Raw genomic sequence first — 57,671 nt, 5'->3', positions numbered from 1 at the left:
ATTGACTTGGTTCGGCATAGCGTCTTTCCTCAATTCCCGTAATGCCTTTAAATTTTCCAATAGTAATTTCATTGGTTTGGACAAACGGACTCCCGTCATCGTTAAGGAAAACATGTTTGTCAAAATCGGTATTGGCTACTTTTACTTCAGGAATATAACTACCTACTCCAGTTATTTTTATGTTCATTGGAAAGTTTATGATAAAATTTATGTAAATTTAAAGATAAATAATTGAAATATACAATAAATTATATTATGCGCGCATATAATTATTGAATAATCTATTTTTGTGGATTTCCTTAATTAATTTAATAATAAAAATAAAATTATCGCAGCTTTATTTTCATTACCGTCGCGATTGATAAAGCTCTGGTTTTCATGTTTTCAGCAATAGTTCCTGAAAAATTTTCATCAATTGTTAGGTTGAAATAGTTGAGCCAAATGGCAAAATGTTCCTCAGAAAATTTTAAATTGGAATTAACGTCTTGATGTATTTGCATCACATTTTTTCTATAACTACCCGTATTAAAGAGCATTTCTTCCCAAAAATCAACCAATTCAAGCAAATGAGGTTGTAAGTCTATTTTTGCCACCTCGGTAAATATGAAATTGATATTGGTGTCACGAAGTAGTTTTACATAAAAGGCACTCATTAATAAATGCAAATCATCCCTAGTTTGTACGTCTCTCATAATTTTAAAAATAAAAAAATGCCTTTTTTGAGGCATTTTTTGTTATTGTAAGAATTTAATTTTCCATATAAGCTTCAATCGGAGCACAACTACAAACCAAATTTCTATCGCCATACGCATCATCTGCTCTTCTAACGGTAGGCCAGAATTTATTCTCAGCAATGTAATCCAAAGGGAAAGCCGCTTGTTCACGAGTGTAGGGGAAATCCCATGTATCGCTAGTTAGCATAGCTAAAGTGTGAGGGGAATTTTTCAGGACATTGTTTTTATCTTCCAAAGTCGAAGCTTCAATTTCTGTTCGGATGGCAATCATCGCATCACAAAAACGATCCAGTTCTTCCAAATTTTCACTTTCGGTCGGTTCGATCATTAAGGTTCCTGCCACTGGGAAGGAAACTGTTGGAGCATGAAAGCCATAATCCATTAGACGTTTGGCGATATCAGTTACTTCTATTCCTTTTTGTTTGAATGGACGACATTCTAGAATCATCTCGTGAGCCGCCCGACCCATTTCGCCTGAATATAAGGTATCGTAATGGCCGTTTAATTTTTCTTTAATGTAGTTGGCATTCAAAATCGCATGTTGGGTTGATTGTTTTAAACCTTCCTCACCCAGCATGCAGATGTATCCATAAGAAATCAAACAAACCAAAGCCGAACCCCAAGGAGCGGCAGAAATAGCAGAAATAGCGTGTTCTCCGCCAGTTGGAATCACTGGATTTGTTGGTAAAAACGGAACTAGTTGCGGTGCTACACAAATTGGACCAACGCCCGGACCTCCGCCACCGTGCGGAATGGCAAATGTTTTATGTAAGTTCAAGTGACAAACGTCAGCTCCAATGGTGGCAGGATTGGTCAATCCTACTTGTGCATTCATGTTGGCTCCATCCATGTAAACTTGACCTCCATTATCGTGGATTAATTGCGTGATTTCTTTAATGGCACTTTCAAAAACACCGTGAGTCGATGGATATGTTACCATTAAACAGGAAAGTTCATCCTTGTGAAGTATTGCTTTTTCACGCAAATCTTCCACATCGATATTTCCGTTCTCCAACGTTTTGGTTACAATCACTTTCATTCCTGCCATGGCTGCCGAGGCTGGATTTGTTCCATGTGCCGATGACGGAATTAAAGCGATGTTTCTATGATGGTCGCCTCTTGATTGATGATACGCACGAATCACCATTAATCCGGCATATTCGCCTTGAGCACCAGAATTGGGTTGCAAAGTCGTTCCTGAAAAACCAGTAATTATGTTTAATTGTTGTTCCAATTTCGTCAACATTTCTTGGTATCCCTGAGCTTGGTCTAAGGGAGCAAAAGGGTGAATGTTATTCCACTGCGGATTGCTTAAAGGCAACATTTCAGCGGCTGCATTCAATTTCATCGTACAAGATCCTAGTGAAATCATGGAGTGATTTAAGGACAAATCTTTGCGTTCCAGCATTTTGATGTAACGCATTAATGCTGTTTCTGAATGGTATTTGTTGAAAACTTCATATTGCATGAACGTTGATGTTCTATTAAGGTTTTCAGGAAGGTGATTAATTTGTGTTAATTCGGAAATGGTATTGGCCTGCTTCCCATTTGCAGAAGCAAAAATCCCTATAATTTTATTAATGTCGGCAATACTTGTCGTTTCGTTTAAAGAAATAGAAACCGTATTTTCATCAACATAATAAAAGTTAACTTCGTTTTGTTCTGCAATTGCACGAACTTTTTCGGAATTGGTTTTAATGACGATGGTGTCAAAGAAAGCTGTGTTCGTTTGTAGCAATCCCAAATGTTCTAATGCATTTGACAAAGTTGCTGCCGAAGCATGTACTTTATTGGCAATATATTGCAATCCTTTTGGCCCATGGTAAACGGCATACATTCCAGCCATAACCGATAGTAATACTTGAGCAGTGCAGATGTTTGAAGTCGCTTTGTCCCGTTTGATGTGTTGTTCTCGGGTTTGTAATGCCATACGCAAAGCACGGTTCCCATTAGAATCCACGGTTACCCCAATGATTCTTCCAGGCATACTGCGTTTGTATTCGTCTTTTGTGGCAAAATAGGCTGCATGTGGCCCGCCATAACCCAATGGAATTCCAAAACGTTGCGTTGTTCCAAACACAACAGCAGCTCCCATTTCTCCAGGCGGCGTTAATTTCACCAAACTTAAAATATCTGCAGCAACGGCCACTTTTATTTCGTTTGAAGCAGCCTTAGCTATAAATGAAGCATAGTCATGAACCTGCCCATATTTCCCTGGATATTGGAGAATAGCTCCAAAAAAGTCAGAGGAAAAATCGAATGTTTCGTGGTTTCCAATTACTAATTCTACACCAATAGGCATGGAACGTGTTTGTAAAACCGATACCGTTTGAGGCAGTATTTCTTCAGAAACGAAGAATTTATTGGTGTTGTTTTTCTTTTGGTCTCGCGAACGAACATCAAATAACAATGACATTGCTTCGGCAGCAGCAGTACCTTCGTCTAAAAGTGATGCGTTTGCGATTTCCATTCCGGTCAATTCGATAACCATAGTTTGGAAATTTAAAATAGCTTCAAGGCGTCCTTGTGCAATTTCGGCTTGATAAGGCGTATAAGCGGTATACCAACCCGGATTTTCGAAAATATTTCTTTGAATTACTGCAGGAACAATGGCTTGATTGTAACCTAATCCGATGTAAGATTGAAACATTTTGTTCTTATTTCCCAATTGCTGAATATGGTTTGCAAATTCATATTCGGTCATGGCGGGGTCTAAATTCAGAGGTGCTTTTAAGCGAATGTCGTCCGGAAGTGTTTCATAAACGAGTTGTTCGATTGATTCAACTCCAATCGTTTTCAACATATGTTTTAGGTCCGTTTCCCTTGGGCCAATATGTCTTAAAGCAAAAGCATCTGTTTTCATTATGATTTAAAATAAGTTGTGTTTTTTGTTGTGCAAAATTAAGTATTATAAATAATTTAAAAGGGATTTTTTAGTGGCCATTTTTGTCAACTTTTCAACCAGATGTTTATTTTGTTCATAAATGTTTATTTTTGTGTGATGAGGGTTTTGAGACAATTATTTAATTTTTATATCAACAGTAGCATTCATGTGGGGGTGTCCTGTTATGCCTTAGTGGGAATGACCCAATATATGTTTCGCATTTCTTTTGACGAACCAATAGCTAATTTTGCTTTTTTCGGAACCATTGTAGGTTATAATTTTGTGAAATATGACGCTTTGGCTAGATCTAAAAGATTGCAAATGAGAAACCAGTTAAAAATGATTGCAGTTTTTAGCATTTTTTCTTTTGCGATGGTTGGTTATTATTTTTTTCAACTACAGCGTATTACCCAAATAATCTCAATTGTTTTTTTAGGCATCACATTATTGTATACGCTTCCCTTTTTTCCAAATAGGAAAAATGCAAGAAATTGGGCTGGAGTAAAAATTTATATTGTGGCGTTGAGTTGGGTAGGGGTAACCATGATTTTGCCTTTGTTGAATGCCAATGTATCAATCACCTCCGATTTTTATTTGAAATGTGTGCAGCGATTCATCCTGATATTTGTATTGGTACTTATTTTTGAAATTATTGATTTAGCGAATGACGATCCCCATTTGCAAACGGTACCGCAACAAATAGGAGTAAAAAAAACCAAAACGTTAGGGTATTTATTATTACTTGTTTTTTTTGGATTAGAATTTTTTAATAGCGCTGTCACTAATCATGTTAATTTTCAAAATACAATTTTTCAATTGCTTCTGATTTTTGTTATTGCCGTCGTTATTGCCTTTTTTTTGTTTTTTGCTAATGAAAAACGTTCTAAATATTACACTTCTTTTTGGGTAGAAAGCATTCCTATTTTTTGGTGGTTGTTGCTTTTAGGGGTTGAAAAATATTAAATTTGTTTTTATCAAGTCTGATAGATTTTAGTGAAAATTTTCGTTTTTTGGATAAAGGCTTAAAATCTCCATTGAAACAAGAGATTACAAAGAAACCAAATTAGTTTCTAATTTTAAATTAAGTAGTTTTGAAATAGAGCTTTGTTCTTTTTTACTTGTGTTTTAAATTTATTAAATGTTAATTTGCTTTAACAAAATTTTAATAAAATGAAGTATTTAGTCATTTAAATCCAGATTGTTAATGAATATTTGCAATCGTAAACCCGTTAAGTTATAACTATGTCAATTAATACTTGGCAATAGAGTTTTTACAGCGGTTAACAAACAATAGTTTTGTAATATTTAATCGTTGACAAAGTATAAATTGATTAAACAATAATTAGTATTAACCCGAATAATTGAATACCCCGAAAGTCAAAATCCGAATTTAGAACTATTAAAAAACACATTATGAAAAAATTAAAATGTTTGCGCAATTTTAAAATTATTTTTTCTGCTTTGTCCTTGGGACTTGTTCTTAACTCTTGCAGTTCAGATTCTGAAACTAGTAATAGTGTTGCTACATCGGATGCTTTGCACTTGGCCTTCAAAACACCTGATTGGGAAAGGAATATCAATTGTGAGCTTTTAGACCTTAATCCTACCATTATTAACGATTCTACTTCTATTGTTTCGGCAAGTTCGGCATCCACTAGAGAAACATTTTATTTTTCATATCCTAATGACAGTTCGAAAATTGTAAAAGCAAAATATTTAAAAAAATATAAAATAATGTCAGTTTATGGAAATGTTGAACCCTTTCAATTTTCTCAAAAATTGCCTTTAGATGCAAATAGTATAGAGAGTCTTGATAAACGATTGGTGAGCACTGAAGGATTTTCTACTTCCGAATACAATCAGGTACTTGAAGTGAAATATCTTAAAAGTGAGCAAAACTTCGCCGTTTTTAGAGTGAAATGTAAATATGAAATGAAGGCCTATTTGGTATCAACCCCAGAAATTATTAAGCCCGTTTCCGGAACTTTTACTTTTAAGATTAGAACAACAAAAAACTAAAACAGTTGTAATTTTGAAATTAAGTGGAGAGCAAAACCAAGCTTGCCAAGTCAAATCCATTAACATCAAAAATGGAATAAGATTTTTTTTACAATAATCCCGCTCGCCTTAACAGCGCTTCGGGTTTAGGTTCCTGTCCTCTAAATCGTTTGTATAAAATCATTGGATGCTCAGTCCCTCCTTTAGAAAGTACATTTTCCTTGAATTTTGTGGCCACTTCTTTATTGAAGATTCCCTTTTCCTGGAAATATTCGAAAGCATCAGCATCCAGAACTTCGGCCCACTTATAACTATAATAGCCCGATGAATAGCCGCCTTGAAAAATATGCGAAAATGAAGTGCTCATGGCATTTTCCTTTACGTCGGGATACAATTGTGTGGCTGCAAATTGTTCGTTTTCAAAGGCTTTGATGTCTTTAATGTTGGATGGATCCTGAGTATGCCAGCCCATATCGAGCAATCCAAAACTCAATTGGCGCATCGTTGCTATTCCTTCTTGAAAACTTGCGCTTTCTTTGATTTTATGTACTAATTCCATAGGAATCATTTCGTTGGTTTGGTAATGATATGCAAATAAAGCCATTGCCTCTGGTTCGTAACACCAGTTTTCTAGAATTTGACTTGGCAGTTCTACAAAATCCCAATAAACGCTTGTTCCGGATAAACTTGGGTAAGTCGTATTGGCTAACATGCCGTGTAAAGCATGTCCAAATTCATGAAACAAAGTTGTTACTTCGTTAAAAGTTAATAATGATGGTTTTGTTTCGGTAGGTTTCGTGAAATTGCACACAATGGAAATATGTGGTCTTTCGTTGATTCCTTTTTTTATGTATTGGGATTTAAAAGAGGTCATCCAAGCTCCGTTGCGTTTTCCTTTCCTAGGAAAAAAATCGGCATAAAATACGGCTACTAATTGGTCGTCTTCATCTTTTACTTCGAATGTTTTTACGTCATCGTGGTATTTGTCCACTTCAAAAATTTCTTCAAAAGTGATTCCATATAATTTTTGGACTACGGTAAAAGCACCGTTCAGGACTTTTTCTAATTGGAAATAGGGCTTTAATATTTCATCGTCCAAATGGAATAACTGTTGTTTCAATTTCTCTGAATAATAAGCACCATCCCATTTCTGAAGTTGCTCAATTCCGTGTAATTCTCTTGCGAAAGCAGTTAACTGCGCAAATTCTTTCAAAGCTGCGGGTTTGGCTTTTTCCAATAAATCATTCGAGAATGTTTTTACTTTTTCCGGGTTTTCGGCCATTCGTTCTTCAAGAACAAAATGAGCATGTGAGGGATAACCTAAAACTTGTGCTCTGTCAAAACGCAATTTGGCAATTTTAAGCACAATTTCCTGATTGTCGAATTCATTGTTTTGAAAACCCTTGGCACCAAAAGCGATTGCCATTTTTTTGCGCAATTCTCGATTGTCGGCATAGGTTACGAATGGAACGTAACTAGGGTAATCCAAGGTAAAAATCCAACCTTCTTTTTCTTGGCTTTTGGCCAAAGAGCGAGCGGCTTCGATAGTTCCTTCCGGTAATCCGGCTAAATCATTTTTGTCAGTAAGATGCAACTGAAATGCCTGAGTTTCTGCCAAGACGTTTTCTCCGAACTGCAAACTCAATTTCGACAATGCTTTGTCAATTTCCCGTAATTGATTTTTTTTGTCTTCCGGCAGGTTCGCTCCATTTCTGGAAAAGCTTTTGTATTTTTTGTCTAAAAGCGTGGTTTGTTCCGGGGTGAGGTTTAAATGGTCTTTTTGTTCATAAATTACCTTTACTCTGGCAAATAAATCAGCGTTGAGGCGTACGTCATTTCCAAATTCAGACAATAAAGGGGAAACTTCCTGTGCAATTTTTTGAATTTCGTCATTAGTTTCCGCCGAATTCAAATTGAAAAAAATACTGGAAATCCGATCTAGAACATCTCCACTGAATGCCAATGCTTCTATCGTGTTTTCGAAAGTTGGATTAATTGGATTTCGTACAATGGCATCAATTTCGGCTTTTGCCAATTCGATTCCTTTTTGAAAAGCGGGAAGAAAATCCTCGTTTTTGATTTTCGAAAAAGGTGCGGTGTTGTATTTGGTATTGAAATGGTGGTTTAGGATGCTCATGGTTTATTTTTTCTTTAGACTTTCGGAAGCAATGTTAACCGCTTCTTTTAATCCGGTTTTATACAATAGGATTCGGTCTAAGATATTTTTGTTTTGGCTTCCGATGATTTGGGCTGCTAGTATTCCTGCATTTTTCGCGCCGTTCAGGGCAACGGTTGCTACAGGAACACCGGCTGGCATTTGCAGAATAGACAGTACGCTGTCCCAACCGTCAATGGAATTGCTTGATTTTACGGGTACGCCAATTACGGGAAGTGGAGTCATGGATGCGACCATTCCTGGCAAATGTGCCGCGCCTCCTGCACCAGCAATAATAACCGAAATGCCCCGAGTATGTGCATTTTTACTGAAATCAAATAGTTTTTCGGGTGTCCTGTGTGCAGAAACGATATCGACTTCTGTTTCTATATCAAATCCTTTTAAGATATCAATGGCTTCTTGCATGACAGGCATATCGGATATGCTTCCCATTATTATAGCTACTTTCATTTTTTTGTTTAAATGTTTAAGGTTTAAAGTGGCGCAATTGCAACTAAAAACGGTTTACTGACGACTGATTACTCGTATCGTGTTTTTTACTTTTTCGGCAAGGATTCTGGCTTCATTTACATTTTCATGGACAATAGTGACATGTCCCATTTTTCGAAAAGGACGCATTTGTTTTTTTCCGTAAATGTGAGGTGTTACTCCTCTCCAACCCAATATTTTTTCAATATTTTCGTAAATTACATTCCCGACGAAACCTTCTTCTCCAGATAAATTAACCATGATTCCGGTAAGTTTACTGTCGGTATTCCCTAAAGGAAGGTCTAAAATAGCTCGTAAATGGTTCTCAAATTGTGAAGTATAACTGGCTTCGATAGAATAATGGCCTGAATTGTGCGGACGCGGGGCGACTTCATTTACTAGGATTCTGTTGTCCTCCGTTTGGAACATTTCGACGGCTAAAAGACCTACATGATCGAATTTTACGGAAACATTCAAAGCAATGGATCGTGCTTTTTCGGCCACTATTTCTTCAATTCTTGCGGGACAAATTACATATTCTACCTGATTGGCTTCGGGATGAAATTCCATCTCAACAACCGGATAGGTTTTTATTTCCCCAGAGGGATTACGACAAACGATTACCGCCAATTCATTTTTGAAAGGAACCATTTCTTCGGCAATGCATTCTACATCAGGTAACTGCTCTAAGTCATTACTTTCTCGAATGATTTTTACGCCATTTCCGTCGTAGCCAAATTCGGTACATTTCCAAACGAAAGGCAGCTGAATTTGGTTGTTCGCCACTTTGATTTTTAATGCGGCCAAGTCCTGAAATATTTCGTAATCGGCAGTTGGAATCTTATTGTTTTTATAAAAATCTTTCTGAATCCCTTTGTTTTGAATCCCTCTTAAGGTTTTGGAAGAAGGATAGACTCTAATACCCTCATTCTCTAGTTTTTCTAGGGCTTCAATATTTACCAGTTCAATCTCGAAAGTTAAAACATCGACTTGTTTCCCAAAATTGTAAACCGTTTCAAAATCGGTTAAATCGCCTTTGAAAAAATGGTTGCAGGCAATTTTACATGGTGATTCATCACTCGGGTCGAGCACATAGGTTTGGATATCGAATTTTCGGGTTTCAGACAAAAGCATTTTGCCTAATTGTCCGCCACCGAGTATGCCTAATTTAAATTCGGAAGAAAAGTAATTCATAAGCTTGTGTTTACTTTGTCTGTTTGGCATATTGCCTCGACTGTGCAAATATAAGTAAGAATTTCAAGATTTGGAATCTATTTCATTTTCTTTACAGCTTCCCTTGAAAACGCTTTATTAGTATGCTCTTGACTGTTTTCTTTATAAATAGTACTGTATTGCAGGATTCTCTGTGATTTTAGGTACGTATTTTATAATTTTGAATTAAAAATACAAAACCATTTCAATTGTCAATTCTCAAATGTGAAATGCCTATATTTGCAAATTATTTTAAAATTGTAAAAGATGATACATCTTAATGATAAAACCTTCGAGCCTTTTATTTCGGCGGAAGAAATAGATTTTGCTATTGCTAATATGGCCAAACAAATGGACGACGATTTTTTTGATGAAGTTCCGGTATTTGTGGGGATATTAAACGGCTCGTTTATGGTGTTGTCCGATTTAATGAAACATTACAGAGGAATGTGCGAAGTAAGTTTTGTTAAAATGGCTTCTTATGAAGGAACGCAATCTACAAATGAAGTAAAACAACTTATTGGAATCAATCAAAATTTGGAGGGAAGAACGGTTGTTGTCGTGGAAGATATTGTAGATACCGGGAATACTATAGAAGAATTGAAAGCCATATTTAAACAACAAAAAGTAAAGCATTTAAAAATTGCCACACTTTTCTTCAAACCAGAAGCTTTTAAAAAAGACATCAAGATTGATTATGTGGGAATTAGAATTCCAAACAAATTCATTGTTGGATTTGGTCTTGACTATGACGGATTGGGCAGAAATTTACCAGAAGTATATCAATTGAAATAAAGAAAAATTAACAACATAACTACAACATAACTACAACAACGCCATCATGATTAATATTGTTTTATTTGGAAAACCTGGAGCCGGAAAAGGAACGCAAGCAGAATTTTTAAAAGAAAAATACAATTTAACACACATTTCAACGGGAGACGTTTTTCGGTACAATTTGAAAAACAATACAGAATTAGGCAAATTGGTTAGAGGATACATGGATGCTGGGGATTTGGTTCCAGATGAATTGACCATAAAAATGTTGCAAGAGGAAGTCGAAAAACACCCTGATACCAAAGGGTTTTTATTTGACGGATTTCCTCGAACATTGGATCAAGCAAGTGCATTAGACCGTTTTTTGGCTACCAAAAACTGGGAGGTTACGGCAACAGTAGCTTTAGAGGCAGACAATGAAATCCTGATTCAACGATTGTTGGAAAGAGGGAAAACCAGCGGGAGGATAGACGATCAAGATGAAGAAAAAATCAGAAATCGTTATCAAGAATACAATGAAAAAACAGCTCCATTAATGGAATATTACAATAAACAGAATAAATTTCATCCAGTAAATGGGATTGGTTCTATAGCCGAAATTACGGAGCGTTTAAGCCAAGTAATTGAAAAGCTTTAAGTAGCTACGTTTTTAATTAAATATGGAAATTCTAATAATATTATTTTTAATCCTTTTAAATGGAGTTTTCGCCATGTCAGAAATCGCATTGATATCTGCCAGGAAGAATAGATTAGAAAATGCCGCCAAAAAAGGAAATCCGAATGCGCAAGCCGCTTTAGATTTAGCGAATTCACCTAATAAATTATTGTCTACAACACAAATCGGAATTACTTTAATAGGTATTTTAACCGGAATTTTTAGTGGTGACACCATAACTTCAACTGTTCAGTTATTTATTGGAGGATTTGAAGTTTTAAAACCTTTTTCGCATAGTATTGCAGTCGGAATTGTAGTAGTAATTTTAACCTTTTTCTCCCTAGTTTTAGGAGAGTTACTACCCAAACGGATTGGATTGAACCATCCCGAAGGTATCGCTAAAGCCGTTGCAATACCCATGAAAATGATTTCAATAATCACCGCGCCTTTTATTTGGATGTTGACAATTTCTACAGAATTTTTGCTTAAAGTATTGAGAATAAAACCTTCGGCTGACGGGAAAATAACGGAAGAAGAAATAAAAGCCATCATCAAAGAAGGAACCGAAGGCGGCGAGGTTCAGGAAATTGAGCAAGATATTTTGGAACGTGTTTTTCATATTGGAGACCGAAAAGTGAATTCGCTGATGACACACCGGAAATCAATAGTTTCCCTTCCCTTAAATTCGGATAAAAACAGAGTTCGGGATTTGATGTTGAAAGAATTACATTCTGTTTATCCCGTTTATAAAGATAATTTTGATGATATTGTGGGAGTTGTCAATTTGAAAAATATTTTCTCTCATTTTCAAGATGAAGATTTCAACCTGGAAAAAATCATGACCGATGCGCCTTTTATAATGGAGCAAATGTCGGCCTATAAAGCTCTGGAAAACTTCAAGAAAAGTGGCATTCATTACGGTTTTGTGTCCGATGAATACGGCGTTTTTCAGGGAATCATCACATTAAACGATATTCTTGAAGCTTTGGTAGGCGATGCCTCTGAATTTTACAAAGAAGATTTTCAATTGATTGAAAGAGAGGATGGAACATGGCTGGTTGACGGACATTATTCCTTGCATGATTTCCTGACCTATTTTGAATTGGATGAACTGATTAATGATTATGAAGTGACAACCGTCAGCGGATTAATTATGACCGAGTTGTCTCGGATACCGAAGCAAGGAGAGAAATTAATTTGGCAAAAATTTGAGTTGGAGGTGATTGACATGGATGGTGTGAAGATTGATAAAGTGATGGTGAAAGCCGTAAAATAAAATAGGTTTTAGGTATTGGATTCTGGGTGTTAGTTTAGACCCAAAGCCTAATAACCCGAAACCCAAAACCAAAAAAAATGACAGAAGGGAATTTCGTTGATTACGTAAAAATATATGTTTCGTCCGGTAAAGGTGGTAAAGGATCTACACATTTGCACAGAGAAAAATTTATTGAAAAAGGCGGGCCAGATGGTGGAGATGGTGGTCGTGGTGGACACGTGTATTTAGTTGGGAATAAAAGTCTTTGGACCTTGTTTCATCTTAAATTTGCCAGACATGTCAAAGCGGGACACGGTGGTGATGGTGGGGGGGATAGAAGTACGGGTGCCGATGGCGAAGATAAATTTATCGAAGTGCCATTAGGAACCGTAGTTCGAGATAAAGAAACTAATGAAATTTTATTCGAAATCACCGAAAACGGAGAAAAACGAATCGTTGCGCAAGGCGGAAAAGGCGGTTTGGGGAATTGGCATTTTAGGAGTTCCACAAACCAAACACCACGTTATTCCCAACCGGGATTGCCTTCAGAGGAAATTGATATGATTTTGGAGTTAAAAGTGCTTGCCGATGTGGGATTGGTGGGTTTTCCTAATGCGGGGAAATCAACCTTGCTTTCGGTATTGACTTCTGCTAAACCCAAGATTGCCGATTATCCTTTTACAACCTTAAAGCCGAATCTGGGAATCGTCGCTTACCGCGATTTTCAGTCGTTTGTGATAGCCGATATTCCCGGGATTATTGAAGGAGCAGCCGAAGGAAAAGGTTTGGGGCATTATTTCTTGCGACATATCGAGAGGAATTCTACCTTGCTCTTTTTAGTTCCGGTTGATACGCCAGACATTAAAGCAGAATATGACATTTTAGTGAATGAATTGAAGAAATACAATCCCGAAATGTTAGACAAGGAACGTATGTTGGTCATTTCCAAATGCGATATGCTGGACGATGAACTCAAAGCCGAATTGAAAATCCAATTAGACAAAGACTTCAAGAATATTCCCTATTTGTTTATTTCATCCGTTGCCCAACAGGGGTTGACGGAGTTGAAGGATAAATTGTGGAGTATGTTGAATGAGGAAAAGTAACATCAAATTAAAACAAATTCAAAAATCCCAAGAGATACAAATATATTCTATATTTGTATCTCTTGGGATTTTTGAATTTAAAGTAAGCCATTACTTCTTAAACTTCAAGTAGAAATGCCTGAGAATTGCCATAACCCTTTTCCCAGTAAACAAGTTTTTAGCAATTAAAACACAGTCAATGGAGCCTTATGTAAAACAAGAAATACAAAACGGAATTGCAACCATCGAATTTTTTCATCTGGAGCAAAATTCGTTGCCGAGCTATTTATTGTCCGAACTTGCTGCAACCATCACAAATGCAGGAATAAATGACGATGTAAAAGTAATCATTCTAAAAAGTGGCGGCGACAGGACTTTTTGTGCGGGTGCAAGTCTCAAAGAATTAATTGCGATAAACGATGCCCAAACGGGAGAAGAATTTTTCTCTGGATTTGCTAATGTAATCAATGCGATGCGTAAGTGTCCGAAATTTATTATCGGGCGATTACAGGGCAAAGCGGTTGGTGGTGGGGTAGGAATTGCCGCTGCTACCGATTATTGTTTGGCAACCCAGCATGCAGCCATAAAATTAAGCGAGCTCAAAATTGGGATTGGTCCATTTGTGGTTAGCCCGGCAATATCACGCAAAATGGGGGTTTCCGCGCTGTCTCAAATCACAATTGATGCAGATCGTTTTTTTGATGCGCAATGGGCAAAAGAAAAAGGATTGTATGCCAATGTTTTTGAAAGTATCAAGGTTTTGGACGAAGCTATATTGGCTTTGGCGACAAGCTTATGCAGCTACAATCCCGAAGCGATGCAAGAAACCAAAAAAATGTTCTGGAGAGGAACTGACGATTGGGATACGCTGTTGGCAGAACGCGCCACCATCAGCGGAAGATTAGTTTTGTCCGATTTCACAAAAGAAACTTTGAAGAAGTTTAAATAAATCTCATAAATAGGTTTGATTTCAATATTCAATTAACAACAAAATCATTCCTCAGTATTTTTAAAAATTAACTCCAATCCAACTTCAATCAAATGCTCAATTTCCGGGCGATTTTGCCTTAATTGTTCCAAATGTCCTAACACTTCAGGCAATAGGTCTTGGTTTTTTTCTTTTTGTAAAAGTTCCGTGATTTCAACAGAAAGCAACCAATCGTTGGGATGATTTTTTTTTACCAATTCAAAAATTTTATCTAAACTTAAGTCAGCCGATTTTCCTTCTCGAATAGTGCGCACGTTTTGGTACAATCCTTCCAATTCATCCCTCTCGGTAGTTTTCTTTGCTTTTATGGTTTTGCTGGAAACTGCATGAATCGTCAGGTCAAAGCTGTTCACATCGGCAGGACCGGAAAAAGCGGAAATCACTTTCTTTCCGACCGCCATGTCATATTTCCCCCATTCTGGTTGAAATAATACAGTGTTATCGTGTTTAACAGTACAGTTTCTAAAACTAATCAGAATGATTTCTCCCTGAAGGTTTCGAGAACCCGTAATGATTTCGCCCGAAACCGTGATGTTTCCTTCAAATTCCAGAGTCACTTTCTCCGATTCATAAATGTCATACGCCCGCAAATCCCTCGGACTCATGTCTTCAATAGCCAGGTTGATTCCTTTCAGTTTGCCAACAGGGCTTCCAAAACCTTCAGAGTGATAGGAGGTGCCGTGTCCCACCAATTCTTTTTCCCGGTAGGATAAGGCAGTTTTTCCTGCAGTTTGAAAATAAACGGGCTTGCCTTCCTGTTCTATGACATTCGTAAACTGCCCCGAAATTTGAATTCCCGTACTCAGTTCGATCGTTCCCATGGCATTAGAACGAATCAGTTTTCGAATGCCTGACAATCCTCCGGTTCGCAAAGCCATATTATGGGCAAACTCTTCCAGAACCATACTTAAATAGGCAAAATCGGGCGTGACATACAGTTGAGGTTGCGGTTTGGTAATGTCAAAATTTTGGTTTGCTGCCGAAATATCATACGGAATTTTCTTCACGTTATCGGTCATGCACCATTCGCTTTCCCCAATGGAAGACAGCAATCCGGCACCATAAATTTTGGGGTTTTCCAGCGTGCCAATCAATCCATATTCAACGGTCCACCAGTGCAGATTTCTAATTTGCGCCATTTCCGACAATTCGCCCATGTTGTTCTGCAAATCATTTACCTGTTTTTCCGCCGCTTCAATCTCGTATGCCGGCGTGTCTTCGGCTTCTTTCAAGATAGAAAGCAACCGGATAGCTTCATACATTTCATAATCACGGGAAGAGGAGATGGCCTTACAGCCGATTTCCCCAAAACGCCGCAGGTATTCCGCATATTCCGGATTGGCAATAATGGGTGCATGTCCGGCGCCTTCATGAATGATATCGGGTGCAGGGGTATATTCTATATGTTCCATCTGCCGGATGTCCGAAGCAATAACTAACACATTATAAGCCTGAAATTCCATAAAGGCATTCGGAGGGATAAATCCGTCAACGGCCACGGCAGCCCAGCCAATGTCCTTCAGAATTCGGTTCATGCCGTACATGTTTGGGATTGTGTCTATCTCGAGCCCCGTTTTTTTCAATCCATCCAAATAGGAACTATGCGCAACTTTGCTTAAATAAGACACGTTTTTGTGCATCACAAAACGCCAAACCGCTTGATTTATGGGAGTGTAATCGCCATAATTTTGAGGTTTGATAAACTGCTTTAAATGTTGCGGCAATCGATCCAGTAAAGGGTTGTTTTCAAAAGAAGTTTCCATAATGCAAACGTTGGTCTTGTTGTAAAATTACGAACATTTGAAGCTTTTTCCAGCTTTCCATTGCAAGTTTTTGCAAACCCGTTTGTTTTTCTAAAGTTTTTAAAATAGCTTCCTTTGGTCGCTTTTTATAAACAAGAAAAACGACATCGGCTTTTGCAAAAAGCTTTTCATTGTAATCTGGGCTAGTGGAGTTGGGCTATAATGGTGTTTTTTATTTCACATCCCGCAACCTTTTCATAATTCTAAAGAAGGGAACCACAAGTTGAAGTGTTTTTTTTGTAAATTTGTGATGTGAATCACAGCGACGCTTTAAATCAAATTATTATGGATATACAACAATTGCAAAATGATAAATTAAATATCATCAATTGGATTAGTCAATTGCAGGACCATTCTCTCGTAGAAAAAATTAAATCCTTAATGAGTTCTTCTGATGACCAATGCTTGTTGTCAAACGAGCAAAAAAACGCCATTGATGAAGCTTTAAATTCAATTGAAACAAAAGGAACTACACCGCATAAGATCATGATGGAAGAAACTAAAAAACGTTTTCCACATCTTTACAAGCGATAAGCAATGACAACAGTTTCTTGGTCTGAACCCGCTAAAATTGATTACTGGAACAATATTAAATATCTACAACGTGAATGGACACTTCCTGAAGTTTATAATTTCATAGATAAAGTGGACGAAATTATAGATTTGTTAACCAATGAAAACCTAACTTTTAAACCAACCGCTTTCAAAAATACTTTTCAAGTGCCCGTTGTTAAACAAATCACATTATATTATCGTTTTGAAAATAACAATATTGAATTACTGCGTTTTTGGAATAATTACCAGGATTTAAAAAAATTTAGTTTGTAAAGCAACCCAATTACGGGTTCCTTTTTTTATGTATTGCTGCGAAGTCAGAGACATTCGCAGAGCATCTACACTTTGCGCAGCTAGGGTTTTTTTATACGTTCCAGAATCAAAGTAAATAACAGGGATAATAAGTAGCAACCCAATTATGTGTTGCTTTTCTTGTTTTATCGCTGTTTTAAGTATTAATTGTTTACACAATCTAATGACTATTCCCAATAAAATACTTCCTCCATGCCCAAAAGGATCTGGTTTTCAAATAACCCCTATTTCTTTCATTAGAATAAGCTTCTCTCTCAAAAAAGACGTTTCGGTAAGCTTTATTTTTATCTTTAAATCGAAGTAATTGTATCAAATAATCTAGCGTGTACAAAATGAAAAAAGGCAAAATCAAAAGCTCTAGTTGTTGCCGAAGATGGATTTTTTCGTGGTTAATCAAAACGGGATTGTCTGCATCAAAATGATTCCGGATCACCACAAACGGGAAAAGGGTAATTCCTCTAAAGCCATTTGGTGTTAAATATTTAGAAACAATCAGAATCATTTGCGTTAAAGTGTATAAATTTGTAGCTATGAATGAGCAAAATAACGAAAATAAATTAATTGAAGGACAGGATTATTACATTACTCCGGAAGGCTATCGATGCTTTACCGAAAAATACCATTTAAATCGGGGCTATTGTTGCAAAAGTGGCTGTCGCCATTGTCCCTACGGATTTGATAAAAAAACGGGCGCTATAAAAAAGTAAACTTTTTATTAAAAGTTTAGGGTCAACCAACCAATCACTTCACTGAATACGTAAAATTATGACTTTCAAAGAACACATTCAACAGGGAATTCCTAATATACTTCCGAAACCTAAGCCCTTTGATTTTGAAATAAATCATGCCCCAAAACGGAAAGACATCCTTTCGTTCGAGGAAAAAAAATTAGCACTTCGAAATGCATTACGTTATTTTGAACCGCAACATCATGCGGAATTGATCGAGGAATTCTCCAATGAACTAAAAATGTACGGTCGGATCTACATGTACCGTTTCCGTCCCGATTATCAAATGTATGCTAGGCCCATCTCGGAATATCCGGGAAAATGCGAACAAGCTAAAGCCATCATGCTCATGATTCAAAATAATTTGGATAATGCCGTGGCGCAACATCCGCATGAATTGATTACCTATGGCGGTAACGGTGCCATTTTTCAAAACTGGGCACAATATCTTCTAACCATGCAATATCTTTCAGAAATGACCGATGAGCAAACTTTAGCAATGTATTCCGGACATCCCATGGGATTGTTTCCCTCCCATACGGAAGCCCCGAGAGTTGTCGTAACTAACGGAATGGTAATTCCGAACTATTCAAAACCAGATGATTGGGAAAAATTCAATGCGCTTGGCGTTTCCCAATATGGGCAAATGACAGCGGGAAGCTACATGTACATTGGCCCGCAAGGCATTGTTCATGGAACAACCATTACGGTATTAAATGGTTTTCGAAAAATAAAACGAAGTCCGGAAGGCGGATTGTTCGTTACTTCCGGACTGGGAGGCATGAGTGGGGCGCAGCCCAAAGCCGGTAATATTGCTGGATGTATTACAGTTTGTGCCGAAGTAAACGCCAAAATTACGCACATTCGGCACAGTCAGGGTTGGGTCAACGAAGTAATTGAAAATCTTGATGATTTGGTCAAAAGAGTTGTTTTGGCAAAAGCCAATAAAGAAATCGTTTCCATTGCCTATCTCGGAAATGTGGTGCATGTTTGGGAACGGTTTCAGGAGGAAAATATTCATATCGATTTGGGTTCCGATCAAACGTCTTTACATAATCCGTGGGCCGGAGGGTATTATCCGGCAGATACTTCTTTTGAAGAGGCCAATGAAATGATGGCAACGAATCCTGAATTATTCAAAGTGAAAGTACAAGAAACTTTGCGTCGACATACTGCGGCCATCAACAAACATACAGCAAATGGAACCTATTTTTTTGATTACGGAAATGCCTTTCTGTTAGAAGCATCCCGAGCTGGTGCTGATGTCATGGCCGAAAATCATATCGATTTCAGATACCCGAGTTACGTGCAGGATATCATGGGACCTATGTGTTTTGATTATGGATTTGGCCCGTTTCGATGGGTTTGCGCTTCGGGGAAACCAGAAGATTTACAAAAAACAGATGCAATTGCCTGTCAGGTTTTGGAAGAAATGGCAAAAACGGCTCCATCCGAAATTCAACAACAAATCCAAGATAATATTCGTTGGATAAAAGGAGCCCAGGAAAATAAATTGGTAGTAGGCTCCCAAGCCCGAATTTTATATGCCGATGCCGAAGGCCGTATAAAAATAGCCGAGGCTTTTAATCAAGCCATTGCCAAAGGCGAAATTGGGACTGTCATTTTAGGTCGGGATCATCACGATGTTTCCGGTACCGATTCGCCATACAGAGAAACATCAAACATCTATGACGGATCGCGTTTTACTGCCGATATGGCAATACAAAACGTGATTGGAGATAGTTTTCGGGGAGCAACTTGGGTGTCCATTCATAATGGTGGCGGAGTGGGTTGGGGCGAGGTTATAAATGGGGGATTTGGTATGGTTCTTGATGGTACAAAGGAAGCTTCAAGGCGTTTAGAATCAATGCTTTTTTGGGATGTCAACAACGGAATTGCTAGGAGAAATTGGGCTAGAAATGAAGGGGCTATTTTTGCTATAAAAAGGGCTATGGAGAAGCAGCCGTTATTAAAAGTGACGATCCCCAATGAAGTTGACGACAAATTATTTTAGTATTATGTTGTAATAAATGGAATGGCTTTATCGTTAGTAATTTGAATCATGAACTTTTTAAACAAAACAATATGAAAACAATACAGTTATTACCGTTGCTTCTGCTTTTTTTGGTGGCGTCATGTAGTGCTGTCAGAGTAAATTCTGATTATGATAAAAAAGTCGATTTTTCCCAATTTAAAACCTATGCGTTTTACAAAACAGGAATTGACAAAGTTGAAATTTCGGATTTGGACAAAAAAAGAATTCTTCGGTCCATCGATGAAGAAATGGCTGCCAAGGGTTTTGCCAAAAGTGAAACACCCGATCTTTTAATAAATATTAATACAAAAGCCGAGAAAGACGTGAATGTAAACCAATTTTATGCTGGTTATGGATACGGTTGGGGTTATGGCTGGAGCCCTTATTGGGGCGGTAGTACTTCGGTTTATACTTCTACCGAAGGAATTTTGACTATCGATTTGATCGATGCCAAGAAAAAAGAACTTGTTTGGCAAGGTGTAGGTTCAGGCAATTTAACACAGGATACTAATAAAAAAGATGAAAATATAAAATGCTTTGTAAATAAAATATTAGAGTTATATCCACCTGCAAAAAAATAATTCATTTTTGTGCCATTATCAGTCGAGTATAATTACATTTAATAATTCCCCGAGCGTTTTAAACGGTCGGGATTTTTATTTTAAAATACCGAATAAATTTGAATTCAAAAATATTTTAGTGTCGTAAAACTACTTTAATTAATTTGTTGAAAAACAGGTTTTTATGATTTTTTATAATGACTTTAACACTGTAAAGCATTAAAAAAAAAAAAAAGTAAAACTTATAATAATACTATTTTCGCTCCTTGAATAAATTAGGCTTACAATAGCCGTAAAAAAGACCACATCAATTGAAATTTTTAGAAATATTTGTTAATTAATTTCAAAAAATGTAGTCCCCGAAAAAAAGAACAACACACATATATTATGGAATTAAATAAATACAGTAAAACTGTAACTCAAGATCCAACTCAGCCTGCAGCTCAGGCTATGTTATACGGAATTGGATTAACTGACAAAGAACTAGCCCAACCTTTTATCGGAATTGCTTCCATGGGATATGACGGGAACACCTGTAACATGCACCTGAATCATTTGGCTTCTTACATCAAAGTGGAAGTGAATGCGTCTGAAATGGTAGGCCTTATTTTTAATACGATAGGAATCAGTGACGGAATTACTAACGGAACAGATGGTATGCGCTATTCATTAGTGAGTCGCGAAATCATTGCCGACAGTATCGAAAGCGTTGTTGCAGGACATTATTATGATGGCGTAATTGCAATTCCTGGTTGCGATAAAAATATGCCGGGTTCTATTATTGCTATGGGGAGATTGAATCGTCCTTCAATTATGGTATATGGAGGAACAATAGCTCCTGGAAAATATCACGGAAAAGATTTGAATATTGTTTCTGCTTTTGAAGCATTGGGCGAAAAAATTGCCGGAAAAATATCTGAAGAAGAATTTAAAGGTATTATCAAAAATTCTTGTCCAGGTGCAGGTGCTTGTGGCGGAATGTACACAGCCAATACCATGGCCATTGCTATTGAAGCCCTTGGAATGAGCCTTCCTTACTCTAGCTCTAACCCTGCTGTGAGTGATGAAAAAATTGAAGAATGCAAACAAGCGGCGCACTACATAAAATTATTATTAGAAAAAGATATTTGCCCAAAAGACATTATGACTTTCGAGGCTTTTGAAAACGCAATCACCACTTTAATCGCCCTTGGCGGAAGTACCAATGCCGTTTTACACATGATTGCCATGGCAAAAAGTGTAGGCGTGAAAATTACTATAGACGATTTTCAGAGAATTAGTGATAAAACCCCGTTAATTGCCGACTTCAAACCGGGAGGGAATTATTTAATGCAAAACTTGCATGATAAGGGTGGTGTACCAATGGTATTAAAATATCTATTAAGCAAAGGAATGCTTCACGGAGATTGTATTACTGTTACTGGGAAAACACTAGCCGAAAATTTAAAGAATATTGTTGACATTGATTTTGAAGATCAAAATATTATCCGACCTTTAGAAAAACCTTTAAAAGAAACAGGGCACCTTCAAATATTATACGGAAATCTTGCCGAAAAAGGTTCTGTTGCTAAAATTACAGGAAAAGAAGGCGAGAAATTTGTAGGCCCAGCCAAAGTTTTTGACGGAGAAAAAGAATTGATTCAAGGTATTTCAGATAAAAAAATACAGGCCGGTGACGTCATTGTTATCCGTTATGTTGGTCCAAAAGGAGGGCCGGGAATGCCTGAAATGCTAAAACCAACTTCTGCCATTATTGGTGCCGGATTGGGGAAAAGTGTAGCCTTAATTACCGATGGAAGATTCAGTGGTGGAACTCACGGTTTTGTTGTAGGACACATCACCCCAGAAGCTTATGATGGCGGAACTATTGCTCTTGTGAAAGATGGCGATATTATTGAAATAGATGCTGTTGTCAACAAAATACATCTGGCTATTAGCGATGAAGAATTAGAAGAAAGAAGAAAAAATTTCGTAACGCCAAAACTAAAAGTTACTAATGGGGTGCTTTATAAATATGCCAGATTAGTAAAAGACGCTTCAGAGGGTTGTGTTACAGATGAATCATAAAAGCAAAAACATGAAAACGTTAGAGCACTCACAGAAAGAAAATACAGATAAGCCAGCAATAAGCACAACCGGTAGTCTTGCCGTTATTGATGCCTTATTGTCTGAAAAAGTGGATACCGTTTTTGGTTATCCCGGAGGTGCCATTATGCCTATATACGATGCGCTTTATGATTTTAAAGAGAGACTCAATCACATTCTGGTTCGTCATGAACAGGGAGCAATTCATGCAGCCCAAGGGTATGCGAGAGTTAGCGGAAAAACAGGTGTGGTTTTTGCAACCAGCGGACCGGGTGCGACCAATTTGGTAACGGGTCTAGCCGATGCCTTAATAGATTCTACTCCGTTAGTTTGTATTACGGGACAGGTTTTTGCCCATTTATTAGGAACTGATGCTTTTCAGGAAACCGATATTATCAATATAACCACTCCTATTACCAAATGGAATTATCAAGTAACGGATGCCAAAGAAATTCCGGAAATTTTAGCGAAAGCGTTTTATATCGCTAAAAGCGGTCGTCCAGGACCTGTCTTGATTGACATTACTAAAAATGCCCAAATGCAATTGTTCGACTACATTGGTTACAGACCTTGTATTCACGTCAGAAGTTACCGCCCTAAACCTATTGTTCGCCCAGATTATGTTGAAAAAGCGGCAGCATTAATAAACCAAGCTAAAAAACCGTTCGTCATTTTTGGTCAAGGGGTTTTATTGGGCAATGCCGAAAAAGAATTCTTGAACTTTATCGAAAAATCAGGAATACCTACTGCTTGGACTATTATGGGAATGAGTGCCATCCCTACGGATCACCCTCTCGCGGTTGGTATGTTGGGAATGCACGGAAATTATGGTCCAAATTATTTAACCAATGAATGCGACGTCTTGATTGCCGTAGGGATGCGTTTTGACGACAGGGTTACCGGTCGATTAGACAAGTACGCCAAGCAGGCTCAAGTGGTTCATTTGGATATTGATCCTGCCGAAATAGATAAAAATGTTCAAACAACCGTTCCTGTATGGGGAGATTGCAAGGAAACATTGCCGTTGCTTACGGATTTGATTGATAAGAAATCACATCCCGAATGGTTTTCTGAATTTGAGAAAAAGAGAGAAAAAGAGCATACTTCCTTAATCCAAAAAGAACTGAATCCTACTGAGGGTGGTTTGACTATGGGTGAGGTAATCAATGTCCTAAACGAATTGACTGGCGGAGACGCCGTTATTGTGACCGACGTGGGGCAACACCAAATGGTGGCGTGTCGTTATACCAAACAAAATATAAAACGAAGTAATATTACCAGTGGTGGTTTAGGAACCATGGGATTTGCACTTCCTGCAGCCATCGGTGCCAAATTTGGTGCGCCCGAAAGACAGGTCGTTGCCATAATGGGCGATGGTGGTGCACAAATGAACCTTCAGGAATTAGGGACAATCATGCAGTTTCAACCGAATGTTAAAATCCTAATTCTAAACAATAGTTTTTTAGGAATGGTGCGCCAATGGCAAGAACTTTTCCACGAAAAAAGATACTCGTTTACCGACATTCAAAGCCCTGATTTTGTTAAGGTGGCCAATGCCTACAGCATTGATGGGAAACACGTTGCTGTAAGAGAAGAATTAAGACAAAGTTTAAAAGAAATGCTAGACCATCCGTCTTCATTCCTCTTGGAAGTTGCCGTTATTCATGAGGACAATGTATTTCCTATGGTTCCGCAAGGAAAAGGAGTGGCCGAAATTGTATTAAGTAAAGAAGAAATCTAAAATAATCGATAATGAAACAGGAATATACATTAACCATTTACACCGAGAATCAGGTTGGGTTAATCAATAAGATTGCCATCATGTTTTCCAGAAGGAAGATTAATTTAGAAAGCTTAAATACGTCTCCCAGCGAAATTGATAATATCCATCGGTTTACCATTGTTTTAAAAGAAACGGAAGCAGTGGTTAAAAATTTGGTACGCCAAATGGAAAAACTGGTCGATGTTTTTAAGGTAAATTACAACACGAATGATGAGATTATTTGGCAGCAAATAGCCTTGTACAAAGTTCCCACTCCCATCATCATGAAAGAGGTAAAAGTGGAGCGGTTGCTTCGGAAATACGGAGCTAGAACGGTGGTGATTCGAGACGATTACACCGTTTTTGAAACTACGGGTCAAGACGAGGAAGTAGATAATTTATTGAAAGAATTAGATAAATACGGCTTGATTGAGTTTGTGAGAAGTTCCAGAATTGCGATTATAAAATCCAGTGAAGGGGTGCACAAAAAAGTTTTGGATATGGAGAAAAACGATCCTACCAAAAAACCCATCAACAACGAATTTTTGAGTCACAAGAGTATTATTTTTGAAATGTAAATAGAATACAGTTGGCAGCAGGGTATAAGCCTAAAGCCAAAAACAATAATTTAATTAAACACTAACCGCTTAAAGCCTATTGCATATAGCTTAAAGCAAAAATTTTTTAAAAAAATGGCAAATTATTTCAATTCACTTCCACACCGTCTGAAAGTTCAGGAATTAGGAAAATGTGATTTTATGCAAAGCAGCGAATTTACTGATGGAGTAGCTAAACTAATCGGTAAAAAAATTGTAATCATTGGTTGCGGTGCTCAAGGTTTGGCTCAAGGTCAAAACATGCGCGATAGTGGTCTTCACGTAGCCTACGCCTTGCGTCAGGAAGCCATAGACAATAAAAGAGCGTCTTACCAAAATGCGGTTGACAACGGTTTTGAAGTGGGAACTTTTGAAGAAATAATTCCTACTGCCGATTTAGTTTCTAATTTGGCTCCAGACAAGCAACACACAGCTGTAGTAAACAAAATTGTTCCTTTAATGAAAAAAGGGGCTTGCTTGTCTTACTCACACGGTTTTAATATCGTAGAAGAAGGAATGCAAATTCGTAAAGACTTAACCGTGGTGATGATTGCTCCAAAATCTCCGGCTTCTGAGGTGCGTCACGAATATTTACGCGGTTTTGGTGTTCCTACACTAATTGCCGTTCACTCGGATAACGATCCTAACGGAGATGGATTGGAAATCGCAAAAGCGTATTGCGTTGGAACCGGTGGACACAGAGCCGGTGTTTTACTTTCATCATTTGTTGCTGAGGTAAAATCAGATTTAATGGGAGAACAAACCATTCTTTGTGGCTTGTTGCAAACCGGTTCTATTTTGAGTTTCAACAAAATGGTTGAAAAAGGAATTGACGCTGCGTATGCTTCTAAATTAGTACAATACGGTTGGGAAGTAATTACCGAAGCCTTGAAAATTGGTGGTATTACCAACATGATGGATCGTTTATCCAATCCTGCTAAAATTGAAGCGTTCAAAATATCCGAAGAATTAAAAGACATCATGCGTCCGTTGTTCGTGAAACACATGGATGATATCTTGTCAGGCGAATTCTCAAGAATCATGATGGAAGACTGGGCTGCTGGCGACAAAAACTTGTTGACTTGGCGTGAAGCTACCGGTCAAACCGATTTCGAAAAAACACCTGCAGGAAGCATGGAAATTTCGGAACAAGAATATTTTGACAATGCGACTTTGATGGTTGCTTTTGTGAAATCAGGAGTTGAATTGGCTTACGAAACCATGACCGTTTCCGGAATCAAAAACGAATCGGCTTACTACGAGTCCTTGCACGAAACACCACTTATTGCCAACACCATTGCCCGTAAGAAATTGTTCGAAATGAACCGCGTTATTTCTGACACGGCAGAATACGGTTGTTACTTGTTTGATCATGCTTGTAAACCTCTTTTGACGGACTTCATGAAAACGGTAGAGACCAACATCATCGGTAAAAACTTCAACGCTGGAAACAACGGACAAGTGGATAATTTCGAATTGGTAAAAGTAAATGCGGCCATCCGCGAACACTCCATCGAAATTTGTGGTGCCGAACTTCGTGCTGCCATGACGGCCATGAAAAAAATCGTGGAATAAGGAATAATTTTCACACCAATTTGGTGAAAAATACTATTTTTAAAAACCGTAACAGTGATGTTGCGGTTTTTTTTATCCATTTCGATGGCGTTTATATTCTAGTAATTTGGATTGCAAAGACATTACATAATACTAATAGTTATTTATTGCGCTTTTTTCAACTTCAAAAATAAAATTTAGTTTTTGTTAACGCGTCAGTTTAATATTTCAAAATCTATTTTTTTTCAAAAATTACAATCTATATACTTAAGTTTATAAAAATAATAATTGATAGAAATTAACACTATGTTTTACGAGAATATTTTGTTATAACCGCACAAGATTGTTACTATTTAGCTTTTTTGGTTTTTTAATTCGATGATGGTTTCTTTCAATTCTTTTATTCTTTCTTCATATTGCTCTATAAGCTTTTCGGAAAGTTGATTTATATCTAAAGCATTATTGGATACTTTGTATTTTTCATTTGCTCTTAAAATTAATTCTTTTTTAAACAAATCTTCAGGATTTTTTTCAAAAATATCACATATTTTCATTAAATGAATTGCCCAAGACCTACTCTCTCCACTTTCTATACGGGCATAGGTTGATTGCGATAAATTTAAGCTATCTGCAACATGTTCCTGAGACCAGCCTTTGTTTTTACGAAGATTTTTTAAATTAGTAATTACTGTTTTGTTCATTTATTGTTTTATAGTTGTGTTGTTAATGCAAATATAATAAAGTAAATTTGAGATATGTAAAAAGTGGGATAAAATACCCATTTTATAAATAATTAAAAAAGCATATAATAATTACTTTTGTGTTGAAAAATAAACACAATAAATTACTTATAATAAATGAAAAAATTAGAATTAAATCAGATGGAAAATCTGGAAGGTGGCGCAAATACAGGTCGGAAAAATGGTGTAATAACTGGTATTGGAGTTGGATGTGCGGCGATAGGTTTAGCTTCAGTTGCGGCTGGGATTTTTACTTTTGGGGCTGGGACAGTTTTTGGACTAACTTTGGGGGGGGCATTTTGTACAGGAGCTGGTATAGGGGCTCTAGCTTGGGAGATTAATCATTAATAAAAAAAATGAAATGATAACTAAAAAAAGTATTATTATTTGGTCTGTAATTAATGCATTGCTTTTGGGTATTTATACAATTTTTTTGATTTTAGATGGATTTCTTTCAATATCGACTTCAATAATTTGCATATTTACTTTTATATCGACAACATTAATGTTGTATGTGAAATATAAAAATAAAATAATTTAAAAAATAATTTTACATATTTTAATTTTGATAAAATGCGAAAGTCTCAATAAAAATATTTTTTTGAGACTTTTTTATATTTTTAAGAACTATCTAAAATGAGGTTTAGACAAATGTTTTTTTTGCACATATCATTACTTTCAGTATTACTTATAACTATTAATTATTTTTTAAATAATATACTTAATACTGAAAAACTATTATATGATTCATTATTTAATAAATTAACAGGAAATCAATTAAATCAATATTTTGAATTTAAAAATAAATGGAGATTGATTTCGTACATTTTTATCCCCTTTTTTTATATACTTAAAACATCTTTAATAACTTCTACGGTTTCTGTTGGAGCTTATTTTTTTTGCAATAAAGAGGTTAAATATAAATATTTTTGGAGCGTTATTGTTAAAGGAGAATATATATACCTACTTGTTGGTATTACAAAAATAATTTGGTTCTACTTTTTTCAACCTAATTTTACCATTGAGGATATTCAATATTTTTATCCACTTTCAGCACTAAATATTACGGGATATAAAGGATTAGATCCTTGGTTAATTTATCCTTTTCAAGTATTAAACATTTTTGAGCTGGCTTATATTATTTATTTATCCTACCAAATAGGCTATTTAACAAAAACAAATGCCGATAATGGACTAAAAATAGTTTGTTATAGTTATTTGCCTGCATTATTGTTATGGGTTACAGTCGTAATGTTTTTTACTCTAAACTATTCATAATGAAAAAATATTTTAAAATTACTTTCCTCATTCTATTTTTAGGACTGTTTGCTTTTATGAGTTATGAGATTATTTCTAAAATAAATCATAAAAAGGCAATTGACGAAAACATTAAAACCATTCCCGAGTTTCAATATCTAAAATTAGATGGCTCTGTTTTTTCTAATAAAAGCCTAAAGCAAGACACGGCTACTATTTTCTTATACTTTAATAGTGAATGCGAGCATTGCCAAGCCGAAGCGCAAATGGTAAGTGAAAATAGAGAAAAGTTTAAGCCCTTTCAACTCGTTTTCATTTCATTTGAAACGCTTTATAAAATTAAAAATTTTGCAATACAGTATAAACTAATAGGTTATGGCAATATTCATTTTTTATGTGATTCTAAAGTTACTTTTGCCACTACATTTGATGTTAAATCAGTTCCTAGCCTGGTGCTTTATGACAAAAATGACCATTTAATTGAAAAAATTAAAGGACAGATAAAAGCAGAAGTACTTTTGAGAAAATTTCGTATTACAAATTAAGAATGTAATTTCAATCAGTAGATTGCTTCGTTCCTTGCAACACTAAAAAATGGATTTAAAACATATAGAGAAAACGCACATGCTACAACTTGACCAGTCAGATTGCGGCGTTGCTTGTTTAATGAGCCTTATAAAATGGTATGAAGGTAACCAGTCTATCGAGAAATTGCGAGAGTTGAGTGGCACAACAAAACAAGGCACAACTCTATTAGGACTGTATCAAGTAGCCAACCAAATTGGGTTTATGGCTGAGGGTTGTGAAGCCGATTTGAACGCTTTAATTGAACATAAACAACCTGTTATTCTGCATGTTCTTATTGAAAAACAATTGCACCATTATGTGGTTTGTTATGAATACAGCAAAGAAAAAGGGTTTTTAATTGGCGACCCTGCAATGGGAATATATTATTTAAGTAAGAGCGAGTTGGAAGCCATTTGGGTTTCTAAAAGCTGTTTAACGCTAGAGCCTAACAAACAATTTGTAAAAGAAAAAACAGCTAAGAATTCTCAAAGAAAATGGTTTTTTAATTTGTTAAAAGAAGATTACAAACTACTTTGGATTTCGGTTTTACTGGGTGCTTTTGTGGCTGGTTTAGGAATGGCAATGTCATTATTTTCTCAAAAATTGATAGATGATATTTTGCCATCTCACAATATAAAAAAACTAATTTCTGGAATTGTTTTATTGGCTATTCTTCTTATAGCAAGAGTTGGCATTTCTGTTTTAAGAGAGTTTTTTTTACTGCAACAATCTAAAGATTTTAATAATAGAATTAATACTCAATTTTTTTCTTCAATATTATATTTGCCAAAACCTTTTTTTGATACTAGAAAAATAGGTGAACTTGTAGCGCGATTAAATGATACACAACGTGTGCAACACGTTATTAAAATGCTGGCAAGTAGTTTAATTATTGACGTTTTGGTTTCTATAATTTCCTTATTTTTCTTATTTGGTTATTCCTGGAAATTAGGATTATTTTCATTGTTAAGTTTACCAATTTACTTTTACATCATTTATAGAAGCAACAAGAAAATTGTCAATTCACAAAAAGAAGTTATGCAGAGTTATGCTTTTAATGAAAGCAATTATATTAGCACAATTCAAGGAATTGCAACTATAAAAAATGATAATAAACAAGCGGTTTTTGAAAAAACAAATGAGGTTATTTTTGCAGGCTTTCAAGAAAAGTTATTCAATCTAGGAAAAATATATATCACATTGTCATGGCAATCAGGTTTGGCAAGTGTTTTCTTTTTGATTGGGGTTTTAGTTTATACCTCTATTGAGGTCTTTAATAAAGAAATCAAATTAGGAGAGTTGATGGCAATTCTTGGAATTGTTGGTTCATTATTGCCTTCTATTGCTAATATAGCTTTAATTGCTATTCCAATAAACGAAGCAAAAATTGCTTTTAATAGAATGTATGAATTTGCTTCTATTGAAAAAGAGAAAGAAGAAGGAGTTATAATAACTGAAATAAACACTATTAAAATTCAAAATCTATCGTTTCGTTTTGCAGGAAGAAGTGAGTTGTTTGCCAATGTAAACATCAATATTGAAAAAGGTAAGTTTACCGCTATTGTTGGAGAAAGCGGTGGTGGTAAAAGTACTTTAGGGCAAATTTTACAACGTTTTTACAGTTTTGAAAACGGAAATATTGTTATTAATAACACTTTTCAACTCCCCGAAATTAACTTGAAAAGTTATAGAAACTTGATTGGTGTTGTTCCTCAAGAAGTAACTATTTTTAACGGGAATGTTATAGATAATATTTTATTAGGCGAGGTCACAACCCCTGAAAATATAATTTCTTTTCTGACTGCTTTTGGATTTCATGCTTATTTTAATCTATTACCTCAAGGATTGGCGACTCTTCTTGGTGAAGAAGGGATTAATTTGAGTGGTGGGCAAAAACAAATTATTGCTTTAGCAAGGGTTTTGTATAAAAAGCCTCAGTTTTTAATTCTTGATGAGGCAACATCATCAATGGATAGAAATACTGAAAACTTTACAATGAATTTATTTGAAAAGATTAAGCCTAATTGTGCTATTTTTTTTATTTCACATCGTTTAAACGCCTTGAGGAAAAATGCTGATGTTGTTTATGTTTTAGATAATAAAACGATTACACATTGTGGGAATCATAATGAATTGATGAAAAGTGATAATTTTTATAGTGAGTATTGGGTTTCATAGAAAATAATGTATTAGAAATGTTTTGTATTAATTAAATATTTTGAAATTTCATCAAATTTTAGAGCCAATTTTTTTTTTCGTCTGTAATTATTGTCTTTAATATTTCATGTTGCTAGCAAATGGAATAAATTCACTTCTTCGAACTTGGCAATGTGTAGTTGCTCTAAGACAAATTCCCACCTCCCAGCAATAGCAAAAACGGCATTAACATATTTGAAGCAATAAACGAACAGTACAGTTTTTAAACCCAATCAGGATTTCAAACGCCAACGCGTTCAAAAACGTCAAATTTGACGTCACCGACCCTAAATTTGACCCCATAACACGTCAAATTTGACGTCAGGAACGTCAAATTTGGGGTTCTCGACGTCAAATTTGACACCACAGTACGTCAAATTTGACCCTAACAACGTCAAGTTTGACGTTTAGAACCAATGTTTGCGGCACTTGACATTGTTTTGTGCAAACGCAATGCAAAAGGGAACTCCCGTTTGACTGCTTAGGGGCAAAACGATCAGGCACTTCCGTTACAAACAATAAAATGTAGAAAGTTCGGACGAAGGGTTCCTTGATTTTCATCAACTCTGGTTTTAAATCATAAGTTTTATTTCTATTTTATGCTATTTACAAACAAAAGGCTATTTTTGTTCCATATAACCTATTTATGAGAATTGTATTTTCGGCTTTATCTTTACTTTTTACCCTTTTTGTTTTTTCGCAACAGCCTGCGACGGAAAAACCCAAAAAGAGTCTTATCAAATCAGCGGAGCAAAAAGCCAAAGAACTTGCTCAAAAAGCCCCTATCACTTCCTACCGAATCATCTCTTTGGAACGGGATACTACCTATGTCGACACTTCGCTGACCATAAAAAAAGAATACGAGTACAATTACCTGCGCAAGGATAATTTTGGACTTTTGCCATTCGCCAACGAAGGCCAAACCTACAACACCTTGCAATTTGGCTTAAACGCCTTTTCGCCCTATCCCGAATTTGGGTACAAAGCCAAACATTTCAATTATCTGGAAGCCAACAAAATCAATTATTATTCTGTGGCAACACCGTTAACGGAAATGTATTTTAAAACCGTGATGCAGCAGGGTCAAAGCTCAGACGTCCTCATCACATTAAATACTTCGGAACGTTTAAATTTTTCGATGGCCTATAAGGGCTTGCGATCTTTAGGGAGGTATATCAACCAATTGTCCAGTACCGGAAATTTTAGATTCACCACAAGCTATGCCACTAAAAATAAGCGTTATTTTTTAAATGCGCATTACACGGGGCAGGATTTCCTTAATGGAGAAAACGGCGGAATCACCACATTAGAAGATTTTGAAAGCAAAAATTCCGACTATAAAGAAAGACAACGGTTGGAGGTGTATTTAAAAGATGCCAAAACCTTCATGAAAGGCAAACGGATCTTTTTTGACCATAATTTTAGAGTCAACACAACCCAGGGCAACAACAATCTATGGATTACCCATCAGTTCAATTATGAAAACAAGTTTTTCGAATACAACCAGGCTACTGTAACTTCAACCATTGGCGACAAAAGCATCAATAGATTTGGAGATCCTTTTGTTTCAAGCGGCATCAACGACCAGGTTCGCTACAACAAAATGTACAATAAAGTGGGCGCAGTTTATGAAAACACCACTCTAGGCAAGTTTCAGTTTTTTGTTGACGATTTTAGATACAATTATTATTACAATGCCATTTTTGTGCTTTCCAATCAAGTTATTCCGAGTTCCATAAACGATAACATCAACTCTTTTGGTGCGCAATATGAATACCGTAAAAAGAAATGGAACGGCGTATTTTTATATTCCAACTCTATTACGAATCAGTCTTTGACAAACATCGACGGAAGTCTGAAATATAAAATTAATGATAAAAACCAACTGTCATTTCAATACCAAAACATGAATAAATTGCCCAATCACATTTACAATCTGCATCAAAGCAGCTATGTGAACTACAATTGGTTCAATAATTTCAAAAACGAGAAAATTAACAACATCCAAATCAATGCCAACACGCAATGGTTTAACGCCACATTGCAAGCGGCAACGCTCAATGATTTCCTGTATTTTGAGGACAAAAGCACGAATGACAGCATTCAATTGGTGACTCCAAAACAGTACGCCAACACCATTAATTATCTGTCGGTAAAAGTCAACAAGGAAATCAAATTCTGGAAATTGGCGCTAGACAACACTGTGCTGTACCAGAAAGTAGACCAGCAAAACGACGTTTTAAACGTGCCGCGATTGGTAACCAGAAACACGCTGTATTGGTCTGATTATTATTTCAAAAAAGCGCTCTACCTCCAAACGGGAATTACCTTTAACTATTTTACAAAATACTACGCCAACAATTATAACCCCGTTATTGCAGAGTTTTTTGTTCAAAACAAAAAAGAAATAGGCGACTTTGCTAATTTCGATTTCTTCGTCAATGCCCGAATTCGTCAAACCCGAATTTTCGTGAAAGCGGAGCATTTCAATTCCGCATTGTCCAATACCAATGCCTTTTATTCCGCACCCAATTACCCGTACCGCGATTTCCTGATTCGTTTTGGACTGGTTTGGAATTTCTTCCAATAGTTTTCCGTAATAATAAACAGAAATTGAATCTATTTTTTTTTTGGGCGTGAAAACGCGCTGTCTGCTGTATCCACGCCCAAAAGCGTGGGATGCCGCTTCCATCCCGCACGCAATCTTAACAAAACGATAAGGGGTACTTTTATAACAAATTCTTATATTTGGGAGCCGAATGGTTATAATTCAGTAAAAAATAATCCGAAACAGATATGAAATATTCAGAAAACATATTAGGAACCATTGGCAATACGCCATTAGTCAAGTTAAATAAAGTGACCGCCGAAATCGATGCTTTGGTCTTGGCCAAAGTAGAGACTTTCAATCCCGGAAATTCTGCCAAGGACCGAATGGCCGTTAAAATGGTGGAAGACGCCGAAGCTGACGGACGCTTACAACCAGGGGGAACCATCATCGAAGGGACTTCCGGGAATACCGGTATGGGGCTGGCATTAGTGGCCATCATCAAAGGATACAAACTCATCTGTGTAATTTCAGACAAACAATCCAAAGAAAAAATGGATATACTCCGTGCCGTGGGCGCCAAGGTTGTCGTTTGCCCTACTGATGTGGATCCTACCGATTCCCGTTCCTATTATTCGGTTTCCAAAAGACTAGCTTTAGAAACGCCCAATTCGTGGTACGTCAATCAATATGACAATCCATCCAATTCCATAGCGCATTATGAACAAACCGGTCCCGAAATTTGGGAACAAACCGAGGGTAAAATCACGCATTTTGTGGTTGGAGTAGGAACGGGTGGCACCATATCTGGTGTGGCCAAATATTTAAAAGAGAAAAATTCCAACATCAAAATTTGGGGCATTGATACCTACGGATCCGTTTTTAAGAAATACCACGAAACCGGAATTTTCGATGAAAACGAAATCTATTCTTATATCACCGAAGGAATCGGGGAGGACATTCTCCCTAAAAATGTTGACTTTTCCCTGATTGATGGTTTTACAAAAGTAACCGATAAGGACGCTGCGGTTTATACCCGTAAAATTGCGCTGGAAGAAGGGATATTTGTGGGAAATTCAGCCGGTGCGGTGGTAAAAGGCGTATTGCAACTCAAAGAACACTTCAAGCCCGAAGATGTAATTGTCGTTATGTTTCACGATTCCGGAAGCCGTTATGTGGGTAAAATGTTCAATGACGATTGGATGCGGGAACGCGGTTTTCTGGATGAAGACATTACGAAGGCCGAAGACGTCATTAAAGACTACATCCAAAAGCCGCTGATTGTGGTGCGAACCGAAGAATTGGTTTCGCACGCCATAGAACGGATGCGCAAATACAAAATATCGCAAATTCCGGTAATAGACATCACTGGATTTGTGGGCTCTGTAGACGAGAGTGATTTGTTCCAAAGTTATGTTGCCGATAAAAATGTAGCCGACAAACCCATCAAAGAAGTGATGGGAAAACCGTTCCCAATTGTAAAACTGGGAACACCCATTGAAGTGCTTTCCCGATTATTCACCAAAGAAAACGACGCCGTTTTAGTGGATTTAGAAAACGGGAACCACCATATTATCACAAAATCGGATATTATTGGGTCGATAAAGTAAGACGTGATACTATGTTTAAATACGATATGATTGATTCTATACAGTAAATCATTATATATTATCACTTACTACATATAGACGATTATTATAAAAACTTGAACAGATTGGGATTGTTTTACGTATCCCTAGATTATTCTAAAGCGATGCCTTTTCTGGAAATGCTGCCCAAATCATTGTTGTTATAAATCTGAAATCAAGAATCGTTAATCCTAAATCTGAAATCAAATTGACCTTCACCGCCATAGATTTTGAAACTGCCACAGCCTATCATCCGTGTTCCGTTGGGATTGTCACCGTAGAAAACGGTGTGATTGTCGATGAGTTTGTCACGTTAATCAAGCCGCCCAAGAACGAATATTCTCCTTATACAATTGCCGTTCACGGAATTTACCCTCGCGACACCATGAACGCGAAAACCTTTTCACAGGTGTATCCGGAAATCCAAAAACGGCTCGAAAACAGGGTAGTGGTGGCACATAATGAAAGTTTTGACCGAAACGTACTTGCGAAATCTATGGCACTTTACGGTTTGAATTATGCCGATTTGAATATCGCTTCCCGTTGGGAATGCACCGTAAAAATATACAAATCTAAAGGGATTGTGCCAACCAAATTAAGCGATTGTTGCCGCGAAATGAATATAAAATTAAACCACCACGAAGCATTGTCTGATGCTAGGGCTTGCGCCAAATTGTACATGTTGCGGTAATAAATGTGAATTTACATGCGGTTTTGGCTCCCTCTCCTTTGCTTCGCCAGTTCGCTGTCGCTCGTGTGGAGAGGGTTGGGGGTGAGGATTTTGTTTCATTTATTTTTCCGGAGAATTTGTTAAATTTTTACTACTTTAGTCTTTCGGTCTAACAATCCAAAATTCTAACGTTCTAACAATCGAATCATGAAAGAAGATTTTCTCCATTACCTCTGGAAATTCAAAAAGTTTGACACTGCAAATTTGACAACTTCAAATGGAGAAGCGGTTACCATCCTAAACGGCGGACAGTATTTGCAACTTGCCGGGCCAGATTTTTTCAACGCACAACTCACCATTGCCAATCAAAAATGGGCTGGAAATGTAGAAATTCACATCAAATCTTCTGATTGGTACGTGCACCATCACGAACGTGATGAGGCCTATGAAAACGTCATTCTTCATGTGGTTTGGGAACACGACACCGAAATTTTTAGGAAAAACAATACCGAGATTCCGGTTTTGGAATTGAAGAATTATGTTTCTAAGGAAACGTTAGATAACTATCAATCTTTGATGACGCCAAAATCATGGATCTTCTGCGAAAAACAATTGGGTTCCATTGATGCTTTTATGCTGAGCAACTGGCAGGAACGCTTGTTTTTTGAGCGCTTGGAGAGAAAGTCAAAACATATCGAAGAACTATTGGCGCAAACCAACCACGATTGGGAAGCGGTGCTGTTTTGTCTTTTGGCAAAGAACTTCGGGTTGAATACGAACGGAGAATTGTTTTTGAAAATCGCGCAATCCATCCCGTTTACCATTGTTAGAAAAGAAAGTTTTGAAATTGAAAACCTCGAGGCCCTTCTTTTTGGAATGGCGGGTTTGTTAAACGGCGAAAAAGAAGACAGCTATTTTAAAGATTTAGTGTCGAGGTTCGATTATATGTCGCACAAATACCAACTGGAAAAATCGGTTTTCGAACCCGTTCAGTTTTTTAAACATCGGCCTGACAATTTCCCGACGATTCGATTGTCACAATTGGCAAGTGTATACCACAGCAAACAAAATTTATTCTCCAAAGTGATTGAAGCAAATTCGGTACAAGAAATTCATGCTGTTTTTCGGGTTTCCGTTTCAAATTATTGGCAAACCCATTATTTGTTTGACAAGGAAAGCAGCAAGAAAAAGAAATCGCTTTCTGCTTCTTTCATCGATTTAATTATCATAAACACTATTGTTCCGGTTCAGTTTGCGTATTCAAAAAGCCAAGGCAAAGAAATTTCAGAGCATTTAATAGCCCTACTGCAAGATGTCACTCCTGAAAGCAATGGCATCATCCAAAAGTTTGACGCTTTTGGGATTAAATCTAAAAACGCATTTGAAACCCAATCGGTATTGCAGCTCAAAAGTGAATATTGCAACAAAAGTAAATGCTTGGAATGCGCCATCGGAATGGAATTACTGAAAAATAATCAGTACATTAGCGAAGAAGATAACCAGATAATTTTGTAAGTTTACAGTAACAATAAATCAACGAGTAGTCCAAATGACTTTTGTAATCCGACTCAAATATTTCTTCGAAAAATATGGTTTTCATGTTTCCTCTCGATTGGCCGACAAGTTGGGGATGCGCGCTAATAGTGTACGATTGTTTTTTATTTATATCTCTTTTGTAACTGCGGGACTTTGGTTCGGGGTTTATCTCACTTTGGCATTTTGGATTCGACTTAAAGACTTAGTTCGGGCGAAACGTAGCTCTGTTTTCGATTTGTAAATTTAATTCCAGTTCATGAACTTTACCACGTTTAAATCGTATTTCAAATATACTTCGGCACAGCGAAGCGGAATTTTCATGTTGTTGTTCCTAATAATAATTCTGCAATTGCTTTATTTCTTTGTCGATTTTACGGCTGTCGAGACAACAAACCCCGATAAGCAACAATGGCTTTCTTTTCAAAACCAAATAGATGCTGCAAAACAGGAAAAAAGGGATTATGTACCAAAGATTTATCCTTTCAATCCCAATTTTATAACTGATTTTAAAGGTTACAGACTCGGTATGTCCACTCAAGAAATTGACAGATTACTCGAATTTAGGAAAACAAATAAATACGTCAATTCGGCTCAAGAATTTCAAGCGGTAACCAAAGTTTCAGACTCGCTGTTAAACGTAATTTCTCCCTATTTTAAATTTCCGGATTGGGTAAATAATAAAAAAAATTTCAAGTCATTTCCAAAATCAACTTTCGATAAGAAAGAAAAAATTACTGTTTTAGACATCAACCAAGCCACTCAAGAGGATTTAAAAAAAATATACGGTATAGGAGATGGGTTATCGGAGCGGATACTTAAAGAGAAAGAAAAACTGGGAGGCTTTGTCAGTATGGAACAAATGAATGACGTTTGGGGTTTATCGCCAGAAGTGGTGCAAAAGTTAAACGAACATTTTAAAATTAAGGGGCAGCCCGCAGTAAAAAAGCTAAACATCAATAACGCTTCCGTAAAGGAACTAATGCAATTTCCTTATTTTAGATATGCCCTCGCCAAATCCATTGTGACCTACAGGAGCATGAATGGGGAGATTAAAAATACTGCGGATTTAATAAAGATTAAGGATTTTCCTGCTGAAAAAATCAATATAATTACACTATATTTGGAATTCTAATAAAAATAGCTGCTAAAATGAACTTTGACTATAACGAAACCCAAGTACTAATTGCCCAATCAATTCGAGATTTCGCCGAGCAGCACATGCGCCCAAACATCATGAAATGGGATGAGGCGCAAATTTTCCCTGTTGATTTATTCAAGAAATTAGGAGAGATGGGTTTCATGGGTGTTTTGGTTCCGCATGAATTAGGAGGTTCTGGATTGGGTTACCACGAATACATTACCATTATTGAGGAAATATCTAAAGTGGATCCGTCAATAGGATTGTCAGTTGCTGCACATAATTCTTTGTGTACCAATCATATTTTGACCTTCGGGAGTGAAGAGCAAAAGCAAAGATGGATTCCAAAATTAGCAACCGGAGAATATATAGGTGCTTGGGGGTTAACTGAACACAATACAGGATCTGATGCAGGCGGAATGAATACTACTGCCGTAAAAGACGGAGAACATTGGATTGTAAATGGCGCAAAGAACTTTATTACACACGCTATTTCTGGAGATATTTCGGTGGTAATTGTTCGAACAGGCGAAAAAGGAGATTCTAAAGGAATGACCGCTTTTGTTTTTGAAAAAGGAACGAAAGGATTTACCTCGGGAAAAAAAGAAAATAAGTTAGGGATGCGCGCCAGCGAAACCGCAGAATTGATTTTTGACAATTGCCGAATTCCCGATGCTAATAGGTTAGGGGAAGTAGGTCAGGGATTTATTCAGGCAATGAAAATTTTAGATGGAGGACGAATTTCCATTGGTGCATTGTCTTTAGGAATCGCCAAGGGAGCTTATGAAGCGGCTTTGAAATATTCTAAAGAGCGACACCAATTTGGCCAAGCCATTTGTGAATTTCAAGGGATTTCATTCAAATTGGTCGACATGGCTACTGAAATTGAAGCTTCGGAATTGTTGTTGCACAAAGCGGCCTTCCTAAAAGAACAACACAAACCAGTTACTACTGCCGGCGCTATGGCAAAAATGTATTCCTCAGAAGTTTGCGTAAAAGTGGCCAACGAAGCCGTTCAAATACATGGGGGTTATGGATATACCAAAGATTATCCAGTAGAGAAATTTTACAGGGATTCAAAATTATGCACTATTGGCGAAGGAACCACAGAGATTCAAAAAGTGGTGATTTCTAGGAATTTGTTGAGAGAGTAGTCATTGCGAGGAACGAAGCAATTTACTCATACAGTCAGGGAATGTCAGTGCAACGTCGTTTGATAAAGATTTTAAATCTGTGCCCACACAGTCTTATCCTGAAATAGCTATAAACAAACAAAGAGTGTATGGAACACCAAGAACAAGAAATTGTATCTGGGCTTTTCCTAACGAAATGGCATCTCTTTAATCTCCATTCTGTTTTCTTTTTTAAAATAATTCACAATTCATAACTCCTAATTCAAAATAATAATTACTTTTGCACCCTTAACGAGAGGAGGTGTCTATATTATGTTAATTATACCAATTAAAGACGGAGAAAATATCGATAGAGCATTAAAGCGCTATAAAAGAAAATTTGATAAAACAGGAACTGTTCGTCAGTTAAGAGCGCGTACTGCTTTTATTAAACCTTCTGTAACCAATAGAATGAAAATCCAAAAAGCGGCCTACATTCAAAACATGAGAGACAATTTAGAAAGTTAGTAATAACTTTTTGAGATACAACCGTTAGTCATTAAAGTTTAATACCTTTGATACTAACGGTTTTTTTATGCACTGTCGTGAGGAACTATGAGAAACCGAAGCAAAGCATCTTTTTATGTCAAACAACTTACAGTCATTCCGGGATTATCTGCAGCTGGAGAAAAAGTATTCTCCGCACACCGTGAATGCCTATTTGAATGATCTAAGTTTTTTTGAACTATTCATAAATAAAGAATTTGAACAAAAAAATCTTCTGGAGGTAAACTACAGCCAAATCAGAAGTTGGATTGTGTCCTTGGTTGATGCCGAAATTTCAAATACATCTATTAATAGAAAAATTTCTTCCTTAAAAGCATTTTACAGATTTTTGTTGAAAACCAAACAAATTGAGGTTGGTCCATTATTGAAACACAAAGCTTTAAAGACGCCTAAAATCCTTCAAATTCCATTTTCCGAAAAAGAATTGGACAACGTGCTGCATCAAATCAAATATCCGGACGGTTTTGAAGGTGTTAGGGATAAGCTAATTATAGATTTGTTTTATACGACAGGAATTCGAAGAACGGAATTAATTCATCTTAAAGTAGTAAATATAAATTCGTCAAATCATACCCTGAAAGTTTTGGGGAAGAGAAATAAGGAAAGGGTTCTGCCTATATTGCCAATTCTTTTCCAACAAATTATTTTGTATTTGGTTGAAAGGGCTAATTTAGAGCAAATTAAGGATGGAGACTTTTTTTTCTTAACAACAAAGGGCGTTAAAATGAATGATTCGCTTGTGTATCGTCTAATAAATAACTACTTTAGTCATGTCTCTGAGAAAGTAAAAAAGAGTCCGCACATTTTAAGGCATACTTTTGCGACTCACTTACTGAATAATGGGGCAGATATAAATTCAGTGAAAGAATTATTAGGGCATTCTAGTTTGGCATCAACGCAAATATATACCCATAGCAGTTTGTCGGAGCTAAAAAAAGTTTACGGAAATGCGCATCCTAGAAACCAAGAATAATTTAAATAATATTAACCATAAAAAAAACTTTGATTATGAAGGTAAATGTGAATGCGGTTAACTTTACTGTTGACGGTAAATTAGTAGATTTTGTTCAGGAAAGAATGGATAGACTTGAAAAATATTATGATAAAATTGTTTCTGCGGATGTTTTTTTGAAAGTAGAAAAAACAAGTGACAAGGAAAATAAGATTGCCGAAGTGAAACTTCATGTGCCAGGAGATGATTTTGTGGTGAAAAAACAATGTAAAACCTTTGAAGAAGCGATGGATCAATCTGCCGAATCATTGGAACGATTGTTGGTAAAGAGAAAAGAAAAAATCAATACACATATTTAATCTAAATTTTTCATAAAAACATTTTGATTAAAAAACAAAAAGATATACATTTGCAGTCCGTTAGAAATAGCGGACTTTTTTTATTGTATATGCCAGTGTAGCTCAGTTGGCTAGAGCAGCTGATTTGTAATCAGCAGGTCGTGGGTTCGAGTCCCTCCACCGGCTCAAGATGATTTTAGATTTCAGAATAGTGATATTGGATTTTAGAAATCAAAATCATTATCCTCAATCGAAAATCTGCAACGATAAAAAAGGGGAGATACTCAAGCGGCCAACGAGGGCAGACTGTAAATCTGCTGTGTGAACTTCGCAGGTTCGAATCCTGCTCTCCCCACAAATTTTTAAAGAAAATTTATCCGAAAGTTTACTTTCGAGTAAATTTGAGTTAAAAGTTTGAGTAAGGCACCGCCTTACAGGATCACCGACCGAAAGGGAGATAATCTATAAATGAAGTTTAAAAATTTCAAGTTTCAAGTTGTTGAAGCGTTAAACTTGAAATAAAAATTTCTCTGCCGACTTAGCTCAGGGGTAGAGTGCTTCCTTGGTAAGGAAGAGGTCACGGGTTCAATTCCCGTAGTTGGCTCAATAATGTTGAAAATTTGAACACTAATATATTATATAACTAAGATTAAAATTAAGTAAAATGGCAAAAGAAACCTTTAACCGTAACAAACCCCATTTAAATATTGGGACTATCGGACACGTGGATCACGGAAAAACTACTTTAACTGCAGCAATAACTAAAGTGTTATCTGATGCTGGTTACTGTCAAGCAAAATCATTTGATCAAATTGATAATGCTCCAGAAGAAAAAGAAAGAGGTATTACAATTAATACATCTCACGTTGAGTACGAAACTGCTAACCGTCACTACGCACACGTTGACTGTCCAGGTCACGCCGATTACGTAAAAAACATGGTTACTGGTGCTGCTCAAATGGACGGTGCTATTCTTGTTGTAGCTGCAACTGATGGACCAATGCCACAAACACGTGAGCATATCCTTTTAGGTCGTCAGGTTGGTATTCCTAGAATGGTAGTATTCATGAATAAAGTGGATATGGTTGATGATGAGGAATTGTTGGAATTGGTTGAAATGGAAATTAGAGACTTATTGTCTTTCTATGAATATGATGGAGACAACTGTCCTGTAATTCAAGGTTCAGCTTTAGGTGGATTGAATAACGATCCAGCTTGGGTACCGAAAATTATTGAATTAATGGCTGCGTGTGATTCATGGATCGAAGAGCCAATTCGTGATACTGCAAAACCATTTTTGATGCCAGTTGAGGATGTATTTACAATTACTGGTCGTGGAACTGTTGCTACAGGTCGTATCGAAACTGGTATTGCTAATACAGGAGATGCTGTTGAAATCATTGGTATGGGAGCTGAAAAATTAACTTCTACTATTACTGGAGTTGAGATGTTCCGTAAAATCCTTGACAGAGGTGAAGCAGGAGATAACGTAGGTTTATTGTTGCGTGGTATTGATAAAGAATCTATCAAAAGAGGAATGGTTATCATTAAGCCAGGTTCGGTAAAACCACACGCTACTTTCAAAGCTGAGGTTTATATCTTGAAAAAAGAAGAAGGTGGACGTCATACTCCATTTCATAATAACTACCGTCCACAGTTCTATGTACGTACTACTGATGTAACAGGAGTTATTACTTTACCAGAAGGAGTAGAAATGGTAATGCCAGGAGACAACTTAACTATAAATGTTACTTTGTTGAGTCCAATCGCAATGAGCGTAGGTTTACGTTTTGCTATCCGTGAAGGTGGTAGAACAGTAGGTGCTGGTCAGGTAACTGAAATCACAGCATAGTTATATATAATTAAGTAAAGCCAGTAACTGCTTAGGTTGTTACTGGCTTTTAACTACGGGCGTAGTTCAAGGGTAGAATAGCGGTCTCCAAAACCGTTGATGGGGGTTCGAATCCCTCCGCCCGTGCAAAAACAAAATCAGAATGAAAGTTGTTAATTATATATCGGAAGCATTCGAAGAATTAAAGTCAAACGTGACTTGGCCGGAATGGGCAGAAGTGCAGCGTTTAACAATTGTTGTTGCTGTTTTTTCAGTACTATTCGCCTTGGCAACTTGGGGAGTAGATGAAGTTTTCGCAAAAGCATTGGCTGGATTTTTTAATTGGATAAAAGCATAATCTTTTTGTGATGACAGATAATATTGTAAAAAAATGGTATGTTGTAAGAGTCGTAAGCGGACAGGAAAATAAAGTTAGGGCTTACATCGAAACTGAAATCAACAGGTTGGGGATGGCCGATTATATTTCCCAAGTTCTTGTTCCTACCGAAAAAGTGGTTCAAGTTCGTGAAGGAAAAAAAATCACTAAAGATAAAGTGTACTTCCCGGGTTATGTTATGATTGAAGCCAATCTTGCTGGAGAGATACCTCATATTATTAAGTCTATAACAAGTGTTATTGGTTTTTTAGGTGAAGTTAAAGGCGGAGATCCTGTTCCTTTAAGATTAACCGAAGTAAATAGAATGTTAGGAAAAGTGGATGAGTTAGCTGTTAAAACGGATACTCACTCTGTTCCATTTAATATAGGAGAAACGATCAAAGTAATTGATGGTCCCTTCAATGGTTTTAACGGAACGGTTGAGAAAATTAATGATGAGAAGCGTAAACTTGAGGTCATGGTGAAAATTTTCGGAAGAAAAACACCTTTGGAATTGAGTTTTATGCAAGTTGAAAAAGTATAATTTTTGTTACATCTATAATAAACCACATCAATCGCTTCCAATGATGATGTGTTAAATTTTTAAAAAATGGCTAAAGAGATTAGTAAAGTAGTTAAACTACAAGTTAAGGGAGGTGCTGCGAACCCATCGCCACCGGTTGGACCTGCTTTAGGTGCTGCTGGTGTTAATATCATGGAGTTCTGTAAGCAATTTAATGCGAGAACCCAAGATAAAGCCGGCAAAGTTTGCCCAGTGCAAATTACAGTTTATAAAGACAAATCTTTCGAGTTTGTCGTTAAAACGCCACCTGCTGCTATTCAATTGTTGGATGCTGCAAAGCTAAAGTCTGGTTCTGGTGAGCCTAATCGTAAAAAAGTAGCTAGCGTTACTTGGGACGTTATTAGAGCAATCGCAGATGACAAAATGGTTGATTTAAATGCGTTCACTGTCGAGTCTGCTATGAGCATGATCGCTGGGACAGCTAGGTCTATGGGTATAACAATATCAGGAGAATCTCCTCTAAAACAAGCGTAAGACATGGCAAAATTGACAAAAAAACAAAAAGAAGCTGCTTCAAAAATTGAAAAGAACAAACTATATTCTCTAAAAGATGCTTCTGCATTAATTAAAACTATAGCTTCTGCTAAATTTGACGAATCAGTAGATATTGCAGTTCGTTTGGGTGTAGATCCAAGAAAAGCAAATCAAATGGTAAGAGGTGTGGTGACATTGCCACATGGAACTGGTAAAGATGTGAGGGTTCTTGCATTGGTTACTCCAGACAAGGAAGCGGAAGCTAAAGCGGCTGGAGCTGACTATGTAGGTTTGGATGACTATTTACAGAAAATTAAAGACGGTTGGACAGATGTTGATGTAATTATCACTATGCCGGCAGTTATGGGGAAATTAGGTCCTTTAGGTCGTATTTTAGGACCAAGAGGTTTAATGCCAAACCCTAAAACAGGTACTGTAACTATGGATGTTGCAAAAGCTGTTCAAGAAGTGAAAGCGGGTAAAATTGACTTTAAAGTTGATAAAACAGGTATTGTACATGCAGGAATCGGAAGAATCTCTTTCGATGCTGATAAAATTGTAGATAACGCTCACGAAATTATTCAAACATTAATCAAACTTAAACCAACTGCGGCTAAAGGAACTTACATCAAAAGTATTTACCTAACTAGCACTATGAGTCCTGCAATCGCATTGGACCCTAAAGCAGTATAATTGGTAGTTAAAACTTTATAGTATGACTAGAGAAGAAAAATCAATCGCGATTGAAAATTTAACTGCGCAGTTAGCTGGTACAAATATTGTTTATGTATCAGATATTTCTGGACTAAATGCAGAAACAACTTCAAACTTGAGAAGAGCTTGTTTTAAAGCTGGTATAAAATTAGAGGTAGTTAAAAACACTTTGCTTGCAAAAGCTATGGAAGCTTCAGCTAATGATTATGGAGATTTACCTTCTGTATTGACAGGTAATAGCGCTATTTTTATTGCGGATGTTGCTAACGCACCTGGAAAAATAATCAAAGATTTTCGCAAAAAGAATGCTAAGCCAATTTTGAAAGGGGCTTACATCAATGCTGAAGTTTATATTGGAGATGATCAGCTAGATGCCTTGGCCACTATTAAATCTAAAGAAGAACTTATTGGCGAAATCATTGGATTACTTCAATCACCAGCCCAAAGAGTTATTTCAGCTCTTCAAAACCAATTCAAAGAAGAAGTTGCTTAATTAAACTAATAATTATTAGTTTAAATTAGCCGCATTACAACGCGCACAATAAACAAATTATATTTAACAAATCATTTTAAAACGATAGAAAAAATGGCAGATTTGAAACAATTCGCAGAACAATTAGTTAATTTAACAGTAAAAGAAGTTAATGAATTAGCAACAATATTAAAAGACGAGTATGGTATCGAACCAGCTGCTGCTGCTGTAGTGGTTTCTGGTGGTGGAGATGCTGCTGTTGTTGAAGAACAAACAGAATTTACAGTTGTATTGAAAGAAGCTGGAGCTTCTAAATTAGCTGTAGTTAAAGCTGTAAAAGAACTTACAGGTTTAGGTCTTAAAGAATCTAAAGATTTAGTGGACGCTGCTCCATCTAACATTAAAGAAGGTGTAACTAAAGATGAGGCTGAAGGTCTTAAAAAATCTTTGGAAGAAGCTGGAGCTGTTGTTGAATTAAAATAATTCAACTCGCTTTGAGAATAGGTTTAGGTCTTGAAATATACTTTCAATGGCCTAAACCATTTTTCGTATAATAAAATTTTAAAATAAATTAGTTTAAAATACGAAAGTGTTTTTAAATCAATACGATGAAAGAAAATCAATAAAAGAGTTCGCTCTTGAATTATTTTTAAAGAGGTATTGATTAAAAAAGAAAGTATAAATTAAACAGTGTTTTTGCACAAAAAATTACTTTTTTTAATCAAAATTTTGTCCATTGATGATAACAAATCAGACTGAAAGATTGAATTTTGCCTCTACAAAAAATATTCCTGATTATCCAGATTTTCTAGATGTTCAGGTTAAGTCGTTTAAAGATTTCTTCCAATTGGAAACTAAATCTGACGAAAGAGGCGACGAAGGGTTATATAACACCTTCATGGAAAACTTTCCAATTACAGATACAAGAAACAACTTTGTATTGGAATTCCTTGATTACTTTGTGGATCCACCCCGTTATACCATTCAAGAGTGTATTGAAAGAGGACTTACCTATAGTGTGCCTTTAAAAGCAAGGTTAAAACTGTATTGTACAGATCCAGAACATGAAGATTTTGAAACGATTGTTCAGGATGTGTATCTTGGTACCATTCCTTACATGACACCTAGTGGTACTTTTGTTATCAATGGTGCTGAGCGTGTTGTTGTTTCACAATTGCATAGATCACCAGGGGTTTTCTTTGGGCAATCTTACCATGCAAATGGAACCAAATTATATTCTGCAAGAGTAATTCCTTTTAAAGGGTCTTGGATAGAATTTTCTACCGATATCAATAGCGTTATGTACGCATATATCGACAGAAAGAAAAAATTACCTGTAACCACTTTATTCCGTGCCATAGGTTTTGAAAGAGATAAGGATATTCTAGAGATTTTCGACCTAGCTGAAGAAATTAAAGTTTCTAAAACAGGACTTAAAAAATATATCGGTAGAAAATTAGCCGCTCGTGTATTGAACACATGGCATGAAGATTTCGTGGATGAAGACACTGGCGAAGTAGTTTCTATTGAACGTAACGAGATTATTCTTGACAGGGATACCATTCTTGACAAAGATAACGTGGAAGAAATAATTGATTCTAACGTAAAATCTATTTTGTTGCATAAAGAAAGCAATAATCAAACAGATTATTCTATCATTCACAACACGTTACAAAAAGATCCAACCAATTCTGAAAAAGAAGCCGTTGAGCATATCTACAGACAATTGCGTAACGCAGAACCGCCTGATGAAGAAACTGCTCGTGGTATTATAGATAAATTGTTCTTCTCTGACCAACGTTACAACTTAGGTGAAGTAGGTCGTTATAGAATAAACAAAAAACTTGGTCTTGATACTCCGATGGAAAAGCAAGTGCTTACCAAAGAAGATATCATTACCATTGTTAAATATTTGATTGAATTGATCAACTCTAAAGCTGAGATTGATGATATTGATCACTTATCAAACCGTCGTGTGAGAACAGTTGGTGAACAATTGTCTCAACAATTCGGTGTTGGTTTGGCTCGTATGGCCAGAACCATTCGTGAGAGAATGAACGTTAGAGATAACGAGGTGTTTACACCTATTGATTTGATCAATGCCAAAACATTATCATCAGTTATCAACTCTTTCTTTGGTACAAACCAGTTGTCTCAATTTATGGATCAAACGAATCCATTAGCTGAGATTACGCACAAAAGAAGATTATCTGCTCTAGGACCAGGTGGACTTTCAAGAGAAAGAGCCGGTTTTGAGGTTCGTGACGTTCACTATACGCATTACGGGCGTTTATGTCCAATTGAAACTCCTGAGGGACCTAACATTGGTTTGATTTCATCTCTTGGGGTTTATGCAAAAGTAAACGGAATGGGTTTCATCGAAACGCCGTACCGTAAAGTTACAAATGGTGTAGTCGATTTAGAATCTACTCCAGTATATTTGAGTGCTGAAGAAGAGGAAGGGCAACTTATTGCTCAGGCAAACATTCAAATGGATGCGAAAGGAAAAATTACTGCCGACAATGTTATTGCGCGTCAAGAAGGTGATTTCCCTGTTATATCTCCAAGTCAAGTGCATTACACGGATGTTGCTCCAAACCAGATTGCTTCTATCTCCGCTTCTTTGATTCCTTTCTTGGAACATGATGATGCGAATAGAGCCTTGATGGGATCTAACATGATGCGTCAGGCCGTACCGTTAATTCGTCCTGAAGCTCCTATTGTTGGAACTGGATTAGAGCGTCAAGTGGCTTCTGATTCCAGAGTTTTAATAAATGCAGAAGGTGACGGAGTTATTGAATATGTAGATGCTAATATCATCACTATCAAATACGATCGTTCTGAAGAAGAAAGAATGGTAAGTTTTGAACCTGATGAAAAAACATACAATCTAATTAAATTTAGAAAAACCAATCAAGGTACAAGTATCAACCTTAAGCCTATCGTAAGAAAAGGGGATAGAGTGGTTCTAGGACAAGTATTGTCTGAAGGTTATGCGACTCAAAACGGGGAGCTGGCTTTAGGTCGTAACCTTAAAGTGGCGTTTATGCCATGGAAAGGATACAACTTTGAGGATGCGATTGTAATTTCTGAAAAAGTGGTTCGTGACGATATTTTTACCTCTATTCACGTTGATGATTATTCATTGGAAGTTAGAGATACTAAATTAGGTAATGAAGAACTTACTAATGATATTCCAAACGTTTCAGAAGAAGCTACTAAAGATTTAGATGAAAACGGTATGATTAGAATTGGAGCCGAGGTTAAACCTGGTGACATTCTTATCGGAAAAATTACTCCAAAAGGAGAATCAGATCCTACTCCAGAAGAAAAATTGCTTCGTGCCATCTTCGGGGATAAAGCAGGTGATGTAAAAGATGCTTCTTTGAAAGCGTCTCCTTCTTTACATGGTGTTGTTTTAGACAAAAAATTGTTCGCAAGAGCAGTAAAAGATAAACGCAAACGTACCCAAGATAAGGATGCTTTAGGCGCTTTAGAAATGGAATTCGAAACGAAATTTGTCGAATTAAAAGACAAATTGGTAGAGAAATTGTTCTTAATCGTAAACGGAAAAACTTCTCAAGGTGTAATGAATGATTTGGGTGAAGAGATTTTGCCAAAAGGTAAAAAATACACTCAAAAAATGTTGTATGCCGTTGAAGATTTTGCTCACTTAAGCAAAGGGCAATGGGTTTCTGACGATCTTACCAATAAAATGGTGAACGACTTGATCCATAACTATAAAATTAAGTTGAACGATTTACAAGGTGCGTTAAGAAGAGAGAAATTCACAATTACCGTTGGGGATGAATTGCCAGCAGGAATCTTGAAACTGGCTAAGGTATATATTGCCAAAAAACGTAAACTGAAAGTTGGGGATAAAATGGCGGGACGTCACGGTAACAAAGGTATTGTTGCTCGTATTGTTCGTCATGAAGATATGCCTTTCCTTGAAGACGGAACACCAGTTGATATTGTATTGAATCCACTTGGAGTACCTTCTCGTATGAACATTGGTCAGATTTATGAAACGGTTTTAGGTTGGGCTGGACAAAAATTAGGTAGAAAATATGCTACACCTATTTTTGATGGAGCAACTCTTGATCAAATCAATGAATTGACTGACGAAGCTGAAATTCCACGTTTTGGACATACTTATCTTTATGATGGAGGAACTGGAGAACGTTTCCACCAAGCAGCAACTGTTGGAGTAATCTATATGTTGAAATTGGGTCACATGGTTGACGATAAAATGCACGCACGTTCAATAGGGCCATACTCATTAATTACGCAACAACCATTAGGTGGTAAAGCGCAATTTGGAGGTCAGCGTTTTGGAGAGATGGAGGTTTGGGCTCTTGAGGCTTATGGAGCTTCAAGTACTTTAAGAGAAATCTTGACTGTGAAGTCAGATGATGTTATCGGTAGAGCTAAAACATACGAAGCAATCGTAAAAGGAGAAGTGATGCCAGAACCGGGATTGCCTGAATCATTCAATGTATTAATGCATGAATTAAAAGGTCTTGGATTAGACATTCGTTTAGAAGAATAAATAATTATCTGCCTCAGCTAGGGACGTTGCATCGCAACGCCTCTACTTTGGTATTTTATAAGAGTTTTTAGGATTTATACCCGTAAACCGTTCCGATTTTTTATATAGAAATAAATGGTATAATTAGCACTTCATATTTTTTTTGAAGTTTAGAGAAGTAACCCGAGGTAGTAGAAACGTTACATTGCAACGTCTGTACAAAATCAATTTTTAATTGCAAATAAATCAATAGTAAAAACTATGATGAATAATAGAAATAATAATAGAGATAAAAACCCTGTTAAAAGGTTCAACAAAATTTCGATAGGATTAGCTTCTCCAGAATCCATCTTGGCCGAGTCAAGAGGTGAGGTATTGAAGCCAGAAACTATCAATTATAGAACACACAAACCAGAACGTGATGGTCTTTTCTGCGAAAGAATTTTCGGGCCTGTTAAAGATTTTGAATGTGCTTGTGGTAAATATAAAAGAATACGTTACAAAGGAATCATCTGCGACCGTTGTGGAGTTGAAGTTACCGAGAAAAAAGTACGTAGAGACAGAGTTGGTCACATCAATCTTGTTGTGCCAATTGCTCACATCTGGTATTTTCGTTCCCTTCCTAATAAAATTGGTTACATCCTTGGACTTCCGTCTAAGAAATTAGATATGATTATCTACTACGAAAGATACGTAGTAATCCAAGCTGGTATTGCTAAAACTCCAGAAGGAGAATCACTGCAAAGATTGGACTTTTTGACAGAAGAAGAATATTTAAATATATTGGATACACTTCCTGCAGACAATCAATATTTGGACGATTTTGATCCTAATAAATTTGTTGCCAAAATGGGAGCAGAATGTATTATGGACTTATTGGCTCGTATTGACTTAGATGAATTGTCTTATCAATTGCGTCACAGTGCTAACAATGAAACGTCTAAACAACGTAAAACAGAAGCGCTAAAAAGATTACAAGTAGTTGAATCTTTCCGTGAGTCTAACTTGAACCGTGAAAACCGTCCGGAATGGATGATTATGAAAGTGGTGCCGGTTATCCCACCAGAATTACGTCCACTTGTACCACTTGATGGAGGTCGTTTTGCAACTTCGGATTTGAATGATTTATACCGTCGTGTAATCATCCGTAACAACCGTCTAAAAAGATTAATGGAGATTAAAGCTCCAGAAGTTATCTTAAGAAATGAAAAACGTATGTTGCAAGAATCTGTAGATTCATTATTTGACAATACTCGTAAAGCATCTGCAGTTAAAACTGAATCTAACAGACCATTAAAATCATTATCTGATTCATTAAAAGGTAAGCAAGGTCGTTTCCGTCAAAACTTACTTGGAAAACGTGTCGATTATTCTGCTCGTTCGGTAATTGTTGTTGGGCCTGAATTGAAATTATTCGAATGTGGTATCCCTAAAGATATGGCTGCCGAATTATACAAACCTTTCGTTATCCGTAAATTGATAGAAAGAGGAATTGTAAAAACTGTAAAATCAGCTAAGAAAATAATAGACAAAAAAGAGCCTGTAGTTTGGGATATCCTTGAAAATGTAATCAAAGGGCACCCAATATTACTGAATCGTGCTCCTACTTTGCACAGACTTGGTATTCAAGCATTCCAGCCAAAATTAATTGAAGGAAAAGCAATCCAATTGCACCCTTTAGTATGTACTGCATTTAATGCGGATTTTGATGGGGATCAAATGGCGGTTCACTTACCATTAGGACCAGAAGCTATTTTGGAAGCACAATTGTTAATGTTGGCTTCTCACAATATCTTGAATCCAGCAAATGGTGCTCCAATTACGGTGCCTTCTCAAGACATGGTTCTTGGGCTCTATTATATGACCAAAGAACGTTTGTCAACTCCAGAAATGACTATTCTAGGTCAAGGTTTGACTTTTTATTCTGCGGAAGAAGTAAATATTGCTTTGAATGAAGGCAGATTAGAATTGAATGCTCAAGTGAAAATTAGAGCAAAAGATTTTAATGAAGCTGGTGATTTGGTTTTCAAAATTATCCAAACTACCGCTGGTCGTGTACTATTTAATGAAGTGGTGCCTGAAGCAGCTGGATATATTAATGATGTATTAACTAAGAAAAACCTTAGAGATATTATCGGACACGTTTTGAGTGTAACTAATGTACCTACTACGGCTGCGTTCTTGGATAATATGAAAGATATGGGGTACAAATTTGCCTTTAAAGGTGGATTGTCCTTCTCATTAGGTGATATTAGAATACCTGAACAAAAAACGAAATTAATTGCAGATGCTCGTGAGCAAGTGGAAGGAATTTCTGCAAATTATAACATGGGTCTTATTACTAATAACGAACGTTACAACCAAGTTATTGATATTTGGACTTCAGCAAATGCTCAACTTACAGAATTAGCTATGAAAAACATTAGAGAAGACCAACAAGGGTTTAACTCTGTGTATATGATGCTTGACTCTGGTGCAAGGGGTTCGAAAGAACAAATTCGTCAGTTAACGGGTATGCGTGGATTAATGGCTAAGCCTAAAAAATCGAATGCTGGTGGTGGTGAAATTATTGAAAATCCGATTCTTTCTAACTTTAAAGAAGGTCTTTCCATTCTTGAGTACTTTATTTCTACTCACGGTGCACGTAAAGGTCTTGCGGATACGGCATTGAAAACAGCAGATGCTGGATATTTAACCAGAAGATTGCATGATGTTTCTCAGGATGTTATTGTTAATATCGAGGATTGTGGAACTTTAAGAGGAATTGAAGTTGCTGCATTGAAGAAAAATGAAGAAATTGTTGAAACTTTAGGAGAAAGAATTTTAGGACGTGTTGCCTTGCAAGATGTAATCAATCCTTTAACTTCGGATGTTTTGGTTCATTCTGGTCAACAAATCACGGAAGCAATAATGAAAGCTATCGAGGCTTCTCCAATCGAGAAAGTAGAAGTGCGTTCACCATTAACGTGTGAGGCTACAAAAGGAATTTGTGCCAAATGTTATGGTAGAAATTTAGCTACCGGAAAAATGACTCAAAGAGGTGAAGCAGTTGGTGTAATCGCTGCTCAATCTATTGGTGAACCAGGAACTCAGTTAACTTTGCGTACCTTCCACGTAGGTGGTGTTGCGGGTGGAATTTCTGAAGAATCAAGTATCGTTACAAGATTTAATGGTAAACTTGAAATTGAGGATTTAAAAACCGTTAAAGGAGAAGACAACGAAGGTAATGCCGTTGATATTGTGGTTTCCCGTTCAACGGAATTGAAATTAATAGATGTTAAAACGGGTATTTTACTAAGTACACATAATATTCCATACGGTTCCAGTATTTTCGTTAAAGATGGCCAGTCTGTAGTTAAAGGAGATATTATCTGTAAATGGGATCCGTATAATGGAGTTATTGTTTCTGAATTTACCGGTAAAATAGCTTACGAAGATTTAGAGCAAGGTCAATCGTTCATGGTTGAAATTGATGAGCAAACCGGTTTCCAGGAAAAAGTAATTTCTGAATCTAGAACTAAAAAATTAATTCCAACATTATTGGTTTACGGAAAAGACAATGAATTGATTCGTTCTTATAATTTACCAGTTGGAGCCCACTTGATGGTTGAAAACGGGGAGAAAATTAAAGCGGGTAAGGTATTGGTGAAAATTCCACGTCGTTCTTCAAAAGCTGGAGATATTACGGGAGGTTTGCCAAGAATTACGGAACTTCTCGAAGCACGTAATCCTTCAAACCCAGCAGTAGTTTCTGAAATCGATGGTGTTGTTTCTTTTGGAAAAATCAAAAGAGGAAACCGTGAGATTGTTATCGAATCTAAGTTTGGTGAGGTTAAGAAATACTTGGTTAAATTATCAAGTCAAATCTTAGTTCAGGAAAATGACTTCGTTAGAGCTGGAGTTCCATTGTCTGACGGTGCGATTACTCCTGAAGATATCTTAAGAATTCAAGGGCCAGCTGCTGTTCAACAGTATTTGGTAAATGAAATTCAAGAAGTGTACCGTTTGCAAGGGGTAAAAATCAATGACAAACACTTTGAAGTGGTAATCCGTCAAATGATGCGTAAAGTAAGAGTTGTAGATCCAGGAGATACTTTATTCCTTGAAGAGCAATTGATACATACCAAAGATTTTATTGTTGAAAACGATAAATTGTATGGAATGAAAGTGGTCGAAGACGCAGGTGATTCGACTAATTTAAAACCAGGACAAATTGTTTCTCCACGTGAATTGCGTGACGAAAATTCTTTATTGAAACGTACGGATAAAAACTTGGTTGTTGGTCGTGATGTTATCACCGCTACTGCAACTCCTGTACTACAAGGGATTACAAGAGCGTCACTTCAAACGAAATCATTTATTTCTGCAGCATCATTCCAAGAAACGACTAAGGTATTGAACGAAGCTGCTGTTGCAGGTAAAATCGATTATTTAGAAGGATTGAAAGAAAATGTTATTGTAGGTCACAGAATCCCTGCCGGAACAGGTATGAGAGAATATGACAATACAATTGTAGGTTCAAAAGAGGACTATAATGAAATGATGGCCAATAGAGAAGAATATATTTATTAATCTTTACCATAACCCTCTCCAATGGGGAGGGGAATGGAAAAAATCTGATATTAAATGAGTGATTCAAAACAACCGCAAGGACAAATTAATATTGAATTGGATGAGGCAACTGCTGAAGGAATTTATTCCAACCTAGCAATTATCAACCATTCAGCATCTGAATTTGTTTTAGATTTTGTCTGTATCATGCCTGGTACACCGAAAGCCAAGGTGAAATCAAGGATAGTATTGACTCCTCAGCATGCCAAAAGACTGGTAAAGGCATTGGCTGAAAATGTTCACCGTTTTGAAGTTTCTCACGGAGAAATCAAGGACACCGAGCAACCTGCAATTCCGCTCAATTTTGGTCCCGCAGGACAAGCATAAAACAAAAACCGTTCGGCAAAGTCGAACGGTTTTTTTAATTTAAACCAATGGCTAAAAAACACTTCTTGTTTTAACGTGAAAAATAATTTCTATTTCCCTATTGTGAAATGTAAGAATGTAGATGTTCAATGGTCTCTTTTTGTTTCTCAATAATAGCTTTTACCACATCTCCAATCGATATAATACCTACAACTGCATTGTTATCTACTACGGGTAAATGCCGTACTCTTTGGGTACTCATTAATTCCATGCAATAATCTATATTGTCGGATGGTTTTACGGTAACTACCTCTTTCTCCATTATTTCATGAACAAAAGTTTCTTTTGATAATTTGTTTTTCAAAACTACTTTTCGAGCATAATCTCTTTCAGATAAAATCCCTTTTAAAACGGAATCTTCTATAATTAGAACCGCTCCGATATTCTTTTCGCCCATTGTTTTTATAGCTTCATATACCGTAATAGTGGAAGCTACAGAAAAAATTTCTTTTCCTTTCGAGTTTAGTATTTGATTTACAGTCATAACAATTGATTTTAAGTGTTTTATAAAGTTAGTTAAAATGAATTACAAAAAAATAATTTTTTATATTTTTTTGTGAACACTTCTATTTTGTGATTATGGTTTAAAGAAGAATTAGCAGTTTTTATTATAGGAATTTGATAAAATAATGGATTAATTTAAGTGGGATGGATAAATTTCGCAATATTTTGATCTACTAATGCATGGTTTTTTTTGCTGAAAATTTAAAATGTTAAATAACGGATTGCTAAATTTATATTTACATATATCATAAAAAAAAAGTTTAAAAATGATTATTTATTAACATGCAAACGTTATAGTTATTTGATTGAGTTTTTTTCATCGGAATTAAATGTAAAAATGCGTAACTTAGTATATTAGTTTTGCATCAATAAAACAACTATATCGATGTAGTTTGTTTTTTTGTGGAAATAAATTAATGTAATTCCAATGATGAAATGTTGATATATTTTGCATTAATTAACTAATAAAAATAATGTTAATTGATTCCTAATATAACGCTTATAAATATTTTTTTGCCGTTTAACTTTTACAATTGAAAGTCTCATAAGAAAGAGAAAGGAAGTAGTAATACCCGCTTATAAAAAGCTAACAAATACCACACATGAAAAATTTTACTTTAAGAAAAAAAACAGTACACGTAGATATTTCCAAAAAATCATTTCCGCTATTGAAAGTGAAGAAAAACAGTTCTTTTAATCCTGTTAACTATTGGAGTCTGTTATTTCTTTTTTTATCATTAAACGTTTTAGCTCAATCAGCTGGATTTAATACAACTTTTATTTCGATAAATAATGGGAGTTCAGATGTTTATTATGATTTGCAAGCAACTACTGGAAATCCAGATTTTAACGGAGCTAATTTAGGTACTTTTTGTGCAGGGGCAACTACTGGTCTCACATTCAAAGGAGCAGAGCATAATATATACAAATGTGGAGGTTGTGATTTAACAAGTACGAGACTTTACTATCGAATTTATTCAGGAAGCCCTTCAGGTTCTTTTATATCCAATAATGTTAATTATTTCTCTGGGGCAAATAATGGATGCGGAGGACAAGACCAACAGTGGAAAACTTTGACATACAATGTGAATTTGTTAAATTCCTTATCTTCGGGCAGTTATACTATGGAAGTTTATTCTGATGCTTCAGTAACATGTTCTGGAGGAACGGTATATGCTACAAACGGTGGTAGTAATTACAAAGCTACATTCACGGTTGTTGCAGTTCCATCTATTTCCGCACAGCCTTCTAGTGCTTCAATTTGTGTTGGAGGGACGTATTCTCCAACAGTTACCGCTTCAGGGGGTACGCCTTCTTTAACTTACCAGTGGCAATATTCTGCGGATGGAAGTACAGGTTGGGCAAACGTAGCCAATGGTACGCCAACGAATTCAACTTATAGTAATGCAACATCGGCGTCCAGTTTTTCAGTAACTGGAAATATAGCAGCAGGTTCTTATTATTATCGATGTATTGCATCAGCAACCGGTTCCGGGTGTAGTAGTGCTACCAGTAGTAATGGGGTTCTGACAGTTGTTGCAGTTCCATCCATTTCCGCACAGCCTTCTAGTGCTTCAATTTGCGTTGGGGGGACTTATTCTCCAACAGTTACCGCTTCAGGGGGTACGCCTTCTTTAACCTACCAGTGGCAATATTCTGCGAATGGAAGTACAGGTTGGGCAAACGTAGCCAATGGTACGCCAACGAATTCAACTTATAGTAATGCAACATCGGCGTCC

The 57,671-nt window shown here is 36.5% G+C and carries 51 protein-coding genes and 4 tRNA genes (1 of these 55 running past the window's edge); 45 read left to right on the top strand and 10 right to left on the bottom strand.

The window, feature by feature from the left end; genetic code table 11:
* The 3 genes from DB895_RS11095 to gcvP all read right to left on the bottom strand — a co-directional run.
* On the bottom strand, window positions 1-187 hold the 5' portion of the coding sequence (locus DB895_RS11095; RefSeq protein WP_116725431.1) for a 3-oxoacyl-ACP synthase III family protein. The gene continues 872 nt to the left of window position 1, outside the view; 187 of the gene's 1,059 nt are visible here — the first part of the coding sequence; the start codon lies at window positions 185-187; its stop codon lies beyond the left edge, outside the window.
* A 139-nt stretch (window positions 188-326) separates the two neighbouring features.
* Window positions 327-692, bottom strand: a complete 366-nt coding sequence (locus DB895_RS11090) for a group III truncated hemoglobin (RefSeq protein WP_116725465.1) — start codon at window positions 690-692, stop codon at window positions 327-329.
* A 55-nt stretch (window positions 693-747) separates the two neighbouring features.
* Complete coding sequence (gcvP, locus tag DB895_RS11085; protein ID WP_116725430.1) at window positions 748-3,597, bottom strand: aminomethyl-transferring glycine dehydrogenase; 2,850 nt, start codon at window positions 3,595-3,597, stop codon at window positions 748-750.
* 138 nt (window positions 3,598-3,735) lie between these two features.
* On the opposite strand from gcvP, the gene DB895_RS11080 reads away from it, so the two are divergent.
* Together DB895_RS11080 and DB895_RS11075 are read left to right on the top strand one after the other, a co-directional pair.
* A complete protein-coding gene (locus tag DB895_RS11080; protein ID WP_116725464.1) occupies window positions 3,736-4,581 on the top strand; it encodes a UbiA prenyltransferase family protein in 846 nt (281 codons plus the stop codon).
* 450 nt (window positions 4,582-5,031) lie between these two features.
* On the top strand, window positions 5,032-5,637 hold the full coding sequence (locus DB895_RS11075) for a hypothetical protein (protein ID WP_116725429.1): 606 nt from the start codon (window positions 5,032-5,034) through the stop codon (window positions 5,635-5,637).
* 88 nt (window positions 5,638-5,725) lie between these two features.
* On the opposite strand, the gene DB895_RS11070 is transcribed toward DB895_RS11075, so the two are convergent.
* The 3 genes from DB895_RS11070 to DB895_RS11060 are packed head-to-tail and all read right to left on the bottom strand — an operon-like array spanning window position 5,726 to window position 9,454.
* Entirely contained in the window at window positions 5,726-7,753 is a 2,028-nt protein-coding gene (locus DB895_RS11070; protein WP_116725428.1) for a M3 family metallopeptidase, read from the bottom strand.
* Window positions 7,754-7,756: 3 nt separating this feature from the next.
* Window positions 7,757-8,242, bottom strand: coding sequence for a 5-(carboxyamino)imidazole ribonucleotide mutase (gene purE / locus DB895_RS11065; RefSeq protein WP_116725427.1), 486 nt, complete (start codon window positions 8,240-8,242; stop codon window positions 7,757-7,759).
* Window positions 8,243-8,296: 54 nt separating this feature from the next.
* A complete protein-coding gene (locus DB895_RS11060; protein WP_116725463.1) occupies window positions 8,297-9,454 on the bottom strand; it encodes a 5-(carboxyamino)imidazole ribonucleotide synthase in 1,158 nt (385 codons plus the stop codon).
* Window positions 9,455-9,739: 285 nt separating this feature from the next.
* Here DB895_RS11060 and hpt point away from each other — a divergent pair, with 285 nt between their 5' ends.
* The 5 genes from hpt to DB895_RS11035 all read left to right on the top strand — a co-directional run bounded on the left by hpt (window position 9,740) and on the right by DB895_RS11035 (window position 14,193).
* On the top strand, window positions 9,740-10,267 hold the full coding sequence (hpt, locus tag DB895_RS11055; RefSeq protein WP_116725426.1) for a hypoxanthine phosphoribosyltransferase: 528 nt from the start codon (window positions 9,740-9,742) through the stop codon (window positions 10,265-10,267).
* 46 nt (window positions 10,268-10,313) lie between these two features.
* On the top strand, window positions 10,314-10,886 hold the full coding sequence (locus tag DB895_RS11050) for an adenylate kinase (protein ID WP_116725425.1): 573 nt from the start codon (window positions 10,314-10,316) through the stop codon (window positions 10,884-10,886).
* A 73-nt stretch (window positions 10,887-10,959) separates the two neighbouring features.
* Complete coding sequence (locus DB895_RS11045; RefSeq protein WP_243694668.1) at window positions 10,960-12,180, top strand: hemolysin family protein; 1,221 nt, start codon at window positions 10,960-10,962, stop codon at window positions 12,178-12,180.
* Window positions 12,181-12,257: 77 nt separating this feature from the next.
* Window positions 12,258-13,265, top strand: a complete 1,008-nt coding sequence (gene obgE / locus DB895_RS11040) for a GTPase ObgE (RefSeq protein ID WP_116725423.1) — start codon at window positions 12,258-12,260, stop codon at window positions 13,263-13,265.
* Between the two features lie 178 nt (window positions 13,266-13,443).
* Window positions 13,444-14,193 (top strand): enoyl-CoA hydratase/isomerase family protein, encoded by a 750-nt coding sequence (locus tag DB895_RS11035; protein WP_116725422.1) that lies wholly within the window; start codon window positions 13,444-13,446, stop codon window positions 14,191-14,193.
* A 44-nt stretch (window positions 14,194-14,237) separates the two neighbouring features.
* Here DB895_RS11035 and DB895_RS11030 read toward each other — a convergent pair whose 3' ends face one another.
* Window positions 14,238-15,995, bottom strand: a complete 1,758-nt coding sequence (locus DB895_RS11030) for an aromatic amino acid hydroxylase (protein WP_116725421.1) — start codon at window positions 15,993-15,995, stop codon at window positions 14,238-14,240.
* Between the two features lie 324 nt (window positions 15,996-16,319).
* Between DB895_RS11030 and DB895_RS11025 the strand changes: the two genes are divergently transcribed.
* Together DB895_RS11025 and DB895_RS11020 are read left to right on the top strand one after the other, a co-directional pair.
* The gene (locus DB895_RS11025) at window positions 16,320-16,568 is read left to right on the top strand and encodes a hypothetical protein (protein WP_133242669.1); all 249 of its coding nucleotides are present in this window, start codon (window positions 16,320-16,322) and stop codon (window positions 16,566-16,568) included.
* 3 nt (window positions 16,569-16,571) lie between these two features.
* The gene (locus DB895_RS11020; RefSeq protein WP_116725419.1) at window positions 16,572-16,862 is read left to right on the top strand and encodes a type II toxin-antitoxin system RelE/ParE family toxin; all 291 of its coding nucleotides are present in this window, start codon (window positions 16,572-16,574) and stop codon (window positions 16,860-16,862) included.
* A 199-nt stretch (window positions 16,863-17,061) separates the two neighbouring features.
* Here DB895_RS11020 and DB895_RS11010 read toward each other — a convergent pair whose 3' ends face one another.
* Complete coding sequence (locus DB895_RS11010; RefSeq protein WP_116725417.1) at window positions 17,062-17,403, bottom strand: hypothetical protein; 342 nt, start codon at window positions 17,401-17,403, stop codon at window positions 17,062-17,064.
* Between the two features lie 28 nt (window positions 17,404-17,431).
* Here DB895_RS11010 and DB895_RS14295 point away from each other — a divergent pair, with 28 nt between their 5' ends.
* The 7 genes from DB895_RS14295 to ilvC all read left to right on the top strand — a co-directional run bounded on the left by DB895_RS14295 (window position 17,432) and on the right by ilvC (window position 26,242).
* Window positions 17,432-17,608 (top strand): DUF5522 domain-containing protein, encoded by a 177-nt coding sequence (locus tag DB895_RS14295; RefSeq protein ID WP_166426967.1) that lies wholly within the window; start codon window positions 17,432-17,434, stop codon window positions 17,606-17,608.
* A gap of 58 nt (window positions 17,609-17,666) precedes the next feature.
* Entirely contained in the window at window positions 17,667-19,643 is a 1,977-nt protein-coding gene (locus DB895_RS11005; RefSeq protein WP_116725416.1) for a urocanate hydratase, read from the top strand.
* 71 nt (window positions 19,644-19,714) lie between these two features.
* Window positions 19,715-20,245: a DUF4136 domain-containing protein gene (locus tag DB895_RS11000; protein WP_116725415.1), complete on the top strand. Its 531-nt coding sequence runs from the start codon at window positions 19,715-19,717 to the stop codon at window positions 20,243-20,245.
* Between the two features lie 366 nt (window positions 20,246-20,611).
* Entirely contained in the window at window positions 20,612-22,291 is a 1,680-nt protein-coding gene (gene ilvD / locus DB895_RS10995; RefSeq protein ID WP_116725462.1) for a dihydroxy-acid dehydratase, read from the top strand.
* A gap of 10 nt (window positions 22,292-22,301) precedes the next feature.
* Entirely contained in the window at window positions 22,302-24,050 is a 1,749-nt protein-coding gene (gene ilvB, locus DB895_RS10990) for a biosynthetic-type acetolactate synthase large subunit (protein ID WP_116725461.1), read from the top strand.
* Window positions 24,051-24,061: 11 nt separating this feature from the next.
* Window positions 24,062-24,649 carry an acetolactate synthase small subunit gene (gene ilvN / locus DB895_RS10985; RefSeq protein ID WP_208012162.1) on the top strand — a complete coding sequence of 196 codons (588 nt, stop codon included), beginning with the start codon at window positions 24,062-24,064 and terminating at the stop codon, window positions 24,647-24,649.
* Window positions 24,650-24,763: 114 nt separating this feature from the next.
* Window positions 24,764-26,242: a ketol-acid reductoisomerase gene (ilvC, locus tag DB895_RS10980; RefSeq protein ID WP_116725413.1), complete on the top strand. Its 1,479-nt coding sequence runs from the start codon at window positions 24,764-24,766 to the stop codon at window positions 26,240-26,242.
* A 332-nt stretch (window positions 26,243-26,574) separates the two neighbouring features.
* Here the strand turns inward: ilvC and DB895_RS10975 are convergent, their stop codons facing one another.
* The gene (locus DB895_RS10975) at window positions 26,575-26,922 is read right to left on the bottom strand and encodes a helix-turn-helix transcriptional regulator (RefSeq protein ID WP_116725412.1); all 348 of its coding nucleotides are present in this window, start codon (window positions 26,920-26,922) and stop codon (window positions 26,575-26,577) included.
* A gap of 156 nt (window positions 26,923-27,078) precedes the next feature.
* Between DB895_RS10975 and DB895_RS10970 the strand changes: the two genes are divergently transcribed.
* The 28 genes from DB895_RS10970 (at window position 27,079) to DB895_RS10835 (ending at window position 55,389) form a co-directional block, all read left to right on the top strand.
* Window positions 27,079-27,309, top strand: coding sequence for a hypothetical protein (locus DB895_RS10970; protein WP_116725411.1), 231 nt, complete (start codon window positions 27,079-27,081; stop codon window positions 27,307-27,309).
* 288 nt (window positions 27,310-27,597) lie between these two features.
* Window positions 27,598-28,239 carry a hypothetical protein gene (locus DB895_RS10965; RefSeq protein ID WP_133242668.1) on the top strand — a complete coding sequence of 214 codons (642 nt, stop codon included), beginning with the start codon at window positions 27,598-27,600 and terminating at the stop codon, window positions 28,237-28,239.
* Window positions 28,239-28,763, top strand: a complete 525-nt coding sequence (locus DB895_RS10960) for a TlpA family protein disulfide reductase (RefSeq protein WP_166426966.1) — start codon at window positions 28,239-28,241, stop codon at window positions 28,761-28,763. The genes DB895_RS10965 and DB895_RS10960 overlap by 1 nt, the downstream gene beginning before the upstream one ends.
* A gap of 49 nt (window positions 28,764-28,812) precedes the next feature.
* On the top strand, window positions 28,813-30,963 hold the full coding sequence (locus tag DB895_RS10955) for a peptidase domain-containing ABC transporter (protein WP_116725408.1): 2,151 nt from the start codon (window positions 28,813-28,815) through the stop codon (window positions 30,961-30,963).
* 664 nt (window positions 30,964-31,627) lie between these two features.
* Window positions 31,628-33,571: a putative porin gene (locus DB895_RS10950; protein ID WP_116725407.1), complete on the top strand. Its 1,944-nt coding sequence runs from the start codon at window positions 31,628-31,630 to the stop codon at window positions 33,569-33,571.
* Between the two features lie 206 nt (window positions 33,572-33,777).
* A complete protein-coding gene (locus DB895_RS10945; RefSeq protein WP_116725406.1) occupies window positions 33,778-35,139 on the top strand; it encodes a pyridoxal-phosphate dependent enzyme in 1,362 nt (453 codons plus the stop codon).
* 226 nt (window positions 35,140-35,365) lie between these two features.
* Window positions 35,366-35,848: a 3'-5' exonuclease gene (locus DB895_RS10940; protein WP_116725405.1), complete on the top strand. Its 483-nt coding sequence runs from the start codon at window positions 35,366-35,368 to the stop codon at window positions 35,846-35,848.
* Window positions 35,849-36,034: 186 nt separating this feature from the next.
* Complete coding sequence (locus tag DB895_RS10935; protein WP_116725404.1) at window positions 36,035-37,342, top strand: DUF2851 family protein; 1,308 nt, start codon at window positions 36,035-36,037, stop codon at window positions 37,340-37,342.
* 34 nt (window positions 37,343-37,376) lie between these two features.
* Window positions 37,377-37,604, top strand: a complete 228-nt coding sequence (locus DB895_RS10930) for a PspC domain-containing protein (protein ID WP_116725403.1) — start codon at window positions 37,377-37,379, stop codon at window positions 37,602-37,604.
* Window positions 37,605-37,619: 15 nt separating this feature from the next.
* Window positions 37,620-38,495 carry a ComEA family DNA-binding protein gene (locus DB895_RS10925; RefSeq protein WP_116725402.1) on the top strand — a complete coding sequence of 292 codons (876 nt, stop codon included), beginning with the start codon at window positions 37,620-37,622 and terminating at the stop codon, window positions 38,493-38,495.
* A 17-nt stretch (window positions 38,496-38,512) separates the two neighbouring features.
* Window positions 38,513-39,655 (top strand): acyl-CoA dehydrogenase family protein, encoded by a 1,143-nt coding sequence (locus tag DB895_RS10920; RefSeq protein ID WP_116725401.1) that lies wholly within the window; start codon window positions 38,513-38,515, stop codon window positions 39,653-39,655.
* A gap of 291 nt (window positions 39,656-39,946) precedes the next feature.
* The gene (gene rpsU, locus DB895_RS10915) at window positions 39,947-40,141 is read left to right on the top strand and encodes a 30S ribosomal protein S21 (RefSeq protein WP_116725400.1); all 195 of its coding nucleotides are present in this window, start codon (window positions 39,947-39,949) and stop codon (window positions 40,139-40,141) included.
* Between the two features lie 115 nt (window positions 40,142-40,256).
* On the top strand, window positions 40,257-41,153 hold the full coding sequence (locus tag DB895_RS10910) for a tyrosine-type recombinase/integrase (protein ID WP_116725399.1): 897 nt from the start codon (window positions 40,257-40,259) through the stop codon (window positions 41,151-41,153).
* 35 nt (window positions 41,154-41,188) lie between these two features.
* Window positions 41,189-41,491, top strand: a complete 303-nt coding sequence (gene hpf / locus DB895_RS10905; RefSeq protein ID WP_116725398.1) for a ribosome hibernation-promoting factor, HPF/YfiA family — start codon at window positions 41,189-41,191, stop codon at window positions 41,489-41,491.
* Between the two features lie 91 nt (window positions 41,492-41,582).
* Window positions 41,583-41,656 (top strand) — tRNA-Thr (locus tag DB895_RS10900).
* Window positions 41,657-41,744: 88 nt separating this feature from the next.
* Window positions 41,745-41,825, top strand: a tRNA-Tyr gene (locus tag DB895_RS10895).
* Window positions 41,826-42,002: 177 nt separating this feature from the next.
* A tRNA-Thr gene (locus tag DB895_RS10890) sits at window positions 42,003-42,074 on the top strand.
* Window positions 42,075-42,134: 60 nt separating this feature from the next.
* Window positions 42,135-43,322 carry an elongation factor Tu gene (gene tuf, locus DB895_RS10885; protein ID WP_116725397.1) on the top strand — a complete coding sequence of 396 codons (1,188 nt, stop codon included), beginning with the start codon at window positions 42,135-42,137 and terminating at the stop codon, window positions 43,320-43,322.
* Between the two features lie 55 nt (window positions 43,323-43,377).
* Window positions 43,378-43,448 (top strand) — tRNA-Trp (locus DB895_RS10880).
* 16 nt (window positions 43,449-43,464) lie between these two features.
* Window positions 43,465-43,659, top strand: coding sequence for a preprotein translocase subunit SecE (gene secE / locus DB895_RS10875; RefSeq protein WP_116725396.1), 195 nt, complete (start codon window positions 43,465-43,467; stop codon window positions 43,657-43,659).
* A 10-nt stretch (window positions 43,660-43,669) separates the two neighbouring features.
* Window positions 43,670-44,221, top strand: coding sequence for a transcription termination/antitermination protein NusG (gene nusG, locus DB895_RS10870; RefSeq protein ID WP_116725395.1), 552 nt, complete (start codon window positions 43,670-43,672; stop codon window positions 44,219-44,221).
* A gap of 66 nt (window positions 44,222-44,287) precedes the next feature.
* Window positions 44,288-44,734, top strand: coding sequence for a 50S ribosomal protein L11 (gene rplK, locus DB895_RS10865; protein ID WP_116725394.1), 447 nt, complete (start codon window positions 44,288-44,290; stop codon window positions 44,732-44,734).
* 3 nt (window positions 44,735-44,737) lie between these two features.
* On the top strand, window positions 44,738-45,427 hold the full coding sequence (gene rplA / locus DB895_RS10860; RefSeq protein WP_116725393.1) for a 50S ribosomal protein L1: 690 nt from the start codon (window positions 44,738-44,740) through the stop codon (window positions 45,425-45,427).
* 22 nt (window positions 45,428-45,449) lie between these two features.
* Complete coding sequence (rplJ, locus tag DB895_RS10855; protein WP_116725392.1) at window positions 45,450-45,941, top strand: 50S ribosomal protein L10; 492 nt, start codon at window positions 45,450-45,452, stop codon at window positions 45,939-45,941.
* Between the two features lie 93 nt (window positions 45,942-46,034).
* Window positions 46,035-46,403, top strand: coding sequence for a 50S ribosomal protein L7/L12 (gene rplL / locus DB895_RS10850; protein ID WP_116725391.1), 369 nt, complete (start codon window positions 46,035-46,037; stop codon window positions 46,401-46,403).
* A gap of 256 nt (window positions 46,404-46,659) precedes the next feature.
* Window positions 46,660-50,472, top strand: coding sequence for a DNA-directed RNA polymerase subunit beta (rpoB, locus tag DB895_RS10845; RefSeq protein ID WP_116725390.1), 3,813 nt, complete (start codon window positions 46,660-46,662; stop codon window positions 50,470-50,472).
* A gap of 240 nt (window positions 50,473-50,712) precedes the next feature.
* Window positions 50,713-55,023: a DNA-directed RNA polymerase subunit beta' gene (gene rpoC, locus DB895_RS10840; protein ID WP_116725389.1), complete on the top strand. Its 4,311-nt coding sequence runs from the start codon at window positions 50,713-50,715 to the stop codon at window positions 55,021-55,023.
* 54 nt (window positions 55,024-55,077) lie between these two features.
* Window positions 55,078-55,389, top strand: a complete 312-nt coding sequence (locus DB895_RS10835; protein ID WP_116725388.1) for a DUF3467 domain-containing protein — start codon at window positions 55,078-55,080, stop codon at window positions 55,387-55,389.
* A 97-nt stretch (window positions 55,390-55,486) separates the two neighbouring features.
* On the opposite strand, the gene DB895_RS10830 is transcribed toward DB895_RS10835, so the two are convergent.
* Window positions 55,487-55,912, bottom strand: a complete 426-nt coding sequence (locus DB895_RS10830; protein WP_116725387.1) for a CBS domain-containing protein — start codon at window positions 55,910-55,912, stop codon at window positions 55,487-55,489.
* A 622-nt stretch (window positions 55,913-56,534) separates the two neighbouring features.
* On the opposite strand from DB895_RS10830, the gene DB895_RS10825 reads away from it, so the two are divergent.
* The coding region (locus tag DB895_RS10825) for a type II and III secretion system protein family protein (RefSeq protein WP_133242667.1) at window positions 56,535-57,671 on the top strand (1,137 nt) is incomplete at its 3' end.

It is taken from the genome of Flavobacterium psychrotolerans (assembly GCF_003097635.1).
Taxonomy (GTDB): domain Bacteria; phylum Bacteroidota; class Bacteroidia; order Flavobacteriales; family Flavobacteriaceae; genus Flavobacterium; species Flavobacterium psychrotolerans.
Note: the sequence above shows the minus strand (reverse complement) of the source record. Positions and strands in the feature narration are given on the sequence as shown.

Bases quoted from the DNA above. Each gene is read 5' to 3' on its own strand.
- DB895_RS11090 (WP_116725465.1), bottom strand. From the start codon at position 692: ATGAGAGACGTACAAACTAGGGATGATTTGCATTTATTAATGAGTGCC.
- gcvP (WP_116725430.1), bottom strand. From the start codon at position 3,597: ATGAAAACAGATGCTTTTGCTTTAAGACATATTGGCCCAAGGGAAACG.
- DB895_RS11080 (WP_116725464.1), top strand. From the start codon at position 3,736: ATGAGGGTTTTGAGACAATTATTTAATTTTTATATCAACAGTAGCATT.
- DB895_RS11075 (WP_116725429.1), top strand. From the start codon at position 5,032: ATGAAAAAATTAAAATGTTTGCGCAATTTTAAAATTATTTTTTCTGCT.
- DB895_RS11070 (WP_116725428.1), bottom strand. From the start codon at position 7,753: ATGAGCATCCTAAACCACCATTTCAATACCAAATACAACACCGCACCT.
- purE (WP_116725427.1), bottom strand. From the start codon at position 8,242: ATGAAAGTAGCTATAATAATGGGAAGCATATCCGATATGCCTGTCATG.
- DB895_RS11060 (WP_116725463.1), bottom strand. From the start codon at position 9,454: ATGAATTACTTTTCTTCCGAATTTAAATTAGGCATACTCGGTGGCGGA.
- hpt (WP_116725426.1), top strand. From the start codon at position 9,740: ATGATACATCTTAATGATAAAACCTTCGAGCCTTTTATTTCGGCGGAA.
- DB895_RS11050 (WP_116725425.1), top strand. From the start codon at position 10,314: ATGATTAATATTGTTTTATTTGGAAAACCTGGAGCCGGAAAAGGAACG.
- DB895_RS11045 (WP_243694668.1), top strand. From the start codon at position 10,960: ATGTCAGAAATCGCATTGATATCTGCCAGGAAGAATAGATTAGAAAAT.
- obgE (WP_116725423.1), top strand. From the start codon at position 12,258: ATGACAGAAGGGAATTTCGTTGATTACGTAAAAATATATGTTTCGTCC.
- DB895_RS11035 (WP_116725422.1), top strand. From the start codon at position 13,444: ATGGAGCCTTATGTAAAACAAGAAATACAAAACGGAATTGCAACCATC.
- DB895_RS11030 (WP_116725421.1), bottom strand. From the start codon at position 15,995: ATGGAAACTTCTTTTGAAAACAACCCTTTACTGGATCGATTGCCGCAA.
- DB895_RS11025 (WP_133242669.1), top strand. From the start codon at position 16,320: ATGGATATACAACAATTGCAAAATGATAAATTAAATATCATCAATTGG.
- DB895_RS11020 (WP_116725419.1), top strand. From the start codon at position 16,572: ATGACAACAGTTTCTTGGTCTGAACCCGCTAAAATTGATTACTGGAAC.
- DB895_RS11010 (WP_116725417.1), bottom strand. From the start codon at position 17,403: ATGATTCTGATTGTTTCTAAATATTTAACACCAAATGGCTTTAGAGGA.
- DB895_RS14295 (WP_166426967.1), top strand. From the start codon at position 17,432: ATGAATGAGCAAAATAACGAAAATAAATTAATTGAAGGACAGGATTAT.
- DB895_RS11005 (WP_116725416.1), top strand. From the start codon at position 17,667: ATGACTTTCAAAGAACACATTCAACAGGGAATTCCTAATATACTTCCG.
- DB895_RS11000 (WP_116725415.1), top strand. From the start codon at position 19,715: ATGAAAACAATACAGTTATTACCGTTGCTTCTGCTTTTTTTGGTGGCG.
- ilvD (WP_116725462.1), top strand. From the start codon at position 20,612: ATGGAATTAAATAAATACAGTAAAACTGTAACTCAAGATCCAACTCAG.
- ilvB (WP_116725461.1), top strand. From the start codon at position 22,302: ATGAAAACGTTAGAGCACTCACAGAAAGAAAATACAGATAAGCCAGCA.
- ilvN (WP_208012162.1), top strand. From the start codon at position 24,062: ATGAAACAGGAATATACATTAACCATTTACACCGAGAATCAGGTTGGG.
- ilvC (WP_116725413.1), top strand. From the start codon at position 24,764: ATGGCAAATTATTTCAATTCACTTCCACACCGTCTGAAAGTTCAGGAA.
- DB895_RS10975 (WP_116725412.1), bottom strand. From the start codon at position 26,922: ATGAACAAAACAGTAATTACTAATTTAAAAAATCTTCGTAAAAACAAA.
- DB895_RS10970 (WP_116725411.1), top strand. From the start codon at position 27,079: ATGAAAAAATTAGAATTAAATCAGATGGAAAATCTGGAAGGTGGCGCA.
- DB895_RS10965 (WP_133242668.1), top strand. From the start codon at position 27,598: ATGAGGTTTAGACAAATGTTTTTTTTGCACATATCATTACTTTCAGTA.
- DB895_RS10960 (WP_166426966.1), top strand. From the start codon at position 28,239: ATGAAAAAATATTTTAAAATTACTTTCCTCATTCTATTTTTAGGACTG.
- DB895_RS10955 (WP_116725408.1), top strand. From the start codon at position 28,813: ATGGATTTAAAACATATAGAGAAAACGCACATGCTACAACTTGACCAG.
- DB895_RS10950 (WP_116725407.1), top strand. From the start codon at position 31,628: ATGAGAATTGTATTTTCGGCTTTATCTTTACTTTTTACCCTTTTTGTT.
- DB895_RS10945 (WP_116725406.1), top strand. From the start codon at position 33,778: ATGAAATATTCAGAAAACATATTAGGAACCATTGGCAATACGCCATTA.
- DB895_RS10935 (WP_116725404.1), top strand. From the start codon at position 36,035: ATGAAAGAAGATTTTCTCCATTACCTCTGGAAATTCAAAAAGTTTGAC.
- DB895_RS10930 (WP_116725403.1), top strand. From the start codon at position 37,377: ATGACTTTTGTAATCCGACTCAAATATTTCTTCGAAAAATATGGTTTT.
- DB895_RS10925 (WP_116725402.1), top strand. From the start codon at position 37,620: ATGAACTTTACCACGTTTAAATCGTATTTCAAATATACTTCGGCACAG.
- DB895_RS10920 (WP_116725401.1), top strand. From the start codon at position 38,513: ATGAACTTTGACTATAACGAAACCCAAGTACTAATTGCCCAATCAATT.
- rpsU (WP_116725400.1), top strand. From the start codon at position 39,947: ATGTTAATTATACCAATTAAAGACGGAGAAAATATCGATAGAGCATTA.
- DB895_RS10910 (WP_116725399.1), top strand. From the start codon at position 40,257: ATGTCAAACAACTTACAGTCATTCCGGGATTATCTGCAGCTGGAGAAA.
- hpf (WP_116725398.1), top strand. From the start codon at position 41,189: ATGAAGGTAAATGTGAATGCGGTTAACTTTACTGTTGACGGTAAATTA.
- tuf (WP_116725397.1), top strand. From the start codon at position 42,135: ATGGCAAAAGAAACCTTTAACCGTAACAAACCCCATTTAAATATTGGG.
- secE (WP_116725396.1), top strand. From the start codon at position 43,465: ATGAAAGTTGTTAATTATATATCGGAAGCATTCGAAGAATTAAAGTCA.
- nusG (WP_116725395.1), top strand. From the start codon at position 43,670: ATGACAGATAATATTGTAAAAAAATGGTATGTTGTAAGAGTCGTAAGC.
- rplK (WP_116725394.1), top strand. From the start codon at position 44,288: ATGGCTAAAGAGATTAGTAAAGTAGTTAAACTACAAGTTAAGGGAGGT.
- rplA (WP_116725393.1), top strand. From the start codon at position 44,738: ATGGCAAAATTGACAAAAAAACAAAAAGAAGCTGCTTCAAAAATTGAA.
- rplJ (WP_116725392.1), top strand. From the start codon at position 45,450: ATGACTAGAGAAGAAAAATCAATCGCGATTGAAAATTTAACTGCGCAG.
- rplL (WP_116725391.1), top strand. From the start codon at position 46,035: ATGGCAGATTTGAAACAATTCGCAGAACAATTAGTTAATTTAACAGTA.
- rpoB (WP_116725390.1), top strand. From the start codon at position 46,660: ATGATAACAAATCAGACTGAAAGATTGAATTTTGCCTCTACAAAAAAT.
- rpoC (WP_116725389.1), top strand. From the start codon at position 50,713: ATGATGAATAATAGAAATAATAATAGAGATAAAAACCCTGTTAAAAGG.
- DB895_RS10835 (WP_116725388.1), top strand. From the start codon at position 55,078: ATGAGTGATTCAAAACAACCGCAAGGACAAATTAATATTGAATTGGAT.
- DB895_RS10830 (WP_116725387.1), bottom strand. From the start codon at position 55,912: ATGACTGTAAATCAAATACTAAACTCGAAAGGAAAAGAAATTTTTTCT.